The 57,671-nt window shown below is 38.0% G+C and carries 52 protein-coding genes and 9 tRNA genes (2 of these 61 running past the window's edge); 41 read left to right on the top strand and 20 right to left on the bottom strand.

Features of this window, described 5'->3' with window-relative positions; all coding sequences use genetic code 11:
* Positions 1 to 1,062 carry the 5' portion of a methionine--tRNA ligase gene (metG, locus tag ASC84_RS12855; protein ID WP_056515264.1) on the bottom strand. 993 nt of this gene lie to the left of the window's left edge, so 1,062 of the gene's 2,055 nt are visible here — the first part of the coding sequence; its start codon is at positions 1,060 to 1,062; the stop codon falls past the left edge of the window.
* A gap of 180 nt (positions 1,063 to 1,242) precedes the next feature.
* Here metG and ASC84_RS12850 point away from each other — a divergent pair, with 180 nt between their 5' ends.
* The 3 genes from ASC84_RS12850 (at position 1,243) to ASC84_RS12840 (ending at position 2,993) form a co-directional block, all read left to right on the top strand.
* Complete coding sequence (locus ASC84_RS12850; protein ID WP_056515260.1) at positions 1,243 to 2,043, top strand: hypothetical protein; 801 nt, start codon at positions 1,243 to 1,245, stop codon at positions 2,041 to 2,043.
* Positions 2,044 to 2,145: 102 nt separating this feature from the next.
* Positions 2,146 to 2,640: a hypothetical protein gene (locus ASC84_RS12845; RefSeq protein ID WP_056515257.1), complete on the top strand. Its 495-nt coding sequence runs from the start codon at positions 2,146 to 2,148 to the stop codon at positions 2,638 to 2,640.
* A gap of 50 nt (positions 2,641 to 2,690) precedes the next feature.
* Positions 2,691 to 2,993: a putative quinol monooxygenase gene (locus ASC84_RS12840; protein ID WP_056515254.1), complete on the top strand. Its 303-nt coding sequence runs from the start codon at positions 2,691 to 2,693 to the stop codon at positions 2,991 to 2,993.
* A 4-nt stretch (positions 2,994 to 2,997) separates the two neighbouring features.
* Here the strand turns inward: ASC84_RS12840 and ASC84_RS12835 are convergent, their stop codons facing one another.
* Positions 2,998 to 3,216: a DUF6500 family protein gene (locus ASC84_RS12835; protein WP_056515251.1), complete on the bottom strand. Its 219-nt coding sequence runs from the start codon at positions 3,214 to 3,216 to the stop codon at positions 2,998 to 3,000.
* Positions 3,217 to 3,408: 192 nt separating this feature from the next.
* On the opposite strand from ASC84_RS12835, the gene ASC84_RS12830 reads away from it, so the two are divergent.
* Positions 3,409 to 3,597, top strand: a complete 189-nt coding sequence (locus ASC84_RS12830) for a hypothetical protein (protein ID WP_004723829.1) — start codon at positions 3,409 to 3,411, stop codon at positions 3,595 to 3,597.
* 48 nt (positions 3,598 to 3,645) lie between these two features.
* Here the strand turns inward: ASC84_RS12830 and ASC84_RS12825 are convergent, their stop codons facing one another.
* Positions 3,646 to 3,945: a hypothetical protein gene (locus tag ASC84_RS12825; protein ID WP_056515248.1), complete on the bottom strand. Its 300-nt coding sequence runs from the start codon at positions 3,943 to 3,945 to the stop codon at positions 3,646 to 3,648.
* Positions 3,946 to 4,266: 321 nt separating this feature from the next.
* Here ASC84_RS12825 and apbC point away from each other — a divergent pair, with 321 nt between their 5' ends.
* Together apbC and ASC84_RS12815 are read left to right on the top strand one after the other, a co-directional pair.
* Complete coding sequence (gene apbC / locus ASC84_RS12820; RefSeq protein WP_056515245.1) at positions 4,267 to 5,517, top strand: iron-sulfur cluster carrier protein ApbC; 1,251 nt, start codon at positions 4,267 to 4,269, stop codon at positions 5,515 to 5,517.
* Positions 5,518 to 5,863: 346 nt separating this feature from the next.
* On the top strand, positions 5,864 to 6,742 hold the full coding sequence (locus tag ASC84_RS12815) for a 5'-methylthioadenosine/S-adenosylhomocysteine nucleosidase (protein ID WP_056515242.1): 879 nt from the start codon (positions 5,864 to 5,866) through the stop codon (positions 6,740 to 6,742).
* A 27-nt stretch (positions 6,743 to 6,769) separates the two neighbouring features.
* Here the strand turns inward: ASC84_RS12815 and ASC84_RS12810 are convergent, their stop codons facing one another.
* Positions 6,770 to 7,321, bottom strand: coding sequence for a DUF2062 domain-containing protein (locus ASC84_RS12810; protein ID WP_056515239.1), 552 nt, complete (start codon positions 7,319 to 7,321; stop codon positions 6,770 to 6,772).
* A 456-nt stretch (positions 7,322 to 7,777) separates the two neighbouring features.
* On the opposite strand from ASC84_RS12810, the gene ASC84_RS12805 reads away from it, so the two are divergent.
* The 3 genes from ASC84_RS12805 to ASC84_RS12795 all read left to right on the top strand — a co-directional run bounded on the left by ASC84_RS12805 (position 7,778) and on the right by ASC84_RS12795 (position 10,756).
* Entirely contained in the window at positions 7,778 to 8,371 is a 594-nt protein-coding gene (locus tag ASC84_RS12805) for a LysE family translocator (RefSeq protein WP_004723817.1), read from the top strand.
* A gap of 139 nt (positions 8,372 to 8,510) precedes the next feature.
* Positions 8,511 to 9,080, top strand: a complete 570-nt coding sequence (gene dcd, locus ASC84_RS12800) for a dCTP deaminase (protein WP_056515236.1) — start codon at positions 8,511 to 8,513, stop codon at positions 9,078 to 9,080.
* 329 nt (positions 9,081 to 9,409) lie between these two features.
* Positions 9,410 to 10,756, top strand: a complete 1,347-nt coding sequence (locus ASC84_RS12795; RefSeq protein WP_056515234.1) for a hypothetical protein — start codon at positions 9,410 to 9,412, stop codon at positions 10,754 to 10,756.
* 133 nt (positions 10,757 to 10,889) lie between these two features.
* Here ASC84_RS12795 and ASC84_RS12790 read toward each other — a convergent pair whose 3' ends face one another.
* A complete protein-coding gene (locus ASC84_RS12790; RefSeq protein WP_056515232.1) occupies positions 10,890 to 11,645 on the bottom strand; it encodes a DUF4882 family protein in 756 nt (251 codons plus the stop codon).
* A 473-nt stretch (positions 11,646 to 12,118) separates the two neighbouring features.
* Here ASC84_RS12790 and ASC84_RS12785 point away from each other — a divergent pair, with 473 nt between their 5' ends.
* The 5 genes from ASC84_RS12785 to ASC84_RS12765 all read left to right on the top strand — a co-directional run bounded on the left by ASC84_RS12785 (position 12,119) and on the right by ASC84_RS12765 (position 19,660).
* Positions 12,119 to 13,504 carry a hypothetical protein gene (locus ASC84_RS12785; RefSeq protein ID WP_056515230.1) on the top strand — a complete coding sequence of 462 codons (1,386 nt, stop codon included), beginning with the start codon at positions 12,119 to 12,121 and terminating at the stop codon, positions 13,502 to 13,504.
* 264 nt (positions 13,505 to 13,768) lie between these two features.
* Positions 13,769 to 15,325: a hypothetical protein gene (locus ASC84_RS12780; RefSeq protein ID WP_056515226.1), complete on the top strand. Its 1,557-nt coding sequence runs from the start codon at positions 13,769 to 13,771 to the stop codon at positions 15,323 to 15,325.
* Positions 15,326 to 15,341: 16 nt separating this feature from the next.
* Positions 15,342 to 16,094: a DUF6160 family protein gene (locus ASC84_RS12775; protein ID WP_056515223.1), complete on the top strand. Its 753-nt coding sequence runs from the start codon at positions 15,342 to 15,344 to the stop codon at positions 16,092 to 16,094.
* 21 nt (positions 16,095 to 16,115) lie between these two features.
* Positions 16,116 to 18,605, top strand: a complete 2,490-nt coding sequence (locus tag ASC84_RS12770; RefSeq protein ID WP_056515221.1) for a DUF6160 family protein — start codon at positions 16,116 to 16,118, stop codon at positions 18,603 to 18,605.
* Between the two features lie 95 nt (positions 18,606 to 18,700).
* Entirely contained in the window at positions 18,701 to 19,660 is a 960-nt protein-coding gene (locus tag ASC84_RS12765) for a DUF6160 family protein (RefSeq protein ID WP_056515217.1), read from the top strand.
* Between the two features lie 95 nt (positions 19,661 to 19,755).
* On the opposite strand, the gene ASC84_RS12760 is transcribed toward ASC84_RS12765, so the two are convergent.
* Both ASC84_RS12760 and ASC84_RS12755 read right to left on the bottom strand, forming a co-directional pair.
* Complete coding sequence (locus ASC84_RS12760; protein ID WP_056515213.1) at positions 19,756 to 21,471, bottom strand: proline--tRNA ligase; 1,716 nt, start codon at positions 21,469 to 21,471, stop codon at positions 19,756 to 19,758.
* A gap of 249 nt (positions 21,472 to 21,720) precedes the next feature.
* Positions 21,721 to 22,362 carry a hypothetical protein gene (locus ASC84_RS12755; RefSeq protein WP_056515210.1) on the bottom strand — a complete coding sequence of 214 codons (642 nt, stop codon included), beginning with the start codon at positions 22,360 to 22,362 and terminating at the stop codon, positions 21,721 to 21,723.
* Positions 22,363 to 22,646: 284 nt separating this feature from the next.
* Between ASC84_RS12755 and pilG the strand changes: the two genes are divergently transcribed.
* The 6 genes from pilG (at position 22,647) to ASC84_RS12725 (ending at position 31,221) form a co-directional block, all read left to right on the top strand.
* On the top strand, positions 22,647 to 23,030 hold the full coding sequence (gene pilG / locus ASC84_RS12750; RefSeq protein WP_004723803.1) for a twitching motility response regulator PilG: 384 nt from the start codon (positions 22,647 to 22,649) through the stop codon (positions 23,028 to 23,030).
* A gap of 25 nt (positions 23,031 to 23,055) precedes the next feature.
* Positions 23,056 to 23,424 (top strand): PleD family two-component system response regulator, encoded by a 369-nt coding sequence (locus ASC84_RS12745; RefSeq protein ID WP_004723801.1) that lies wholly within the window; start codon positions 23,056 to 23,058, stop codon positions 23,422 to 23,424.
* Between the two features lie 3 nt (positions 23,425 to 23,427).
* Positions 23,428 to 23,964 (top strand): chemotaxis protein CheW, encoded by a 537-nt coding sequence (locus ASC84_RS12740; protein ID WP_004723799.1) that lies wholly within the window; start codon positions 23,428 to 23,430, stop codon positions 23,962 to 23,964.
* A gap of 42 nt (positions 23,965 to 24,006) precedes the next feature.
* Positions 24,007 to 26,076 (top strand): methyl-accepting chemotaxis protein, encoded by a 2,070-nt coding sequence (locus ASC84_RS12735; protein ID WP_056515207.1) that lies wholly within the window; start codon positions 24,007 to 24,009, stop codon positions 26,074 to 26,076.
* Positions 26,077 to 26,221: 145 nt separating this feature from the next.
* Entirely contained in the window at positions 26,222 to 30,748 is a 4,527-nt protein-coding gene (locus tag ASC84_RS12730; RefSeq protein WP_056515202.1) for an Hpt domain-containing protein, read from the top strand.
* A gap of 8 nt (positions 30,749 to 30,756) precedes the next feature.
* Positions 30,757 to 31,221, top strand: coding sequence for a hypothetical protein (locus ASC84_RS12725; protein WP_004723795.1), 465 nt, complete (start codon positions 30,757 to 30,759; stop codon positions 31,219 to 31,221).
* 76 nt (positions 31,222 to 31,297) lie between these two features.
* Here the strand turns inward: ASC84_RS12725 and dapE are convergent, their stop codons facing one another.
* From dapE to ASC84_RS12710, 3 genes are all read right to left on the bottom strand, one after another.
* Positions 31,298 to 32,431: a succinyl-diaminopimelate desuccinylase gene (gene dapE, locus ASC84_RS12720; RefSeq protein WP_056515197.1), complete on the bottom strand. Its 1,134-nt coding sequence runs from the start codon at positions 32,429 to 32,431 to the stop codon at positions 31,298 to 31,300.
* Between the two features lie 156 nt (positions 32,432 to 32,587).
* Positions 32,588 to 32,728 (bottom strand): entericidin A/B family lipoprotein, encoded by a 141-nt coding sequence (locus tag ASC84_RS12715; protein WP_004723791.1) that lies wholly within the window; start codon positions 32,726 to 32,728, stop codon positions 32,588 to 32,590.
* 115 nt (positions 32,729 to 32,843) lie between these two features.
* A complete protein-coding gene (locus ASC84_RS12710; protein ID WP_056515194.1) occupies positions 32,844 to 33,689 on the bottom strand; it encodes a DUF1853 family protein in 846 nt (281 codons plus the stop codon).
* Positions 33,690 to 33,915: 226 nt separating this feature from the next.
* Here ASC84_RS12710 and ASC84_RS12705 point away from each other — a divergent pair, with 226 nt between their 5' ends.
* The 11 genes from ASC84_RS12705 to ASC84_RS12650 all read left to right on the top strand — a co-directional run bounded on the left by ASC84_RS12705 (position 33,916) and on the right by ASC84_RS12650 (position 36,398).
* The gene (locus ASC84_RS12705; RefSeq protein ID WP_004723787.1) at positions 33,916 to 34,314 is read left to right on the top strand and encodes a YbaN family protein; all 399 of its coding nucleotides are present in this window, start codon (positions 33,916 to 33,918) and stop codon (positions 34,312 to 34,314) included.
* A gap of 282 nt (positions 34,315 to 34,596) precedes the next feature.
* Positions 34,597 to 34,672, top strand: a tRNA-Val gene (locus tag ASC84_RS12700).
* Between the two features lie 23 nt (positions 34,673 to 34,695).
* Positions 34,696 to 34,772, top strand: a tRNA-Asp gene (locus tag ASC84_RS12695).
* Positions 34,773 to 34,816: 44 nt separating this feature from the next.
* Positions 34,817 to 34,893 (top strand) — tRNA-Asp (locus ASC84_RS12690).
* A 72-nt stretch (positions 34,894 to 34,965) separates the two neighbouring features.
* Positions 34,966 to 35,041: transfer RNA gene (locus ASC84_RS12685), tRNA-Val, on the top strand.
* A gap of 8 nt (positions 35,042 to 35,049) precedes the next feature.
* Positions 35,050 to 35,126 (top strand) — tRNA-Asp (locus ASC84_RS12680).
* 207 nt (positions 35,127 to 35,333) lie between these two features.
* Positions 35,334 to 35,409 (top strand) — tRNA-Val (locus tag ASC84_RS12670).
* A gap of 8 nt (positions 35,410 to 35,417) precedes the next feature.
* Positions 35,418 to 35,494 (top strand) — tRNA-Asp (locus ASC84_RS12665).
* 23 nt (positions 35,495 to 35,517) lie between these two features.
* Positions 35,518 to 35,594, top strand: a tRNA-Asp gene (locus tag ASC84_RS12660).
* 185 nt (positions 35,595 to 35,779) lie between these two features.
* Positions 35,780 to 35,855: transfer RNA gene (locus tag ASC84_RS12655), tRNA-Val, on the top strand.
* 75 nt (positions 35,856 to 35,930) lie between these two features.
* Positions 35,931 to 36,398 (top strand): DUF2750 domain-containing protein, encoded by a 468-nt coding sequence (locus ASC84_RS12650; protein WP_034613763.1) that lies wholly within the window; start codon positions 35,931 to 35,933, stop codon positions 36,396 to 36,398.
* A gap of 33 nt (positions 36,399 to 36,431) precedes the next feature.
* Here the strand turns inward: ASC84_RS12650 and ASC84_RS12645 are convergent, their stop codons facing one another.
* The 4 genes from ASC84_RS12645 to yccS all read right to left on the bottom strand — a co-directional run bounded on the left by ASC84_RS12645 (position 36,432) and on the right by yccS (position 42,984).
* Complete coding sequence (locus tag ASC84_RS12645) at positions 36,432 to 37,217, bottom strand: YdcF family protein (RefSeq protein ID WP_056515192.1); 786 nt, start codon at positions 37,215 to 37,217, stop codon at positions 36,432 to 36,434.
* A gap of 124 nt (positions 37,218 to 37,341) precedes the next feature.
* Complete coding sequence (locus tag ASC84_RS12640) at positions 37,342 to 39,990, bottom strand: PepSY domain-containing protein (RefSeq protein WP_056515189.1); 2,649 nt, start codon at positions 39,988 to 39,990, stop codon at positions 37,342 to 37,344.
* Between the two features lie 159 nt (positions 39,991 to 40,149).
* Positions 40,150 to 40,710 (bottom strand): YcxB family protein, encoded by a 561-nt coding sequence (locus ASC84_RS12635; RefSeq protein WP_004723779.1) that lies wholly within the window; start codon positions 40,708 to 40,710, stop codon positions 40,150 to 40,152.
* 99 nt (positions 40,711 to 40,809) lie between these two features.
* Positions 40,810 to 42,984: a YccS family putative transporter gene (gene yccS, locus ASC84_RS12630; protein WP_081409360.1), complete on the bottom strand. Its 2,175-nt coding sequence runs from the start codon at positions 42,982 to 42,984 to the stop codon at positions 40,810 to 40,812.
* Positions 42,985 to 43,130: 146 nt separating this feature from the next.
* Between yccS and ASC84_RS12625 the strand changes: the two genes are divergently transcribed.
* Both ASC84_RS12625 and ASC84_RS12620 read left to right on the top strand, forming a co-directional pair.
* The gene (locus ASC84_RS12625; protein WP_056515182.1) at positions 43,131 to 44,342 is read left to right on the top strand and encodes a multidrug effflux MFS transporter; all 1,212 of its coding nucleotides are present in this window, start codon (positions 43,131 to 43,133) and stop codon (positions 44,340 to 44,342) included.
* Positions 44,343 to 44,820: 478 nt separating this feature from the next.
* A complete protein-coding gene (locus ASC84_RS12620; RefSeq protein ID WP_004723773.1) occupies positions 44,821 to 45,270 on the top strand; it encodes an ABZJ_00895 family protein in 450 nt (149 codons plus the stop codon).
* A gap of 108 nt (positions 45,271 to 45,378) precedes the next feature.
* On the opposite strand, the gene ASC84_RS12615 is transcribed toward ASC84_RS12620, so the two are convergent.
* Complete coding sequence (locus ASC84_RS12615; protein WP_004723771.1) at positions 45,379 to 45,801, bottom strand: hypothetical protein; 423 nt, start codon at positions 45,799 to 45,801, stop codon at positions 45,379 to 45,381.
* A 534-nt stretch (positions 45,802 to 46,335) separates the two neighbouring features.
* Here ASC84_RS12615 and ASC84_RS12610 point away from each other — a divergent pair.
* The 3 genes from ASC84_RS12610 (at position 46,336) to ASC84_RS22925 (ending at position 48,504) form a co-directional block, all read left to right on the top strand.
* The gene (locus ASC84_RS12610; RefSeq protein ID WP_004723768.1) at positions 46,336 to 47,958 is read left to right on the top strand and encodes a mechanosensitive ion channel; all 1,623 of its coding nucleotides are present in this window, start codon (positions 46,336 to 46,338) and stop codon (positions 47,956 to 47,958) included.
* An 83-nt stretch (positions 47,959 to 48,041) separates the two neighbouring features.
* On the top strand, positions 48,042 to 48,206 hold the full coding sequence (locus ASC84_RS22930) for a hypothetical protein (RefSeq protein ID WP_004723765.1): 165 nt from the start codon (positions 48,042 to 48,044) through the stop codon (positions 48,204 to 48,206).
* Positions 48,207 to 48,351: 145 nt separating this feature from the next.
* Positions 48,352 to 48,504, top strand: a complete 153-nt coding sequence (locus ASC84_RS22925; protein ID WP_004723764.1) for a hypothetical protein — start codon at positions 48,352 to 48,354, stop codon at positions 48,502 to 48,504.
* Between the two features lie 168 nt (positions 48,505 to 48,672).
* On the opposite strand, the gene ASC84_RS12605 is transcribed toward ASC84_RS22925, so the two are convergent.
* The 5 genes from ASC84_RS12605 to ASC84_RS12585 all read right to left on the bottom strand — a co-directional run bounded on the left by ASC84_RS12605 (position 48,673) and on the right by ASC84_RS12585 (position 54,403).
* Positions 48,673 to 49,872, bottom strand: a complete 1,200-nt coding sequence (locus ASC84_RS12605; RefSeq protein ID WP_056515179.1) for an NAD(P)/FAD-dependent oxidoreductase — start codon at positions 49,870 to 49,872, stop codon at positions 48,673 to 48,675.
* 80 nt (positions 49,873 to 49,952) lie between these two features.
* A complete protein-coding gene (locus ASC84_RS12600; protein ID WP_056515177.1) occupies positions 49,953 to 50,816 on the bottom strand; it encodes a 1-aminocyclopropane-1-carboxylate deaminase/D-cysteine desulfhydrase in 864 nt (287 codons plus the stop codon).
* 176 nt (positions 50,817 to 50,992) lie between these two features.
* Complete coding sequence (locus ASC84_RS12595; RefSeq protein WP_056515173.1) at positions 50,993 to 52,120, bottom strand: HlyD family secretion protein; 1,128 nt, start codon at positions 52,118 to 52,120, stop codon at positions 50,993 to 50,995.
* A gap of 70 nt (positions 52,121 to 52,190) precedes the next feature.
* Positions 52,191 to 53,843 (bottom strand): MFS transporter, encoded by a 1,653-nt coding sequence (locus ASC84_RS12590; RefSeq protein ID WP_056515169.1) that lies wholly within the window; start codon positions 53,841 to 53,843, stop codon positions 52,191 to 52,193.
* Between the two features lie 11 nt (positions 53,844 to 53,854).
* Entirely contained in the window at positions 53,855 to 54,403 is a 549-nt protein-coding gene (locus ASC84_RS12585; RefSeq protein WP_056515165.1) for a TetR/AcrR family transcriptional regulator, read from the bottom strand.
* A 209-nt stretch (positions 54,404 to 54,612) separates the two neighbouring features.
* Here ASC84_RS12585 and ASC84_RS12580 point away from each other — a divergent pair, with 209 nt between their 5' ends.
* The 5 genes from ASC84_RS12580 to ASC84_RS22920 all read left to right on the top strand — a co-directional run.
* Complete coding sequence (locus tag ASC84_RS12580) at positions 54,613 to 55,284, top strand: D-Ala-D-Ala carboxypeptidase family metallohydrolase (RefSeq protein WP_056515162.1); 672 nt, start codon at positions 54,613 to 54,615, stop codon at positions 55,282 to 55,284.
* A gap of 71 nt (positions 55,285 to 55,355) precedes the next feature.
* Positions 55,356 to 56,000: a hypothetical protein gene (locus ASC84_RS12575; protein ID WP_056515159.1), complete on the top strand. Its 645-nt coding sequence runs from the start codon at positions 55,356 to 55,358 to the stop codon at positions 55,998 to 56,000.
* Positions 56,001 to 56,099: 99 nt separating this feature from the next.
* Entirely contained in the window at positions 56,100 to 56,861 is a 762-nt protein-coding gene (locus ASC84_RS12570) for a class I SAM-dependent methyltransferase (RefSeq protein ID WP_056515157.1), read from the top strand.
* Positions 56,862 to 56,920: 59 nt separating this feature from the next.
* On the top strand, positions 56,921 to 57,481 hold the full coding sequence (locus ASC84_RS12565; RefSeq protein WP_056515155.1) for a hypothetical protein: 561 nt from the start codon (positions 56,921 to 56,923) through the stop codon (positions 57,479 to 57,481).
* A 103-nt stretch (positions 57,482 to 57,584) separates the two neighbouring features.
* Positions 57,585 to 57,671, top strand: partial view of an NF038215 family lipoprotein gene (locus ASC84_RS22920; protein WP_171252542.1) — the start only. It continues 87 nt past the right edge of the window; only the first 87 of its 174 coding nucleotides appear in the window; it begins with the start codon at positions 57,585 to 57,587; its stop codon lies beyond the right edge, outside the window.

The following is a 57,671-nucleotide window of genomic DNA, read 5'->3' as shown; positions in this document are numbered from 1 at the left end:
ACGTAAATACTCAGGATTTAAGTGCTGTAAATAGGTTTCAGCTTTAATAAATGTCCCACGCGATTTTGACATTTTTTGACCATTTACAGTCAAGAAACCATTTACGAATAGACCTGTAGGGGTGCGGTAATTTGCACCTTCTAACATCGCAGGCCAGAACAACGCATGGAAATATACAATGTCTTTACCAATGAAGTGATACACCTCATTTTTAGAATCTTTTTTCCAATAGTCGTCAAAGCTTAATTCTGGGCGTTTCGTTTTGATGTAATTTTCAAAACTTGACATATAACCAATCGGGGCATCAACCCAAACATAGAAATATTTATTTGGTGCATCTGGAATTTCAAAGCCGAAATAAGGTGCATCACGAGAGATATCCCAATCGTTTAGACCATTTTCAAACCATTCATCCAACTTATTTGCGATCGAAACAGGTAAACGTCCTTCATCACGCGTCCATTTTTGCAAGTATTCGGCAAAGTTTGGGAGTTTAAAGAAATAATGATCTGATGATTTTTCAACAGGTGTCGCACCACTTAATGTTGAGCGTGGATTTAATAGCTCTGTCGCATTATAGGTCGTACCGCACACTTCGCATGAGTCGCCATACTGATCTTCTGATTTACATTTTGGGCAGGTCCCTTTAATGAAACGGTCTGACAAGAACATGCTTTTTTCAGGATCAAACAACTGAGTAACAGGACGAATCGCAATATTGCCTGCCTCACGGTTTTTAATATAGATTTCTTCCGAGCGTGCTTTATTTTCATCGCTATTGGTTGAATCATAGTGATCGAAATGTACGCCAAAGCCATCAAAATCACGAATATGCTCTTTTTGCACATTGGCAATTTGTGCTTCTGGACTAATCCCATTGGCTTCTGCACGGAGCATGATTGCTGTCCCGTGTGCATCATCCGCGCAGACATAAGTCACTTCATGACCCATTGCACGCATGGCACGAACCCAGATATCTGCTTGGATGTAGCCGAGTAGGTGACCCATATGAATAGGACCATTTGCGTATGGAAGGGCGTTAGTGACTAAAATATTTCGCACGGATATAACTCTCTTTCTCAAAGTTAATGCAAGGGCATTGATTTTAGCGTAATTGCTATGAAGATGCACAACAGAATAGGTGAATTCTTTTCAAATGTAGATTTTTACGCATATTCTTATATCTGCCAATTCATTATTATAGAATGACGTATTCGTGTATTTCCCAAGAGTAATAAATCTATGATTGATGATGAATATTTTGATGATGACCAGCCTGTAACCCGTATTCCACAAAATCAAAATAGTAAAAATCTGATTGAAAAAAATATTCTGAAACAAGCTGAACGCTATTTTGAAGAAATTTCTGAAGATGAACATCAGTATCTTATTGAAACACTCAATGGGTTTGCTCAAGAAGAGCCTTATTTTGAAGTTTTAGCCAATCAATTGGATCAGCCTGTAGGGGCTAAAATTGCCAATGACGCTCTCAATCTATTGCATTTTTGGCAATTGATACACGAAGCTGAAGATATTGCTCAGTTTAATCTTTTAGATGTGATCAATAATGCGTTTTTTCAGTCTGAGATGTTTAAAGCTTTTGATCAATTAGCGCTGGGTGAGCAGAAGCCACAATACCAAGCTGTGTTAGAACAAAGCTTTAAACTCTATCAATTAGAGTTGTATGCAGGATGTATTCCATTGCTTTATGCTCAATTGGAAGGTTTGTTAACGGCTGTTTTAGTTCAAAATGGTTATTTAAAACAACAGGACACCAAGTTTATTGATGTCTATAAAATCGTTCCTGGGTTAAAAGGTCATGAGATTAAAAGTTTGTGGCATAAAGCTAAAATTGCCAATGAATTGAATCATTATTTTTTAGAGTTGGCTGCTTATAAGATGGATAGTAGTTCAACGGTGAGTATGACACGGCATAATATTCTACATGGTACGGATTTGAATCATTTTAATCGGGGTCGCAGTTTCGTATTGTTTATTTGGCTATTTGCGGCAGTCAGTTTTATGGGAAATGTCCGATCATAAAGTTCCAATCGTGATGATTCTTCACCTAAACTTCACATCCTAATCAAACACGCTACATTTTAATTTTAGAAACTAACACCAAGATCGAAGAAGGAGAAAATCATGCGGTCTTGGTATGTATTTGTTGCTTCAGCATTTGCAAGTTTAGGGGCTGTTCTCAGTTTAGTTGTGCCATTTTGTCTTTTTCTATATTTTTATCAGGGCGATTTATTTATTTCAGCTTCTGAACGAACTTCAAGCCGAGGCATGGAAGTTGTATTGTATTTAACTCCATTTTTACTGCTGGTCGGGTTTTTTAGTTACACAGTTATTTTTAAAGTATTTAAAGTACCTCAAAAAATCATCGAAACAACACAGATTATAAAATCTATAACTTTGATCTTTATCATGATGTTAAGTTTTTTATTGTTAGTTTTATGTTTAGATGGTGCTCTATCTAGCTTTATCGAGGCATTGAGTTATTTAATCTTCGTTTATTTACTGTTATTGCTCCCGTTTTGTATCGGTCTAGTTCTCGGAAATGCAGTTTACTTCATTTTATGCAGAAAATTTAATGCGCAGAATATGTTTAGAAAACAAGTACATCATTGGGTTTAAATTTGCGTTTCATGTTATGTTCGAACTTCGATATCAATAAGAAATTACCTATGCTTAAACTGATTGCCGAAGACTTTATCCAAGTGGATAAAATTGATTTAGTTTTACCTTTATATCAACAATTAGTTGAGCAAACTAAACGAGAAGCGGGCTGTATTGCCTATGATTTATATCATGATTTACGCAATACAGGGCATTTTGTATTTATTGAGGAATGGGTGGATCGAGCTGCTTTAGATGCCCATGTTCAATCCTCCCATTTTCAGGATTTAGTCCCGCAAATTGATCAACATAGAAGACAAGACGGAATTTTTACCCATATGCAGCATTATGATGAATTGTTTAAAAAATGAATATTTAGCATTCATCTTCAATCATTTTCTTAATCTTGATTGCCTTTTCAAAATGATCAAGCTGATGGGTTTTAATCCACCATTCTGCCACTTGCATTAGGGTTTCTGGATCGTCATTTTTATTGGCAAAGAATGCATAAAAAGATAAACCAACATCATCTCCCTTTTTGGCAATTTTATCATTACAGACTCGGATAATTTTTTCTTTCATTAACTGTTGCATTAAATAGACTCGGTATTTGTTTTGATTCAATGATTTTCAATCAATCAGAATAGGCTATTTTATTCATTTTGAAACAAAAAAACACATCGCTACAAACTGTGTATGAATTGTTAAAGAAATGCATCTTTTTACATTTTATGGAGTTTCAGTTGTTATAACTAGGGTGAGACTTAATTAAATAGGAAGAAAATCATGACAAATTTAGACGATTTAAAAAACAAAGCTTCTGAAGTAATTGATGATGTGAAGTTAAAAGCCAAAGAAGCAAAATTAGGTGCTGAAAAGGTTGCAGATGACCTCAAACATAAAGCAAAAGAAACACTGCTTAAAGGTGAGCAAGCTGTAAATGATTTGAAGCACAAAAAAGATGATGAAAAGTAATTTGAACAATCACTGAACAGCGCCACGCTGTTCAGTGATACTTTTTAATTAAGGTTCTTTACGAATCCACTCAATTTCACGAATCTGATTATTCACCACCGTAAAAGTATAAGTTACATTCTCAATCTCATAGATATAGTTGGATACGGTAACCGTCGTTTTACCTTCTTTACGTTCATAAGTGTTCATTGAAATTGGAGATTGGCCAATACGTGTCGACATTTCCGTTAAACTATCACCTACAGAAACCAATTGCCCTGAAGATGTACGCACCGCAGTTGTAGAGGTTCCAGCAACAGCTGAACTCGAAATGATTACAGAAAAAACTAAAAATAATAGAGACTTCATAGACCTACCTTATTATTGTCAAAAACCACACAAAGTTGTTATTTACCCAACGTGACTATAGCTATTTTTTATCCAGTATTTGTATGGGAATTATTAAGAAGGCGTTTGTCATAGAAATCTAAATCGCAAAAACTAAAAGTTCATTCTGAACAATGAGATAAAATGATTGAATAGATTATTTTGGATGCTAAACCAACTAAATCAATAGGATTAATAACAACATTCAAAAAGCTGAATAGAAGTTTGCTTAACCTCAGGTCAATTTACAGTTAAACTATCTGTTCTCAGTATTTATTGTATTTGCAAATTTGGAGCAAATCTATGTCGTGGCTTTCTTCGCTTAAATCAGTTTTTTCTCCTGCGCAGGAGGTGAAAGAGGAAGAAGTCCAATCTGTTTTGCAAAACTATATTTTGCCAAATTCAAATGTCTTAAAAGATCGTATTACTCAAGTGAATGTTGTAGGCCGAGTATTACAACTAACAATTAATACTTATCCTGAAGAGTCAGATCATTTACAAAAAATTCATGATGATCTCGCCGATGCATTGGAGAAGTGCGGTATTCAAGAGTTGAATTTGCATGTGATTCAACAAAAAATTCAACATGATTCGAGTTGTGGCAATGATCAGCATGGAAAAGCAGGGCATAGTTGCGCTTCAAAGCCAAAAGAGCAACATCCTAATCTTCCTCCAGTTGTCGATGCTTCTGCTAAAATGGCAAATACACAAGAAGACCCTAATAATCCGCCGATTCAAAAAGCAGTACCACAACAACGAGATATTCCGAAGCACCCTCGAATTCAAAATGTGATCCTCATATCATCGGGTAAAGGTGGTGTGGGTAAATCAACCACCACAGTAAATATCGCATTGGCTTTACACAAATTAGGCTTAAAAGTCGGGGTTTTGGATGCTGATATCTATGGTCCAAGTATTCCAACAATGCTGGGTAATGCTGGACAAACACCTAAGATAGAAGGTGAAAATTTTGTACCATTAGAAGCTTATGGCATGGCGGTACTTTCGATCGGTCATTTGATTGGGAAAGAAAATACACCAGTTGCTTGGCGTGGTGCAAAAGCCACAGGTGCATTGATGCAACTGTTTAATCAAGCGCTATGGCCTGATTTAGATGTTCTGGTTATCGATATGCCACCTGGTACAGGTGATATTCAATTAACCCTTGCCCAGCGTATTCCTGTCACTGGCGCTGTGATTGTGACGACACCACAGAATGTAGCCTTGATGGATGCAGTGAAAGGGATTGAATTGTTTAATAAAGTGCATATTCCAGTTATGGGTGTGGTAGAAAATATGTCGACGCATATTTGCTCAAACTGTGGTCATGAAGAACAAATTTTTGGTACTGGTGGCGGAGATCAATTGTCTGAGCAATATAATATTCCGTTGCTGGGTCGATTGCCTTTAAATGTTCAAATTCGTGAAAATGCTGATGCTGGTAAACCTTCTGTGATTGCAGGAGATGTTGCTGCAGAAAACTATATGGCTATTGCTGAAAAAATCGCACAAGCTTTACCTAAAGCCGAAAAAGATCCACATAGAATTTTCTAAGAATTGACCTCTCAAGCGCCCTCTCTTTATTTTAGCAATTGAATTAAAGAGAGGATATTTGAGAATGGATCAATGAAATATTTAAACTTACTCGATAATAATGTTTTATAGGTACTGCCCATTTTTAGTATCCCAAAGAAATTCAAATAATTTCTGTTAAATATGAAGGGTATGGTACAAATAGGGTTGATGAACAGGCTATGCTAAGTTAATTAAAGTTATTCTTAATTCAAAAATAAAATTTAAAAGACCTTCGCTTTAATATCTATATAAAAATATAGAAAATTGATCAACTGGTATATTCATTGCTTAGGTATAATTTCTTATTTAAACCATTGAGTAGACCATGCTATTAAAAAAAATCTTATGTGCTTTGGGAGTCTGTAGTTCGATGTTCTTGGCTGCATGTAACGATAGTGATTCAGATAAAACCAGTTCTAATTCAACTACACAGAAATCATTACAACCCATCATCATTCAAGGTGCTTTACCTGTAGAGTCTGAGCAAATGGCCTCAAAACTAAGCAATTCTACAGTCGAAACGTTCGGTGGTTGGACGTTTTGGAAAGGAACCTATCAGGGTTATCCGGTGATTATCTCTAAAACAAGAATGGGAATGAGCAACTCTGCTGCCGCAACAGCAATTGCGATTGAACGTTATAAACCCATCGCGATTATTAACCAAGGAACATCAGGTGGACATGATCCTGATCTTAATGTCTATGATATTGTTTTAGGTCGTTACACCACCAATATTGGTGCATTTAGAACACCTAAAAAAGCGGTTGGAGAGGGTTCGAATTCTCTTGAATGGACAGAAGCTTTTGATGTGCTGCCTACGGATGAGTCTGATCCTGAACCGATTGCGATTCGTAAATTTGAAGCAGATAAAGATCTGTTATTGGCAGCACAGCGTGCAAAAACCAATTATAGCAAGGGCCGTGTGGTTGAAGGTACTATTGGTTCAGCCGATGTTTGGAACAATGAATTGGACCGAATTGCATTTTTCCATAAAAATTATGGCACTTCTGTAGAGGAAATGGAGGCGGCATCTGTGGCACAAATTGCCAGCCAATATAGAGTACCGTTCCTTGGTGTTCGTATTTTATCGAACAATATTACCAACGGGGGCGCATATGATCCAGGTACTGGAGAAGCATGCCAGCATTATGTTTTAGATGTGGTTGTTGAATATATGAAAGCTAAACAAGCAGCTTTAAAGTAATTTTTATCAAAATAAGTTGGAGTTTGCTTAGAGAGTTTTGGGCTGTTTTTTACGGCTATTCCACTTTTTAATCACGCTCCAACGCCAGTAAATACGTGTCGCAATAAAGAGTAGCGATGCAAATACAAATGCTTCAATAAATAAACCTGTAGCAAGAATTTTGGCTAGGCTAAAATCAATATGCCCATGGCCAAAGTTTTTGATCCAATGAATGATTTGATGGAAAACACCGAGTAACATTTCCTTATTGATCATATGTACATGATAAATTTTGGAACCAATCCAAAAGGCAAAAATCAAAATTGGTACAATGGTTAAGGGATTCATGATCCAGGCTAAAATTAAACCAATCGGTAAGTTTGCTTCAAAGAATAAAACTGAAAAAATAATTAATAAGGTGTGGAATGGGATAGGCAAGATGCCCCAAAAGGTACCAATAAACATTGCTTTAGAAATCGATTTTCGATTGACATACCAAAGCTGAGGACTTAAGGCTTTATCGCCAAAAATCTTCATGAATTTCAAATTGTTGACTCGCTCTGGACTAGGGAGCCAAGACTGAAAAAAATGCTTTGCCATAAAAGTAGAAAATGCAAGAAAGGTAACTATTGTGCATCAATGTAGATAAAAACGACAACCTTCCTGACAAAAAACCTAATGAGTAAGAGAGAAATATGGATAAAGAATAGTCAATAAAACTGAAAATTTACTTAAAAAGCCCTTGATTCATGCCTAAGACTGTCTGTAACGGAACTACTTGTTATTTTACCGATAATCAGTGTGCTATTTGGGAATAAACTTACTGATTTAAAAGGTATTATTATTGATTTTAAAGTTTGATTTTGGACATAAAAACAGCATTTCTTTGATCAGTGACTTTGCAGTTTTTATCTGATTTTAAGTTTTTAAAGCATTGAAAATAAAATATATTTTCATTTCGGATAATGTTCTTCAATAAGTTCTCTTACAATTATTTTTTTGCCAATTCAATTTAAAAGATTTAATCTGCGATCAATCCATTGATGAGGTCATTTAATGATTTCATGGTTTTTTATTGGCTTGGTGGTGACGATTCTTTTGACACCAGGACCAACCAATACGCTTTTAGCATCTTCTGGAATTCAAGTTGGAATTCGAAAATCTCTTGCATTAATTCCAGCGGAAGCGCTTGGCTATCTTATCTCCATTACCATTTGGGGGTTAATTATTGGATCTGTGTCTAAACAGTTTCCAAGTGTACCTGTTATTCTTAAATTATTTAGCGCAGGCTATATTTTATTCCTGGCTTTAAAATTATGGCGTACAGCAAATCGAGATGAAAACTTTAATCATGCGACAATTCGGGCGCGTGAGTTATTTTTTGCAACCCTTTTAAACCCGAAAGCACTTCTTTTCGCTTCTGCAATTTTCCCAACACATGTATGGCAAAATGCGTCTGCTTATACTTCACATATGTTGGTGTTTTTATTATTAATCGTACCCATTGCATTTTTTTGGACATTTATTGGTTCTGTGATTTGCAGTAATAAAGTGACGTGGCTCAATCAGCGCAATATGCAAAGAACTGCGTCTTTAGTTTTAGTGAGTTTTACTGTACCACTGAGCTATTCAGCACTTTTAAGCCTTTAACAATCGATTATAGTTGAACTTAAGTTTGTACGTTTACTTACAGACTTGGGGTGCTCTATTTCGTCATAAACATTCCTTTCAAAAGCAATTTCAGTTAAAGTACAGCGCAGTAAATAGCACAGTTTTGGGATAGAGATAAATGGCAATTAAGTCTGATCGTTGGATTCGTGAAATGAGCGAAAAGCACGGTATGATTGAACCGTATGCAGAAAACCAAGTGCGTTATGATGAACAAGGTGAAAAGCTGATTTCTTATGGCGTATCTAGCTATGGTTATGACGTACGTTGTGCACGTGAGTTTAAAGTCTTTACCAATGTTCACTCTGCTATTGTAGACCCTAAAAATTTCGATGAGCGTAGTTTTATCGACATTGAATCTGATGTCTGTATCATCCCTCCAAATTCATTTGCATTAGCACGTACTGTTGAATATTTCCGTATTCCACGTAATGTTTTGACGATTTGCCTAGGTAAATCGACTTATGCGCGTTGCGGTATCATTGTAAATGTAACGCCACTTGAACCTGAGTGGGAAGGTCACGTGACATTAGAGTTTTCAAATACGACGAATTTACCTGCGCGTATTTATGCTGGTGAAGGTGTTGCTCAAATGCTATTTTTTGAATCTGATGAAGTTTGTGAAACATCTTATAAAGATCGTGGTGGTAAATACCAAGGTCAGGTTGGGGTAACCTTACCTAAAGCTTAAATTAAAAATGAGCTAAAAGAAGCAAGTGTAAATCACTTGCTTTTTTTATGTATATATCAACATGATAAATATGTTTAATATATTATTTTTCAATAAAAATTTTTAAATAAAATCATAATTAAACATAACCAAATGAGATTTAAATGTATTTAAAATTATTGTTTTTTATCGGAAAGTGTAAAAAAATATCGGTATAAATTTTAATCTATGATATAAAAAGATGCTAAATATAAATGTGATTTATATCATTTTATTTTTTCAAGATTTGAAGGATAATTTAGCGTTGGTATAAAAATAAGGTCAAGCTTTGCTAAGGATGGAAGCGTACAATGTTCGAAAGAAAATATTTAAGTGTTGTATTACTAATATTGAGTGTTTTAGCAATGAGTACGACTCATGCTGCGACTTTGCAGGCATTGACTGACGAACAATTGTCAGAAACGACAGGTCAAGCACTCATGAGTTTGACTTATATTGCACCAACAGATACTGCGAATTTAGAGGCTCGCCGCACAGGTGGGGATAGTACTGTTGGGTTTTATAAACTAGGTTTAGAAGCGACTGTCGAATTAAATGCAAATATCAAAAAACTTCAATTAGGTTGTGGTGGTACCAATGGAAGTGGTGCTTGTGATTTAGATTTAGATAGTGTTTCTTTTGGTTGTATTACAGGGGCAGCAGGCTATTGTATTACATCTGCAACAACAAACCCGAATCAACCTACTGGCATTGATAGTAATAATGCCATTAGTAATCAAAAGAATATGAAGGATTTTGTCTTAACAAATCCTTATTTTCAATTTGCAATTAAAAATCCTAATAGTGCCTCTACTCGAGAAGTTGTTGGTATACGTATAGGAGCAGAAAAAGCAGAAGGCCCATTATCTATCGGTAATTTAAATAGTTTTAGTGGATATTTTACAGGAAAGGCAAATTTAACAATGTTAGGTGAAACAAATGTTTCTCCTGTAAGCTCAACAACCTGGAATTCAAGAGCGATATCAACACCTAGTGCTTTTCTAGGATTGGATGATGCTACAATTTTAAACCTAGGTTTAGCTTCAGTAAAATATAGTGAAATTACTGCAAATTATTCAACTGTAAGTAGAAATGGTTTAGCTGTTTCTGTCGTTGGGAACCGTGTTAGTCAAGCAAAAATAATAGGTTTGGACTTAAGTTCCGTTGTAGATGATATTATAAATGGTACTTCAACCACTTCAGCATTGGAGTTAAATACCAGTAACTCTTGTGTAAGGATTATTGGTATTTGTTCTGGATCTTTTGGTGCAAATATTGGTAATGCTTTATTACCAGTGTTAAGAGGCGGTATTTCCGATTATATTAAACAACAGTTAGCAACAGGATTAGGCACTTCTGTTTCGGGATTGAGCACTTATCAAATGCCTTATAATTTAAGTAACGTGCATCAAATAGATGTGAATTCAAATACTTTTGGTATTGCTCTATCTGCACAAAATTTACAATATCCTGACTATGCAGCAGCAGTGAGTAAAGGTTGGAGTATGTATCTTCAAGATGCTTTTACGCTTAATATTTCAGATAAAGTAAGTAATCTTGTGAGTAATATTGCTTCAAGTTCAAATGCGAAAGATGGAAATATTACTTTATTAGAACAGCCTTATCGTAATTGTTATGGTTCATTAAAATTCTGTTAATTTTTTATTGGTTTATAGTGACTTCAAAGTAAAAGGACTAAGCCCTGTGGAGTACAGGACTCAGTCCTTGAAAACCCCTTAATTAATCCGTCCAACATATAGGGGGCAGATCATTCAATGGGTTTTTTATAGTTTAAATTGTATTGCCACAGATGTCTGTCGTTCCAACTGGATAGGTGAACTGAAATTTATTTTTATCGGTGATGAGTTCTACAGAATATTCTTTTCCAATATTCGGAGAATTTTGCCCAATATCATAATAACTAAAACCATTTGTAAAGGCTAAATTAATAAATTTACTGGGGTTCGAAGAAATATATCCCTGATTGATTCCATTATAAATAATGCCAACTTGATTTGAGTTTTGATTTACATAAATACCAATTTTTTGATACCCATCTGATGTATTGGATACTGGCAGTTCTATAAGCCCATTGTTGCCATCGTTGGTACTGCCCACCACAAAGATGACTTTATCAGGAGCAGCACTACCTTGTAAGTGATTGGCATACATCACTACGATTTGGTTTTTACCACCATTGTAATAGGCATCTGCATAATTGGGATACATAATAATCTGTTCATTATTAGGTAATAAAGTTGTAGGTACTTTAATCTTATATTCATAAGCAAAGATTCCACTTTGCGGCACTGTTAGTCCATTATTTTGCCCTGAAATAGCAGCACTATTTGCAGCAACAAACATTTGTGGTGAACTGGTGCTTGCCACAGTAAAAGATGTTTTTTGCCCAATGATGCTTGGGAATTTTTGAAAACCTTGAAATGGTACTGAAATTTGTGTTTGAGTTGCATCAAAATCATAACTACATGCAGCCCAACTGCTTATACAGATTGAATTTATCATTAAGCCGCATATCATTCTTTTCATGGTGTATTCCTTTTTATTTTGAGATTTTACTATAAAGTTAAAATTGAATAGATGTGAAAATATCCGATAAAAAGGTTCAAAAAATTTAAATATTAAACAGCGACTTCAAGTAGATTTATTTTAATTAAAAGGTTTAAATTATATTTTATCTATGTTTTTAGTTTTATATTTATAATTGAATTTAAATGTATTTTTAACAATGATGAGTTTAAATTTCTATTTTTCTATGCTTTGAAATCCTATTAGGTATCTTAACTTTTTAACAAAAATTACAGTCGTTTTGTCGGAAATTTAACCTGTATTTGAAAGCATTATGATAGATTAATCACATTATATTTCTCTATTGAAAACTAAAATACATTTCCATAACAGTAAGAGCCTAAATTATATGAAGTTTATCTAAGATTAGGTTTGGTTGTTGGAATAATAGAGTTTCACAATTTTGAACATAATCTAAGGATAAGGAGATGTTCATGCTTAAAATTAAGGCTTTGTGTGTAACACTTTTTTCATTCAGTGTCTTTGCAATGTCTGCTGTATATGCACAGCCAACAACCTTAAAAAGTATGTCTGATGAACAACTGTCTGAAACGACAGGTCAAGCTTTAATGAGTTTGACTTATGTTGCACCCACCGATTCAGCAAATATGGAAGCGAAACGGACAGGTGGTGATAAAAATATTGGATTTTATAAGCTAGGTCTAGAAGCTGAGCTTGAGTTAAATGCCAATATTAAAAAATTACAGTTAGGTTGTGGTGGCGTTAACGGCGCAAATGGTTGTGATATTGATATTGATAATTTAGGTTTAAGTGGCTTAGGAAACTCTGCAACATCAAATACTGGTAGCGATGCTGATCGTGCTGCACGTGTAGGATCAAGTGCTGTTTTAACCAATCCTTTTATTCAATTTGCAATTAAAAATCCAGGAAGCGCTTCTACACGACAAGTCGTGGGAATAAATTTAAGCTCTGAAAAAGCAGTGGGACTACTGACGTTTGGTACAGAAAATAGTAGTACAAAAAATGGAATTAATTCCTTAAGTGGATATATGCAAGTTGCTGCTACCACAGGAACAGCATTGGTTAATGGTTTTGGTACAAGTACTATTGCTGGAGAAGCAGCCAGAACACAGTTAAGGCAATCTGATGGTTATAATGCAATTAACGGTAAGGCTTGTTGTCTTTTTTTTGTTGGAAATTTAGATTTTACCACAACAGCATACAACTTAAATTTGCGTGACCAAGCAACGGGCAGTAATATTTTAAAAGGAGATTTGGTTTTAGAACAGCAAGCTATAACTGGTAAGCGTATTAATAGTGCGCTCCTGAAAGCAAGTGCAAATGTTCGCGATATTGATTTAACAGGCAATATTATTGCCAATGTAATCGGGTTAAATTTAAATAAGGAAACACAGGGGACTATCAAAAATTTAACAGTTGATGTGGATATCAATGAGGATTTGGGATATTTTCATAAGGCCAGTTTAAATGGGACGCCTGCTTCCTTATCTTTGCAAGGACAAGATATTCAATGGACTGGAAATAAATCAGTTGCACAAAAAGGATGGTGGTTAGAATTTTCCAATCCGATTGATATTGGAAAGATTGATCCGACTGATCGGGTAGATATTCCTAAAGCCACATTAAATGAAGTGATGAATCAAGTAAGTACATATTTGCAAGAAAAGCCAGTACAGTGTGGTCCAGTGGGATTGTTAAATTGTCTTTTAGGGAGTTCTATTCCTTTAAAAGAGGTGGATTTGGCAAATGCACCTAGACCTAATATGACATTAAATAACTTACAATTAGCTAAACAGGATTTTACTCCAAACTGTTACGGCTCATTAAAGTTTTGTTAATAATTAGATGGTTATTATGCTTTGACAGTAATTGTGCCAAACCTTATGGCTGGTTTCTTGTTTAAAAAGATTCATTTGTCGGAAATGATAGATTTTAACCAAAAAAACTTTGTCATAATTAAAAAAATTACATAGTATGAAGTGTGATAGACATAACAAAACTGTATAAACAAGGATATGTGTTTTTGTGCAGTTTGAAGTCGGAAATTTAAGAAATAAAATAAAATATGGTGCGGAGCATCGTATAACACAGGAAGGTCGTGGATGACTACACTCAATTATACGGTAAAATTTCATAAAACCGTTTTGGTGAGTTTGATTGGTTTATGCTTAAGCCAATCTTGCTTCGCACTCGAAGAAATGTCTGATGAAAAGTTAAGTGATACCACAGGCGAAGGTATTGCCTTATTGCCTAGAGACACTTATATGGTTTTTCAGGGCGCTGGAGTAAACCAAACTCAAGATACTGTGCTTACAAATCGTAGTTTAGACACTGGCTATATCTATTATGTTCCTGTGGGACCATTGTCATCAATCGTTCAAGATACCAATAAAGATGGTGTTGTGAATGCCAGTGACCATTCAGTCGGCAAAGCTGATTTATATCTATATGGTTTGGCGTTGTCAAAAAATGCAAGCAATAATGCCAACCTTAGATTAGATGCGGGATCAACCAATGGCGTAGCGAACGCTGCGATTAAAAGCTGGGGAACTGCAACCAACCCTTGGATATTCAATGTAAAAACAGATCTCAATGTACCTGACTTTGGTACAGGTGCAGGTTCTGTGACGTATTTAAATTTTGAAGCGCCGTTATATGAAAATTTATATTCATTTGCTGCTGATAAGAAAACAGTGACCACCAGTGCTTTTGTCAATGATGTTGGTGGGGAAGATGCATATAACCTTAAACTTGCATTTTGGGCAGATGGTTTTGTACGCGATCAAAGTAAGGCTGACAAAGATCCAAATCAATTTAATCTAGGCGAGGGGTTTAGTACCACTGCGACGGGGCGAGCAAACCGTATTCGCTTACAAGGTATCTTTAACGGTTTTGGATTAAATGGCAGTAAAATTCAATTATTCCAAACGCTCGGTGGTGCTACAAATACGGGTGGTATGAGTGCTTTTTATAACAATACTTTAGGTTTGGCTGGTGTTATACGATTAAATAGTGGTGATGGTTCAAAATTATTGGGAACATCTACAGCAAACTCATGGACTGCTCCAGCGAATTTGATGAGCCATGTTTTTAGAATTAGCACTCAGGAATGTGGGGTTGGTAACTTAAATGGTTGTACCACTCCTTCAGCACAAGATATCTTGTCGACTCCAGCAATTAATGGCGGAACAGCACCGACTTTTTCAGATAAAGAAGGTATTTATATTTATAATTTGAATACCAATTTGGTGCTCGGTTCATTATATCAGCCTTTGATTCTCGGGTCAGATGGAACAAACTTTAGTATAGAGCTGGCTAGAATCCCAAATAAAGAATCAATTTATAAGAAGATCTATACAGATTATACAGGGGCGGATACTTCATATACAGGTTCTACTTGTAATGTTTATAACTGTGGCACAAGTTCAATAGCGGGTTATCAAGGCAGTTCGGCAACACACAGTAGTATTAGTATAGGTACTGTTTATAGTATGGATGCAGGGAAGACTTTACTTGCAGATAAATCTGCAGGTGCTGTAGGGGTTTCATTTAATCAGTTAAATAATGCGACCAGTTCAAATGCACAGAATAACTTAGGATCAGCCTTGATTGATGGAATGCTAATTCAGCATATGAAAATAACCACCAAAGGCCTATAGGATAGGAAGAACTATAATGAAAAAAACAGTAATTCTTATTTTAACTAGCTTGGTGAGTTTTCATTTGGCAGCGATGGAGGCTTTAACTGATTCAGACATGCAGCAAGTTGAAGGGCAAGCTGGTGCAGATTTATCTTTAAAATTGGTACTGAATCAAATTAATGCAAGTGATTCATATTACACCACAAATAATGCCTATAAGTTTGATAATGGGTCTGGCGGTATTTGTGAGAAATTACAATTTTGCCATTTGGCATTGTCTGTCAATAATCGATATGTTGATGCAAATGGTTTAGCTAGTAGTACTGAAGGGAACAAACTTTGGGTCGTCTTTAAAGGTGTACAAGGAACGATTAATATTCAGAAATTGGGTTTGGATGGCGTTGATTTGGTCTATAAAAATACCACAGCTATGCAGATGATCAAACCCGCAATTCAGTTATCTTTTGATGCGAATCAACCGATCCAAATTCGTAATTTTGGATTTAATTCTCTTTCTATAGAAAAAGATGATTTCACCAGTAAAACTAATCCAGATGGGACAGTTACGGAAAGTTCATCGGGTGCAACAGAAGGCCAGTATGGTTATTTAAAAGCCAATAAATATGTAGCAAAACCTCAAACAACGGGTTTTAATGGCTCTACCGCAGATAATTATGATGTTGGTCGAGAAACGGGCTTTATGGGGGTACAAATGAACGGTAATCTTGTGCTGCAGGGCAAGCTGATGATGTTTAGTTGTGATTCTACAATGAATAAGCGTTGCTAAAATAAATCTGAGGGTTTAGGGATGAACATTAAAAAACAACAATATGGAAAAAGATTTATTTTAAATACATTGGCTTTGAGTTTGTTGGCTATACATGCACCTGTTTATGCATTACAAGCTTTAGATGATAGCGATTTAAGAAACGTAAATGGTCAGGATGGCGTACATATAGAGGCTAGCTTAAAAGAAGCCAATATTAAAACATTGTACTGGACAGATCAGGCAGGTCGCGCAGAAGCAGATGCAACCAGTCAAGCGCTCGTTGCAACAGCAGATACGGTTAAAATACAACAGAGCAATACTTCTACAGATCCATTAAAAGCAGATATCAAGCTTAATATGGGCACTGTTGCGGGCAAAACTGGAGTGAATTTAGATTTATCACTCTCTCCTATGCTGATGACCGTCGATTCATTTCGTGTTTGTGATAGTGATCCAAGTGGGGCGCGTTGTAGTGCAAAATTGGGTAATTTAGCGGTACAGACGGCTTCAAATACCAGTATTGGATTAAAAACAAGCAATGGTCTTTTAAGTAAAACAGATCAAGTTGAGCTAACTTTAGGGCTTCAAAATGCCAACATCTATTTAGGCCAAAGTAGTGCCACAAATCAATTAAATCAACTGATTTTAAAGAATTTTAACTTTAACTTTAAAGGAAAAGGTTTTGCGTTTATCGATGCAGCTGAAGGCTTTAAATTACAAACGAATTCTGGAACTAATATCGCGGGTGCAAATCAGGCACCAGATACGAACTATGGTTATGTGGATTTAACCCGTGTGGTTGATCCAGCTTCATTAAAGGCGGGTTTTATAAACACAGGCAGTTATGGAAATGGGACTTCCACAACCAATGCGGGTTTAAATCTTGAAATTATGGTGAATAATAAAGGGATCAATCCTACATCGCTTTATGATGTCGATAGCTATAATACCCCAACAGGTGCTAAAGGGCTGATTCGCGTGGGTGCCAGTGGGCGTATGGTGAATGGTTCATTGCAATTTCGTGGTGTACAGAATGCCAGTAGTTTAATTGGTTCTGCTGTTAATTCGAGTGGTGCAGACACTGGAAAAGATATTGTTGGTGGTTCTGGTATCGCATTTCGTATGAAGACGGATTTCACCAAAGAAGGTGACACCATGCTTGCTGGTGGTGGCGATGCAACCACTTTGGAAATTGGTGGTGCTGGATTAAATAGTTACGGTTTTGAGTTTGGTAATTTAACCGGTTTACAAAAGGGAACGCGTGCTTCTTTTGACACAGGGAATGTTTTTTTAAACCTTACCGACTCTAAGCAAGTTACGATACCTGTAAACACAACCTTCCAAAATTCAAGTTTTGGTAATGGCCAAGCTTTAACCAATTTAAGTGATTATAAACAAGATATTTATACGACCCTATCAGCGGGTAATCGTCCTTATGCTGTGGTCGCTTCAATTCGTGGTGGGGAATTCCAAGCCATCTCTAGACGAGGGAGATTTACCACTGCCGCTGGTGTTGCTGCTGGTAACTTATTTACAGAGAGTGGTTTAAATAATCAGTGGGGACTGGCTTTACCCTTTTATAACTTAAATGCCAATTTAGCGATGTATGGTACAACCGTTGATGCTGATAAAGCCTATTATTATTCAGCAGATGGTGCGAAAAGCAGTGTCTCGAATACAGCTGGTATGCAAACCTCTAGACTCGGTTTTTCTTTAGGTTTAAGTACAGAGGGTGTGGATAAAAATGGTACAACTAAGCTTGGCAATAAAACAACCTCGATTCTGGTGATTGATGGTGGTCAGGTGAAAAATGATGCAGGTATTCCAATTGCGGGTACCTCTAAAGACTATTATTTAGGTTTAAGAAACATCGATATGTTGCTGAAAGGTAATGGCAGTATTGGAGTTGAAAACGGAAGTTTAAATTTAAGTTTAAAAAATATGTTGGTGGTGATGGCAGCTGAAGTTGCGGCAGGTTATTTACCTGGAACAACCTATGCATCATGTGCAGGTGGTATTGCGACAGCAAGTGTCGCTTGTGGCAACAAGGGAGCATCTGATTCCAATAATTTCGCCAAAAGTGATGATGTCTTGTTTGGTCTAAAACTTCGCTTTGGTGGTGATATGGATTTGTCACTTATTCCAAATAGTGAAATTAAAGCAGATGGCACAGGCAATCGTTTAACTGTGGTCGGTGATTTAAAATTAGCAGCTACAAATAACACCATCCAGATTAGTGATCCTGTCAATGGTTCTATACTCGGTTTAGATAACTTGACGGGTGATATTCGCTTTAACAATGCTATTGTGCTCAGTAAAAACTCAACGAGTGGGACGGGTCAGGTTGGATTTAATGCAAGTTTACAATTTAATCCAACACAGTCAGTCGGCGGTGTATTTAGAGCAAGAGATTTAAATTTCTATCCTCCATCTATAAATGGTGCTTTAGTATCAGGTGCGCGCTTAGGTGAAATTGCGTTAACAGGAGGCCGGTTGACCAGTGAATTCAACATTGTTCCACGGAATTAATTCGTTATTGGTCGGCTTGTGCTTTTATCGTACAGAATTTCTGATTAGACTGTGATGTGGTAGGCAGTATATAAATTTTCCTAAGGATTAGGATAATGAAAAAAAATAGAAACCTAGGATGTATATCATTATTGATACTGAGTCCAATTGCGCTGGCAATGGAACCTATGGATGATCAAAGTCTTTCCCAAACAACGGGGCAAGATGGGATAAATGTTGGTATAAATCTGAGTAAAGTTCAACTCAATCAAATTTCAATTATTGATCGTGACGGATTAGGCTCAACTGTGAACGATGCAAATAAAGCATCGCTGGTTCTTGCGGGTAAAAGTGCTGGTACGGTTGCTGATCAAAGCGTTAATATCACTTTTCTAGGTGCTTCAAATACCCCAACCATGAATATAGTTATGGATACCGATGGGGGCGCTACAGGTGGAGCAAGTGGTAAACCTTTTGCCAATATTGGAATGAGCTTCGGAAGCAATATTACGGGGATTAAAGTTTCACCATTTGCGCTTTACTTGGCTGGAGCGAGTTCATCTTCAGGGCCTGCTGGATATCAATCTATTTTTACAGGGACCAGTGAAAAATCCGATGTCATTAAATTTTTAAAACTGAATGATGGTTTTGATATCAACTTTGCTGCAGCCAAACCAACCATTAATTTACAGTTAGGTAATGCACCTCAAGGGCGTATGATTGCTTTTGGTGGTGCAATTCAATCGATTTGTGGTACGGGATCAGGCTGTGCTATTGCACTTTTATCGGATGATAGCGATATTGGTGCAAATTTTAACTTCCAATTAACTGGAACAGATAAGGTCAATGGTTTTTCATTAAACGGTTTCTATGCTGGCGTTGAACCAACAGGTTTTGTCTTTGGTAATACGGGAGAATCGAGTAAGTTTGATCTGGGTATCAATCAGATGATTATGGGAACGAGTGGGGCAAGTGCGGCAGGGACTTTTAATGGTCTGCAAAACGGCTCGATGGGGAACTTTGGGGCAATTGGAACTTCAGTTACAGATTTAAAGGTAAAAATTAACGGGCTGTAATGATGGTTTATAAAATACCAAAACATAAAAACCCTATAAGTTGTTCCAACTTATAGGGTTTAGTTTATTTCAGGGCTTTTAATACGATTGGAAAATTACTTCACCAATTTAGCCAATAACTCATCTTTGCTTAAATTTACAGATTCGGCATCTCTACGACCTTTATATTCAAAAGTACCTGCATCTAAGCCTTTTTCACCAATGACAATACGGTGAGGAATACCTGTTAACTCTAAGTCAGAGAATTTAACACCAGGACGCTCATTACGGTCATCCAGTAATACATCATAGCCTGCAGCTTGTAATTCAGTATAAAGCGCTTCAGCTGCTTCAAGTGTACGTGGAGATTTTTGCGCATTCATTGGCACAATTGCAACTTCGAAAGGCGCAATTGCAGATGGCCAAATAATACCTTTCTCATCAAAGTTTTGTTCGATCGCGGAAGCAACTACACGGGTTACACCAATTCCATAACAGCCCATTGTCACTACCAATGGTTTGCCGTCATCACCCAAAACTTTACAACCGAGTGCTTCTGAGTATTTGGTGCCCAATTGGAAAATATGACCAACTTCAATACCACGTTTAATTAAAATCGTGCCTTGACCATCTGGAGATGGGTCACCTTCAACCACATTACGTAAGTCAAAAACTTCAGTAAATGTTGCATCACGGTCCCAGTTGATACCAGTGGCATGCTTATCTACTTCATTGGCACCCGCAACAAAATCTGAAAGCACAGAGGCTGCACGGTCAACAATGACAGTTAAGCCTTTCTCAACCAGTCCTTGTGGTCCGCAGAATCCCGCAGTTAAACCAAGAGTATTCAGTTGAGCATCTGTTGCAAATGTTAAAGGTGCGGCAATCAGTGGATGCTTTTCAGCTTTAATTTCATTGAGCTCATGGTCGCCACGTAGGAATAACGCGATTACAGGAACATGACCCTTTTCATCAGCAATACCTTGTACAAGTAAGGCTTTTACTGATTGCGCTGGATCTGTATTTAAAAATGCAGAAACATCAGCAATGGTTTTTTGATTCGGTGTGTCTACAATTTTTAGACCTTGGGTGGGTGCTGCGCGCTCACCAGTCAATACTGCTTCAGCCATTTCAACATTGGCAGCATAGTCAGATTTGGTCGAGAAAGCGATATCGTCTTCACCACTTGATGCAAGTACGTGAAACTCATGTGAACCTGAACCACCAATCGATCCTGTATCTGCTTGAACAGGGCGGAAATTTAAACCTAAGCGGCTGAAAATTCGGCAATACGTGTCGTACATAACATCATAAGTTTCTTGTAATGACGCTTGATCGACATGAAAAGAATAAGCATCTTTCATAATAAATTCACGTGAGCGCATCACACCGAAACGTGGACGAATTTCATCACGGAATTTGGTTTGAATTTGATAAAAATTCATTGGAAGTTGTTTATAACTTTTTAATTCATTACGAGCCAAGTCCGTAATGACTTCTTCATGTGTCGGACCAAGAACAAAGTCATTGCTATGGCGGTCTTTAAAACGCAACAGTTCTGGGCCGTATTGTACATAACGACCAGATTCTTCCCATAGTGAAGCCGGTTGCGTCACGGGCATTAATGTTTCCAAAGAACCTGCACGATTCATTTCCTCACGAACAATCGCTTCAACTTTATTGAGCACACGTACACCCATCGGCAACCAAGTGTATAAACCTGAAGCCAATTTACGGATCATCCCAGCACGTAACATGAGCTGATGTGAAATGACTTCAGCATCGTTTGGGGTTTCTCTTAACGTTGCAAATAAAAAGCGACTCGCGCGCATGGAAACTGTCCTAAAATTTTTAGATTTAAAGGAATGATTATACGATAAAAAAATACGATAAAAAAATAAGCTGAACATTTTTAATGATTGTTTAAATTGAAAACTTTCTATTCTTATATTGGCGATGCGATCAGAGCTCGGTTTTAACTTGAAATTATCCGATATCGTGATAGGTTGTTCAAATCATTTATATTGTTTTGTTAAGTTTTTATCAATAATAGAGCCAAGGAATTCCGAATTAAAAGGTGATTATTCAAGTTTTTTGAGTCGGTTAATAATATCATCATAGTAGGTTTGTGTCTTGCGGTAGTTGTCTTGTAAGCTTCCAATATAATTCTTTGTTTTATTTATGTTTTCAGAATTGTATTTGATCCGATCTTTGAGTGTAACAGGAACAGAGTTACCTTTGCGGTAGTATTCCATTTCTTGTCTTTTAAGTATAATACGATCACTTTGAAGCTGTTTAAGTGTTTGGTTTTGTAGTGTTATTTGTTGTTTTATATTGCTTAGAAGTTCATTTCTTTTGTTAACAGCGACAGATGAGTTGCCATAGGCACGCTTTAAGCGCGCATCTTGTTCTAATTTACGCATTTCAGATGCGCGTGACGTCGATTGCTGTAAATCTTTTTCGACATTATAAGCATGATTACGTTTGATCACTTGCATGTTGCGATCAAGCGCTTCATAACCATTTTTTATGTGTGCTGGTGTGACCGAGGTGCTGATATTGGCCACCCCATTTTTATCATAATATCTATACCATACTGCTTTAGCCTGAGGCGTATCGGCATAGACCGATAAAGTACAGATGAGTAAGCTGACTGAAAGGGCGGTATTGCATATTTTTTTTGTTTTTGACGCTATATTTTGGTAATAGATTATTCTATCCATTTAAAGTCTACCATCCCCAAAAAATCAATGTAAGTTATATGATTTTGAAACTATCTTTGGTCATTTTATGTGGTTACAAAATTTTAATAAACAATTAACTTCTAAAAAAAAGCAGAATATTTTTTTTTATGTGAGCTTTACTGTGTTTTACTGTTTGAAGTGAGATTTCCGACAAGAAATGTTCATTGATAAAGTGAGTTAATATATGTTAAAAAAACATGATTAATTGTAAAAATAAATCTGTACAGCACAATTCATTCCAAGCTTACGGAAAGGGGCATTAAATGGACGATAAATTTCAAAATCTAAAAGTCATGGTGATCGATGATTCTAAAACCATTCGTCGTACTGCTGAAACATTATTACAAAGAGAAGGTTGTGAAGTTGTCACTGCTGTAGACGGTTTTGAAGCCTTATCTAAAATTGCTGAAGCAAATCCAGATATTGTTTTTGTCGATATCATGATGCCTCGTCTAGATGGCTACCAAACCTGCGCTTTGATTAAAAACTCCCAAAATTATCAAAATATTCCAGTCATCATGTTATCTAGTAAAGATGGCTTATTTGATCAAGCAAAAGGTCGTGTTGTCGGTTCGGACGAATATTTAACAAAACCATTTAGTAAAGATGAACTATTAAATGCTATTCGCAATCATGTGACTGCTTAACTGAACGGTTAATTTGGGGGAAATAATGACAAAAATTTTAATAGTTGATGATTCACCAACAGAAATGTTTAGATTTAAAGAAATTCTAGCTAAGCATGGATTTGAAGTGATTGAAGCAACCAATGGTGCAGATGGTATTACACTGGCGCAAGCTGAATTGCCGGATCTTGTGTTAATGGATGTTGTTATGCCTGGTGTAAATGGTTTCCAAGCGACTCGTCAGATCGCACGTGGTGCAGCGACCAAGCATATTCCAATTGTGATTGTAAGTACTAAAGATCAAGAAACCGACCGCGTTTGGGGAAAACGTCAAGGGGCTTGTGACTACTTAACCAAACCGATTGATGAGAATCAGCTGATCAGTACGATTAAGCAACATCTACAAGCAGGATAATGTATGGCAGCAAATGGATTTATCGAATTACTTCGATTGTCTAAGCGAGGAAATAAAAATTACGCTGACAATGAAAATGAAGTAAACCGATGGTCAGGCATTGCATTTGAAATGATGGGGCAATATTTTGTTGCGCCTTTGGGTGAGGTTTCAGAAGTTATTTATCCGCCAAAATACACACCCGTTCCCAATGTTCAGGGATGGGTGAGAGGTTTAGCGAATATTCGCGGACGGTTATTGTCAGTTTCTGATTTGGCTTTTTATTTAACGGGGCAAAGAAGCCAATTTCTACCTACTCAAAAAGTCTTATGTATTAGTCATAATGACCACTATGTTGGTCTGATCGTAGATCAGGTTTTGGGGATTCAACATTTTAATAAAAAAGGCTTTTTTTCTAAAAACAATCAATTAGAAGAAAACCTTCAAACCTATTGTCAGGGATATTTTCAACAGCATAATCAGGCTTGGAATATATTCTTGTTTAGTCGTTTGTTAAATGATCCTCAATACATGAATGCATCAGAAAAATTTATAAACTAGCTTTGACGCCTAATGAGAGTTAAGCGAATCGGGAGAAGCTGAATGGGCTTTAAACTAAAGAAGAAAAATACAGGGGATACTGCTCAAAAAAGTAGTTCAGGCGTATTAACCAAAACCAAATCAAAAATTGATGAATTTGCTAAGTTGTTTGGGGAAAGCGACAAATCAAAGCCATTTATTCAGATGGCAATTGCCAGCATCATCGTTGCGATTATTTTGCTTTTGGTTCTATTCTATACAGTTCCTCGAAATAACGACTTAACTCGTAGCTTGGGTGAATTAAAACTTTTATCACAGACCTTATCACGTCAAGCAACTGAAGCCACCGCATCGGGTTCGAAAGACTCAATTGATGCTTTAGTTGCATCGCAAAAGAAATTTAAAGAAAACTTAGATGTCGTCAAAGATATTCATGCGTCTTCAAAACAAGTAGAAGGCGTTGAAAAAACTTGGAAACAAGTTTCTGCTGATATCGACATGATTGCGACACACCAAAAAATCATTAACCAATTATATGACACCAACATTGCTGTTGCGGATGTGATCCCGGGCATGCAGGCTGAATATAACGCAATGGTTGACCAAATGGCACGTGACAACATGTCAAGTACTCAGGTTGTTATCGCGAAAAACCAAGTATTCCTTGCAGAACGTATTTTACGTTCTATTGGTTCAGTATTAAGTGGTTCAGAGAATACCCGTGCTTCAGCAGACGACTTTAATGCGGATACTGAAACATTTGGTACGTATTTAAATGCGCAACTCAATGGTAGTGCCGATTTAGGTGTAACACGTATTGATAAACCTGAACTACGTGAGTCTTTAGAAAGTATTAAAGCTGATTACAATGAAATTGTGCAATTGGCATCAACTTCTGTACTAAAGAACTCTGATCAGATTTTCAAAGTACGTCAGGCATCGTCAGACATCTTTGCGCAATCGGATAATTTATTAAAAGGTTTGGATCGACTTTCGGTAAATACTGGTGTGGGTACGATTTTACCTGCATTGATTTTACTCCTTGCACTTGGCGCATTCTTATTTGCTGTATTTAAACTACTCGGTTTACGTAGTGAGTCAGATAAAGTTCGTGTAACACGTTTACAAGATGAGTATGACCGTAACCAGAATGCGATTTTACGTTTACTTGATGAAATTGCCGATTTGGCAGATGGTGATTTAAGTTCGTATGCTACGGTATCGGAAGACTTTACTGGTGCAATTGCCGACTCGATTAACTTTGCGATTGACCAATTACGTGACCTGGTATCTCGAATTAATGACACTTCTCAAGAAGTTGCACAATATACGCAGAATACCCAACAGATTACTAACCAGTTGGCTGAAGCTTCTGAGCATCAGGCGCAAGAGATTGCAGGGGCATCAACAGCGATTAATGAAATTGCACAGTCGATTGACCACGTATCTGCAAATGCTGCTGAATCAGCAGAGGTAGCACAGCGTTCTGTACAAATTGCATCAAATGGTGCAGATGTGGTAAACCGTTCAATCGAGGGGATGGATACGATTCGTGAGCAGATTCAAGAAACTTCTAAGCGTATTAAACGTTTGGGTGAGTCTTCACAAGAGATTGGTAACATCGTATCGCTAATTAATGATATTGCCGACCAAACCAACATCCTGGCATTAAACGCAGCAATTCAGGCATCTATGGCAGGTGAAGCGGGTCGTGGTTTCGCCGTGGTTGCGGACGAGGTACAGCGTCTTGCTGAACGTTCAGCATCTGCAACCAAGCAGATTGAAACACTGGTTAAAACCATTCAGACCGATACCAATGAAGCCGTAATTTCAATGGAACAAACCACTTCGGAAGTTGTGCGTGGTGCGAACCTTGCAAAAGATGCGGGTGTTGCCTTGGGTGAGATTCAAACAGTATCGAGTAACCTTGCTGGTTTGATTGAAAGTATTTCTGAGTCGGCAAAATTGCAGTCTGCTTCAGCAGGCCATATTGCAAATACGATGAATGTCGTACAAGAAATTACTTCACAAACCACTGGTGCAACATTTGATACAGCCCGTTCGGTTTCTGAATTGGCAAGTATGGCGGATTCATTACGTCAATCAGTTTCAGACTTTAAACTGCCTGACTAAAACGATTGATACTTTATATATGTGCAATATCGACTGTAACAAGTGGCTATTGCACAGAATGGAACGCCTTCTAAAGCCATTCAGCTTGACTGTATTTTGAAAGGTTTTAGTCCCAAAGACGGGAACTAACATAGAAGCCTGAGCTATGAAAGAAATATTAAAACATTTAGTGGAACAAGTTACTTTACCTGAAGATGCGTATCTTGGTCAGGATGAGGAAATTTTAGAAATTTTTGTAGAAGAACTTGAAGAAATTTTTGAACAGCTACAAACCTCTCTTGATCGATGGCAACTCGAAGAGTTTAAAGATACCGAATTGGTCAATATTCGCCGTTATTTTCATACGCTTAAGGGGTCTGGGCGTATGGTGGGGGCTAAACGTTCTGGTGAACTTGCTTGGACTGTTGAAGATACATTAAATCGTATTATTACGAAAAATCTGGAACTTACTTCCGAGATTCAACACTATGTCAGTGCAGTATTTAATATTTATAAGTTCAAACTCTACTCAGAGTTTTTAAATCGAAAACCGCATCATTTAGATTTAGCACCTTTGGTGTATTTGGGGCAACAGCTACAACAGAAACAAAGCTTAGAACCTGCTTTAGATGAGTTATTGGCATTATCAAATACACTGGATAATGAAAATGTCATTACTGGTTTGGAGATTGGTGAAGATACTGCAACAGCAGAAGTAACCTCAGTGACCACTCCACATGTGGTTGATCTCGTTGCAGATGGCTCTACAGATACGACTGAAGAAGAAGTGGCAGTTGAATCGCCTGTTGCAGATGATAGTTTAACCTCTGAAACCTTGGAAATCTTTGTTGAAGAGTCAGAGGAGCATCTGGCGGCAATTAAAGACTTTTTGCACTTAGAAGAACATACGCCTGATCAATATAATCGCTTGATTCGTGCCTTGCATACTTTGCGTGGCAGTTCTTCAATGGCGCATGTCAATGAGGTCTTTGAAGCTAGTGGTAAGGTCGAGCATTTGTTTAAAGTATTGGTTCAAGAAGATACCGAGTCCTCAAAAAATGAAAATGCTTTACTGACTTACTATGCTGAATTTGTCAGTGATTATCTCTATGTTTTAAAGCTGAAAGGTAATCAAGCTGTTGAGCTACAAACCATTTATCAAAAATTTAATGATGCTTGGGAACGCTACGATTTCCAACACCAATATCAACATTCACAAACGGGTTTAGTCACACAATTGGTTGATCTTGAGATCGATCTATTACTTGATGCCGAGTTTGAGTTTGATAAACGCGCCCAAGTTGAATATCCAGCATATTTCCAACAACTGGCTCAACAAGCGCAGATGTTGATAGATCATACCAATAATCGTGCTGCGCAAGGCATTCATGATTTTAGTCTCGCTTTAAAAGATGGTTATGAGCAAGTTATTCACAAGCCTGACTTATTAAATACTGATTATGCTTTTGAAATGTTTTCTAAGGCCCATCAGGAATTTATTCATTTATTCGATACTTTGGCATCAGGACAAAGAGTCAGCCTAAATGAATCAACACAAGCGATTTTGGCTGAGTTACATGACTATTTACACCAAGAAATAGACACAGGTGTTGATGGTGAAATTGTTGAAATAAGGACTGCGCTAGACATTGAACAGCAGCCAGATACAGTCTCAATTGCAGCGAACCCTGTTGAATCAGTAGGGAACTATGTACTGACGCAAATTAATCTGGATAAACAGAATATTGACTCAGAACACAGTCAACGTGAATTTGATGCAGATGTCCTCGACATTTTTATTGAAGAAGCTGACGAGTTGTTGGTTGGAATGGACCATGACTTAAATACTTGGTCAAGCCATCCTGATGACACAACCGCGTTAAACAATTTGATGCGTTATTTGCATACCTTAAAAGGTGGTGCAAATATGGTGCAAGCCACTCATATTGGTTTGATTGCGCACGAGTTAGAAACGATTTATGAGCGCGTGATTAAAGGTCAACTCAAAGCAGAGCCACACATTATTCAAGCAATTCGTTTAATTCAAGATGATGTGGCAGATCGTATTCAATTGATTCGTGAAAAATCAATTGATTATCCAGCAACTCATATTCTCAATGTTTTACAAAATATCGATCAGCAAGGTCCGATTGAAACTGTTCAAGTGTCAACAGTGGTTGAGCCACAATTTAGCCATGATTCAGCAGATTTACATGAAGTCGCATATGTTGAAGACGATATCGTTTTAGCGATTGATCAAACTCCAGAACTGCTTGAAATTGAACCGTCAGATCAAGATCAACATCCTGCAATTGATGATACTCAATTGTTTATAGATGCAAATCAAGATGCAGATTTAGATCCTGTTGAAGTTGTTGCCCGAGAAACCTTTATCGAAGAAGCACGAGAGCTGATTGATGATGGTTTAAGCATTTTATCTCAATGGTTTGATCAGCGTAGCAACCGTAGTTTCCTACTCCAATTACAACGTATTGCACACAGCTTAAAAGGCGGTGCAAAAATGGTGAAATTGGAAGAAGTGGCTGATATTGCATATGAATTAGAAAATGCATTTGAGCAATTTGGTTTACATAATTTTAATTCGAATGTTTATGATGGTTTACTGGAAAAAACCTTTCATTGGCTAGATGCAGCAATCTTTAAACATCATTATGATAATTTTGAAGGCTTAAAATCGAGCTTACATAGTATTGAATATGTTGATGTATCAGCACAGCTTCCAGAAAAACTATCTCGAACAAATTTAATCTTTGAGCAATCGATCAGTGAGTTTGTTCAGGGGGATGGTACAGAGCCACCTTCAATGTTGGGTGAATGGGATCTTTCACAAAAGACTGAATCCAACAATGAGATGATTCGTATCTCTGCGGATTTGGTTGAAAAAATGATCGACCTTTCTGGTGAAAACGCGATCAACCGTTCACGTATTGAGATGGATTTGGGGCAGTTAGGTAATACCCTGACTGATATGGAGTTGGCTATTCAACGTTTGGCGGATCAGCTACGCCGTATGGAAGGCGAGTTAGAAAGCCAAATCATTGCAAAACATGGCGATTTAAGCGCTCGCTATGCTGATTTTGATCCTTTAGAAATGGACCAATATTCATCTCTAAACCAGTTATCAAAATCATTGGCTGAATCTGCATCTGACTTGGTTGATTTTAAAACTACGTTGGCTGAAAAGATTCGTGATACTGAAGGTTTATTGCTTCAGCAATCTCGTATTCAAGCTGAAATTCAGGAAAGCTTGATGCGTACTCGTCTGGTACCATTTTCAAGATTGTTGCCTCGATTACAGCGCTTGGTTCGCCAGACCTCTTCAACCGTGAATAAACCCACTGAACTTTTAGTCAATAATACTGAAGGGGAGTTGGATCGTAATATTCTGGAAAAATTAGTTTCACCGTTAGAGCATATGTTGCGGAATGCGATTGACCACGGGATTGAAGATGCGGAACAGCGTCAGAAGTCGGGCAAAGCGTTGACTGGTCGAATTGATTTGAATATTAGTCGTCAAGGTACAGATGTACTTGTCTCGTTTAAAGATGATGGTAAAGGAATTGATCCAAAAGTTATTCGTGATAAAGCAATTGAAAAAGGCTTAATCAAAACTGATCAGCAGTTAGAGCCTGAGGAAATCCTACAGTTTATTTTCCATCCCGGTTTTAGTACAGCACAGCAAGTGACACAAATCTCTGGTCGTGGTGTTGGCTTGGATGTTGTGCAAAGTGAAATTAAATCACTTGGTGGTCAAGTGAGTGTCAGTTCTGAGTTGGGGCATGGTTCGACCTTTACGATTACCGTACCTACAACAGTTGCGGTCAGCGATGCCTTGATGGTGAAAGTCGGTGATCAGCAATTTGCAGTCCCATTATCGCAAATTGATCGTATTGTTCGAATTTCACCAGCCGCTTTGGAAGAATATTTTGAAACTCAAAATGACTATTTTGATATCGATTTCCAAAGCTATAAGCTACGTTATTTAGGTGAGTTTACCTCGAATCAAGTCACTCCACGGTTACATGGGCTTGCACATTCATTACCAGTGTTGTTGATCAAGGGAAGCTTGGGGCAATCCATTGCCATTCTGGTTGATCAGTTAATTGGTTCACGTTCACAAATTGTAGTTAAACCGATTGGTAAGCAGTTTGCTACCATCAATGCGATTGCGGGTGCAACCATTCTGGGTGATGGTCAGGTGTGTTTGATTTTGGATGGACAAAATATTGCACGACAAGTTCAAGCATCTACCCGAGGTGGCGCTGAACATCTTCAACATGATAAACAACGTCATCGTGATCAACGCCGTTTGATTATGATCGTGGATGACTCAGTTACCGTTCGTAAGGTCACTTCACGTTTGCTTGAACGCCAAGGTTTCGATGTGATTACTGCGAAAGATGGTGTGGATGCGATTGAGCAACTTGAAAATGTCAAACCAGACTTGATGTTGCTGGATATTGAAATGCCTCGAATGGATGGTTTTGAAGTCACCAACTTGGTTCGCCATCATGAAATTCACCGCGATTTGCCAATCATCATGATTACGTCACGAACAGGTGAAAAACATCGTGAACGGGCATTTAGCTTAGGTGTGACAAATTATATGGGTAAACCATTCCAAGAAGCTGATTTATTGGAAAATATTGAAGCTTTGTTGACGGTTAAATAGGAACGCTCATGACAAAGAATATCGAAAAGTCTGCAATTGATAAAATTAGCACACGGGAATTACAGCATTTAATTACAGTGTCTACTGGGTTTATTGATGCATATATTATTGATTGTTATGATAAAGCACCAATGTTATTACCACAAAATGTGGTGCTTTCTGCTCAGAATAGTCCAACCTATGTCAATGTCGTGGAATGGCATGAAAAGAAGTTGCCGACATTTAGTGTCAGTGATCCTAAAAAGACTCTGGGTGTCGCACTGATCATTGAAGGGGAAGATGCAGACGAGCGTTTTGCCTTGATGTGCAATGAAATGCCAAGCTCGATACGGCTACGGATTTCAGAAGTGGTCGACGCAGAGGATAGCATCAAAGATAAGACGATTTTACAATATGTGAAAATTGGCGATAAGACTTATCATGTGCCAGATTTGGATCAAATTCAGTTACAGATTGGGATAAAGAAGACTTGATCTGTAATGCTTTCAAAGCTTATCTGTAAAAAAGGACGCATTTGCGCCCTTTTTTACTTAGTGAGAATTGCTCAGCTTAAGCGAGTAATTCGACTAAGATTTGTTCGTAGATTTCAGCCAAAGGCTCTAATTCAGCAATATTCACATGCTCATTAATTTGATGGATCGTTGCGTTTAAAACACCTAACTCAAGCACTTGAGCGCCTGTCGGTGCTATAAAACGACCATCAGAAGTCCCACCACTGGTTGAAAGTTCGGTCTCTGTCCCTGTCACATTTTTAATTGCAGTTCGTGCAGCATTGACCAACTCACCGACTGGGGTTAAGAATGGCAAACCTGATAACGTCCACTCAATATCATAATCAACATGATGGCGATCTAAAATCTCAAGAACACGTAATTTGAGTTGATCTGCAGTCACTTCAGTTGAGTAACGGAAGTTAAAGGTAACGGTCATCGTGCCGGGTACAACATTGGTTGCGCCTGTACCTGCTTGAATATTGGAAACTTGGAATGAAGTTGCGGGGAAGTATTCATTGCCATTGTCCCACACCGTATCACATAGTTCAGATAAGGCTTTTGAAGCGGTATGAATAGGGTTAATGGCTAAATGTGGGTAGGCAACATGGCCTTGTTTCCCTTTTACTGTTAACACTGCATTTAATGAACCACGACGGCCATTTTTTACGATATCGCCCAGCGTATCTGTACTTGAAGGCTCACCGACAAGGCACCATGTCATTTTTTCATTACGTGCTTCTAAGGTTTCGACAACTTTAACCGTACCATTGATAGAAGGGCCTTCTTCATCAGAGGTGATTAAAAAAGCAATAGAACCTTTATGGTTGGGATGATTCTTTACAAAACGTTCAGATGCAACCACCATTGCAGCCAATGCTGTTTTCATATCAGCACTGCCACGACCATAGAGTTTGCCATCACGAATTTCAGGTAGGAATGGATCAGACTCCCATGCATCTAGATGACCTGTAGGCACAACATCGGTATGACCTGCAAAACAGAAAACTGGAGATGCCGTTCCGCGTCTTGCCCAAAGATTATCAACATCTTCAAAACGCATATTTTCAATATTAAAGCCAATAGCAGACAGACGATCTGCCATGATGGTTTGGCAGGTGTGATCTATAGGTGTCACAGAAGGTTGGCGAAGAAGTTGTAAACTCAGTTCTAAGGTATCCGAATGATTCATGGACATTGATCAAGTAAGTAAATTGAACAATATAATAGAGGAAGATAAAACCGAATGAAAACCTTAAAGCTTGAGAAAGGATAAAACTATTTAAATTGGCATTAAAAAAGCCTTATCTATTTAGATAAGGCTCATGTTGTAGAATGAAGTTGATACTTACAATTTATTTTCAACTTTTTCTGCAGAATTCGTAACAGCATCCCCCGCTTTAGATACATCCTTACCAACACCTTTAAATGTGTTGCAACCAGCTAAAACAAAAGCGAATAACATTGAAACTGCTAAAATTTTTTTCATTACTATCTCCGTGTTTCACGCGTTAATTAGAATTTTAGTATACGAGCATCGGGTTAATATATCGTTATGTTTTTATGAGTGGATTGGTTAATCCGTGTATAAGAAACGTGAATAATTAAGCATTTATGTCAAAGAAAAGCGCCAGAGGAGCTTGGCGGTACATATAAAATTGCAGGCTATTTTTATCATGATATAAACCATTACACCAAAATTGGGCAGCAGCTGAGCTTTGCTTTAGATCTGGGCAAATCCATTCATGCCTTTGTAGACGGTAAAAATCTTGTGCAATGTGATGTCCCCATTGACCCAATCGACGTTGCGTGTTGATCCATGAGGGCGGTGCAACATCGTCTTTATTGTAAGGCAGATAAAGCTGTCCTTTCATCACAGCCAGTTTCTTTTCAATTTTAAGATCTAAAGCCTGGGTAAATTGAAATTGTTTTTCTGAGAAATGATTCAGTTTTCGTAAAAGGGTGTCGCTACGATTTAGACCATACCAATGCTTTAAGTGTAAGGTTGATTCGCCTAAATAGTACTTTAAAGCAACTTCCCAATGCTCGATCTGTTTTGTGGCCTGATTACGAACAAGGAAATCAATTTCGCCTAATGTATTCTTTGCTTCAATGATTTGGATACTATGCTGAATCAGTTGATAGTGTTGATTGGCTTCATCTTGTAACCAGAACCAAAATAAATATTCAAAACGTAAACCTAACCGTGTGCTTTTAAGCTGTTGTACAAATTCAATGAGTGGGGTGGGGTCATGATCGAGTTGATCTAAGCGTGTTTGAAAATCTATATATTGTTGTTGCCAAAACGCCGTGTCGTGTACTTCAAAACGATTTTTAATTTCTAATTCATCAGGCAGATGCTGAATAATATTGGGACTGGCAATGCAAAAAGCCAATTGACGAACAATAGGGTGTTTGTACTTTAACCAAGGCTCAAAGTAGTCTGTCATTGTATGTTGTCCTAAGCTGAGGACTCACTCAGTTTATTTTTAAAGAAAAGGTCTTTAGCGTGTTGAGATTCAAGCAAATAAGTGAATCAACATGCAAGCTCAATTTGACTGTATTGGAAATGATGAACATCATGATTTTAAAATACAATGATTTCAATTGATTTAAAATATACTGGCAAAATCATTTGGGCGGTATACTAGTCGAATGGGCAGATTGAGTTAATCTATGAAAGTTTTGTTTTGGCGAACATTGGTGATTGTTTTTATTGTACTCGGGTTTATTGGGGCAATATTACCGGGAATGCCAACGACAGTTTTCCTCATCTTGGCAGCTTGGGCGGCATCAAAAGGTTGGCCACAGGTTGATGCTTGGTTACTCAATCATCCAAAATATGGTGCAACGCTTCGTGCTTGGCGTGAAAATGGGACTGTGCCACGTAAAGCAAAGTGGATCGCCAGTATTATGATGTTGATCAGTGGAGTAATTATGTTATTCACCAATGCACCACTGGCTGTGAAAATTTTTACCGATGTGACCATGTTGATTGTGGCTATCTGGCTTTGGTTGCGCCCTGAACCAAAACCTATTGTAAAAAATCTGAATGAAATGGATAAATCCGAATAGCCTTCATTCGATGTTTTTGATCATTAAACGCGGAATATTTTATTAAGTTTAGAGTAAATAGATAATAGGGTTAAAATATTGATTAAATGATCTACTCAATTTAATTAAAATATGGGTTTGAATATTTTATAAATAGATAAATAATAAACAAAAAACACCAATTTAAACTAAAATGATCTATTTTTTAATCACTCAAACCTAAAATAGGTAAAACATCGAGAAAAGCGTTTGACACTCAGTAAAGATTCTCTATAATGCACCTCACAAACGATGAAGTCGTTAGGGCGCTTAGCTCAGTTGGTAGAGCGTCTGCCTTACAAGCAGAATGTCGGCGGTTCGATCCCGTCAGCGCCCACCAAGCTTTAACGTTGAATTTTTAGTGCAGCGGTAGTTCAGTTGGTTAGAATATCGGCCTGTCACGCCGAGGGTCGCGGGTTCGAGTCCCGTCCGCTGCGCCACTTAAATTCAATCATCGTATGTATAGCAATTCATTTGTTAAAGTGCAGCGGTAGTTCAGTTGGTTAGAATATCGGCCTGTCACGCCGAGGGTCGCGGGTTCGAGTCCCGTCCGCTGCGCCACTTTATAATGATTTTGCAGTGACATGTAATACTGAATTAGAGTCTAAATAGTTTTTTATTTATTCTAGTTTAGGGCGCTTAGCTCAGTTGGTAGAGCGTCTGCCTTACAAGCAGAATGTCGGCGGTTCGATCCCGTCAGCGCCCACCATATACAATGCAGCGGTAGTTCAGTTGGTTAGAATATCGGCCTGTCACGCCGAGGGTCGCGGGTTCGAGTCCCGTCCGCTGCGCCATTTATCTTATTTCCTGAGATCAAGATTCGGTAGTTCAGTTGGTTAGAATATCGGCCTGTCACGCCGAGGGTCGCGGGTTCGAGTCCCGTCCGCTGCGCCATTTATCTTATTTCCTGAGATCAAGATATTTGGATGTATAAGAATTTGAAAGGGAATATTGTTTTCTTTTATGTTCTGATAAAGTAATATTGTGATGATCCTCACTCAGGGCGCTTAGCTCAGTTGGTAGAGCGTCTGCCTTACAAGCAGAATGTCGGCGGTTCGATCCCGTCAGCGCCCACCATATACAACGCAGCGGTAGTTCAGTTGGTTAGAATATCGGCCTGTCACGCCGAGGGTCGCGGGTTCGAGTCCCGTCCGCTGCGCCATTTATCTTATTTCCTGAGATCAAGCAGCGGTAGTTCAGTTGGTTAGAATATCGGCCTGTCACGCCGAGGGTCGCGGGTTCGAGTCCCGTCCGCTGCGCCATTTATCTTATTTCCTGAGATCAAGACATTTGGAATTGTAAGAATTTGAAGTTTTTTGATTTTTAGAGATCAAACATTATAGACTTCATATCGCTTACTCCCCATCTTTAGGATAGAACTTAAGATTAAATCATCGATTTTCTTATAGGTTCAAACAGAGTAAACAACTTTGTTTATCCACACTCAGGGCGCTTAGCTCAGTTGGTAGAGCGTCTGCCTTACAAGCAGAATGTCGGCGGTTCGATCCCGTCAGCGCCCACCAAATTTTCCAATCTAGTTATTTGTTTAGAACTTCTGTATAATATATAAGCATAAGTATTTTAAAAATAAATTTTCTATGCGAAATCCATATCAACGTAAAGCTGCGTCTTCAACTCAAAAAAACTCAGTTCAAACCCTAGACCAATATAAACATTTTGTCGAAATGATTGTTTCACAAACCAAGGTTTTTGTTCTTTATGATGATGGCTGGGCTTTGTGCGCATCACCGACAGGGCAACAGTCTTTAGCTGTTTGGCAAAGTAAAAATTTGGCACAACTTCTGATTAAAGATAACTGGAGCCGTTACGCAGTTCAAGAAGTTGAACTCATTGTTTTTATTGAACAGATGATTCCTTTTATCAAACAAAATAATACCGCAATTTCTATAAATTTAACCCCAGAAGGGCGGAATATTTTAGTTTCAACAAATAAATTTTTACTCGATATCAAAAATTATTTATATCAGATGTATACGACTCAACCTGAGTTATTTCAAAACAATAAACGCTTACCGTTACCACGGAAAATTCGCTTACATCAGTAACGCTGTACAGACAATGATATGGCTTTCTGTGCCTTAATATTCACCGAGCATCCACCCGCTGATATAGGCAAAGTACTCTCTTAACCATGCGTTATAACGTGTCGTGAGTGGGGTTTCAGCACCTACAGTAATGAAGTTATGATAGCCTTGTTTTCTGGCGATTGCTGCGGCACGTAAGGTGTGAAAATCACTGGTCACAATCGCAATTTTAGAGTCTAAAGTTAAACCATGCGCTTTTAAAATTGCTTGGCTATTTTTTAGATTTAAGTCAGTACTGGTACTTTTATTTTCTTGTAGGATTCTACTGGCTTGGATTTGCAGATGCTCTTGTAAATATTGCGACATAATTTCTGCTTCGGTTTTTTCTTCACCAAAATCTAAACCACCACTGACAATGATCAAAGCTTGTGATTGTTGTTTTGCAATTTCGCCGGCTTGATCTAAACGTTTTGCGAGGGTCGGTGAGGCTTTTCCTTGGGTAATCCCACTGCCTAACACAATAATCGCTTGTAGATTGTTTTCTGCTGTATTTTGTTGGGATTTTAAGTGGATATAACCAAAGAAGCCGATTAAGCTGACAGACCAAAGCGTCAATAGAATCCATCCTAAGCGCCAGATTTTCTTTAACTTTAAGTGTTGTGCTAAATACTGTTGAATGTGTTGGCTCCATAGCGCTGTAGTGATAAAGGCTAAGCCAATCAGCAAAGGGAGTATTGTTCCTAAGTGGATTTTTTTATATAAAATTAAAATAAATCCATCAAGGAATAAGACAAATCCCAGCAAAAAAAAGACAATGCGGAAGAGTTTATTGTTATACATGGGTGAAAACAAATCATTAAAAATTAGTCTAATTCTAAACGAAATCTGTGTATTTATTATATATGAATCAAAAAAAACCGAGCAATCGAGCTCGGTTTTGGCGGGTAAATTTATTCAATAGACCCTAATAAACGTCACGACGATAACGACCATCTAAACGTAATTGTTCAACTGTATCTTCTCCAAGGATATCAATTAAAGCGAGATCAACATCAGTTGCCATACCATTGATACTGCCACAGACATAGATCACCGCATCATTGGCCACCCATTTTTTCAGTTCTTCCGCTTGATCACGTAGTTTATGATGTACATAAATTTTTTCAGCTTGATCACGAGAGAAGGCTAAATCAATACGTTTGAGCATCGCTGTATTTTGCCAAGCTTGAATTGTATCTTTAAAGAAATAATCGTTTGCTTGTTGGCGTTCACCAAAAATCAACCAGTTTTCAGTATAGTCCATACGAACACGGGCATGAATCAAACTCATTAATCCCGCAATCCCGGTACCATTCCCGATGCAGATAATCGGACGGTTATCGGTAATTAAATGGAATGATTCATTATTACGAATTCTTAACGCAATTTTATCACGCAATTGTACATGTTCGGTTAGCCAACCAGAACCGAGACCAAGCTCACCTTGAGGATTTTGTTGCTGACGAACCACCAAACGCAACACTTGCTGACTTGGAATACTGGCAATCGAATACTCACGAGTCGGTAGTGTAGGGAGTTGTTCGAGTAAGTGTTCCATATTGGCAAAAGGTTCAACAGTAACGGTTAAATCGCGATTCCAAAGCGCTTCTTGAATGCTTTGTTCGAGTGAATCCACTTTTGTTTCTGCATGAACTTGATATTTATCCAAGAACAATTGAATACGTTCTGGACTATTCCCCGTTTGAATTTCAGCAATATCACCTGCTTGCCAAGCTGTATCATAGCTGGCTTGTAATTCAAGATTAAATGCGGGTGCGCCTAAGCTGTTTGGATTGAGTAATTCTCGTTTTGTCAAACGCCATTGATCAAAAACTTTATCAATAGACATTGTTTGTAGATCGAGCTTTGTGGCTTTTGCTAAAGCATCATTCCAGTGTTGGATATCTGCATTGTTGCCATTATTGACTTCAAGCGTAGCAAACAACTGTTGAGCACCAGATTGTTTTAACCATGCGTCTATGCGATGCCCAAAGCTACAATAGGTCTCAGGATAGTCTTGTGAACCCAATGCTAAAACCGCATATTTTAAATGCGAAAGATCCAATGATGTAGCCATAAGCTTTTTCTCAAAGTGCGAGGCTAAGTCAGGTGCTTCACCTGTACCATAGGTACTTGCAATCAAGAGAATCTGTTTGGCTTGCTTGAGGTCATCTTCAGAGAGTTGTTGTACAGCTTTTACCGTTGTTGGCTGATGGGCTTCTTGTAGACTGGTTGAGGTGCGCCATGCCAATTGCTCAGACATTCCTGTTTGAGAGGCATAAGCAATTAACCAAGGTGTTGCATTTGGATCAATTTGAATTGCTGAACCCGCTTGTTTTGCAGCAAGCGTAAGTCGCTTTTGCTTACGACGTTTTAAATACAGCATCCATCCAGTAACAAAAAATAATGGCATTGCCAATGCCGCAAGCATTGCGATGAATTGAAAAACTGGGCCAAAGAAACTACCACGGTGTACAGGGAGCATACTTCCCATGATTTTTTCATTGAGTGGTTTGCTTTCGTATAAGTCTAATTTTTCAATTTGTGCAGTTTGATAGTTATAGGTTGCTTTATTTCGTGCACGCTCATGTTGTGGAATAGCATCAACAAAAGTGAGTTCAACTTTACCATCTGGCTTTTTAGGGATCGAAACAGTCAGTGTCGAATAGTCACGATTAATTTGAGCATTAAACCCATTCCATGTTTGAGTAAGTACATGTTGAATTTGTTCTGGTTTTAAGCCTTCTTTATTCTCATGCTTATTTTCACGGTCTGGTTGTTGATGATCTGTCGTTGGATTTTGCTTTTCGCCACGTTGTTGTGGTTGTTGTTGAGGATTGCCAGAAGCCCCTTGACGTCCTTGACCTTCTCCACCGCGTGCCGCTTGCATTTCAGGCTGAGGTCGTTCAACCCCCATTACTTTAAACATACCATTGCGCCACCAGTCATACGACCAATACAGCCCAGTACATGCTAAAAGTAAATAAAAGATCACCACCCATGTGCCGACTACAGCATGTAGATCCCAAAGGAAATTACGACCTTTGAGTTTAGGCTTAATGGCAAACCATTGTTTAAAAGAATGCTTTTTCGGCCAGCGTAAATAGAGGCCACTGAGTACAAAGAAAATTAACATCAAGGTACTGGCGCCAGTAATTTGTTTACCGACTTCACCGACAGTTAAGTTACGATGCAGTTGCTGTATAAATTGAAAAAAATCTTTGCCTTTCACTTCTGGAAGAACTTCGGCCGTGTAAGGGTTTACCATCATGGTATAACCTCTACGAGCGCCTTCTTTGACAATATTAATGTTTGAAGCTTCTTCAGCGGCTTTTGCGACAGTAATACTGTTGATCTTCATTTCAGGGTTTTGGGTTTGGAAATGTTGATAAATTTCAGCAGGCGTGAGTTTTGCCTGATTTTCAACTTTTACCGTGTAGCTGTCTGGGTTTAACCATCTTTGAATAGGTTGTTCATAAGAATAGATTGCACCAGTCACTCCCATAATTGAGAGAATTAAACCAGCTGTAATCCCTAGAAACCAGTGAATTTGAAAAAAAGTCTTTTTAAACATGGCAATGCAAAGGGCAGAATATTTTTGATAGCAAATTATAGCTGAATAAATCGGAGAGATAATGAATTTTGCAGATAATATTTATTCTCATTATCATTTTTATTAAAATAGCGAAGTACAAAAAAACCTCCAAAAATGGAGGCCTTTTAAAATTTTAAATTAAAGTGTCTTGGGTTCACCAACAACTTCTTTTAAATGTTTACGCAGTGTTTCAAAGGGGAAATTCTTGCTATCCATACGTTTAGGTAGAATATATGCACCTTGTTGGCCTTTTACTTTAAAGTTTACCAGTAAGAATTCAGGGGTGTTGTACCATTCATAAATGTCTTTCCAAGCCACGGTTCCAACACCTTCTTGTACACCCATTTGTTGACGCATCACAATACCACTTGGCTGCACCCCTAATTTTACACCTTTGATTTCCTGAACTGGAAATTCATTCATCTTGCGTTTTACATACCATTCAAGACCGAACTTGCGAACCAAAAGATAGATGGCAACTGCAGCAAGAACCACCCAAAAAATAATGGTTGAATAGTTTTTAATTAAAGCGATGCCAAGTAATGAGAGTACCACTGCTACACCCATGATTGCCCAAGCTTTAATCCCAATTTTATTGGTACTACGCCAAATTGCAAGTTGAGCGCCGCGTTGTTCGGCTTCCGAAACTTCGTACGGAACAGGTTGTAAGGTATAAGCGTAAATATTCTTGGCAGTCATAGTGTCAGTAATGTATGTAAATCTAGTCAGAGTTTAGCACTAAATCTCAAGATTTAGTGCACCTATTGTACCAAATAACGATGCAATTTTGATGCACATTTATAAAGAAGCCAATTCAGTAGATTGATCATCTCGTTCATGGCTTAAATTCTGTTTCAAGCTACTTAGTTGCTTTAAAATACTGAACATTAATGACAATTGTTGAAGAATAATGAGTGATTTAGAGTCTTCTGACTCGGATTGGCTTAAACGGGTACGAATGGCTTTCAACATATTGTGCGCGGTTAAATCAGGCATTTCATCCCGTAATAAAGCCCCGGAGATATCATCTAAAGCTTGATCCAATAAATTAAGTACCTGTTGGTCTTTCACTTGCTCACGATGTGCGCCGAGTGCTGCAATATAGCTAAGAAAGGTATGATTTAGACATAAGAACTCAAAAGCTAAGCTTTTTTGACTTGGGTCAAAATCTGGTTCAGTGGCAAGGGTTGAAATCAGTGAGGCAACATCTGCATCCCGATTATGTGCAGCACGGCGAACAATTCGATACTCTAAACTATTATTGCGTCCCTGATGATATTGAGCGACTACATTTGCCAAATAATTGCATTGAGCTTCCAATGAGCGTTGAATCGTGCGGGGTAAACGACGGAATTTCCAGTCAGGGAAAATAAAGCTGACACCGAACCAGGCGAGGGCACAGCCAATCACTGTATCAATCATACGAGGTAGCGCTGCCTCATAGCCAAGCCCATCCAAGTTAAAATTGATCAGCGCCATGATGGTAATAAAGGCAGTGGCTTGGGCATATTGTTTACTGCGTAAATCAAAAAACAATACACCACTGAGTATGAGTAATAAGAGTTGTCCTTCAATAGAGGGCACAAAATACAAAATTGCATAGCCTAAAATAATGCCGCCTAATGTTCCAATAATCCGTAATCTTAAACGTCGTTTGGTCGCATTAAAGTTCGGTTGGCTGACAAACAGTGCGGTTAATAGAATCCAGTAACCATATTCAATATTGGTGAGTTGCACAAAAACATAGCCAATAAACAAAACAATCGAAACACGAATTGCATGTCTAAAAAGTACAGACTCGGGAGTTAAATTTTGTTTGATTCGAATGACAATATCATCCCAACCTTTGAGGTCATCATCTTTAAGTTGGTTTTCGAAATTTTTACTTTGATCGTATTTTATATGTCGTTCAGTTTCGAGATTTTGTAATTGGGCATCAATCGACTTTAAATTTTGATAAAGTGCAAACAATGAATTGATCCAAATTAAGTCATAATTTTCTTCTTTTTTGAGTTTATCCAGCGAGTATCTGAGGTTTTTAAAAGCATGCTCAAAACGGACATTATGCTGGTAGGTGGTGCGGTGTAAGATGCTATCACTCAAATCCTTACAGGCTTTGCCTTGCAGCGCTAAAATGCGTTGAAAACGAAATAACACATCGCTATGTTCAAACATTTTGGCCAGCTTTTGATAATCAATATGTGCTGAATCGGCCCGTTCATGAATATCTTGTGCAACAAAGTAATATTGTAAACTACGACGTGTATCACGTTGTCCTCGGTCACCCTTTAAACGCGTCAACAAGGCGGTACGCATATCATTAAAAATGCTGATGAGCTGCCCATTTTCCATAGACAAACTAATCATACTGTCTTGATAGCTGGTTGGTGTCATATCGACATCAAACAAATTGGATTTGGAAAATAGAAAATTACCTAATGATGAAAAACATTGAGACAGCTTGTCTTGAACTTGCCGTACTGGGAACAGTAAAAAACTGATGGTTGAAATAACCCCATACCAAATTGCACCAACCACCAATAGACTTGGCTGGATATACCATTGATCAAATAAATGCACCCCAAGCATGGAATACACAGAAACCACCAGACAGCCATAAGAAATGGTGGCATAGCGACGTCCCAAAGAACCCAATAAAATCCAACCGATACAAGAAACAATCAAACCTAAGGCAAACAGAATAGGGTAAGGAAAGAGCAGGCTCACTGAGGCAGCGGTGATAAAGAATCCGATATAGGTATAGATCAAATTCATGATACGTACAGAGAAGCGATCGTCTATATCACTGAGACCTGCTGCAACCACCCCTAAGGTGAGTGGAATGGTCATTAACTGCTGTCCCAACAGATAAGGTACAAATGCAGTCCCTGTAAAGGCAATGATCATTCTCAAGTTATACATGAAACTTGTGTTGTAGGTTGCTTTTCTGAGTTTTAACAGCCAAGTGTTCAAAGGAAATCCTTGTTAAATCAATAGGGTGTTATTTACTTGGGAATTGCGATTTGGCTTATATGACTTTTCACTTATCTTTGTGACAAATCATACAATGGACAGTGTAAACTTGTCTGCAACATTCCTTATCAAATTATAAACCATCTATGTCTGAAAAAAACGTTGGTCAGCAGTATTCAACGGGCTGGATTATGCTTTTGGCTTTATTTACTTCTTTGGGTCCATTATCCATTGATATGTATTTGCCGGCATTACCACAAATGGCGCAAGATTTTAATGTGACGACCCAGCAAGTCGCCAATACCTTGCCGGCGTATTTTTTTGGTCTTGCTGTTGGTCAATTGATTTATGGTCCAATCAGTGACCGTATTGGGCGTAAGAAACCGCTTTATTTTGGTATGACCTTGTTTGCTTTTGCCAGCTTGTTGTGTGTTTTAGCACCTGATCATTGGTCATTGATTGCCGCACGCGTTTTACAAGCCTTAGGGGGCTGTGTGGGTGTGGTGATGGCACGGGCTGCAATTCGAGACCGTTTAGATGTGCAAGGTTCAGCACAAGCTTTTTCCAGTATGATGATTGTGATGGGGATTGCCCCAATTCTTGCTCCAACCTTGGGTGCAGCTATTCTACAATTCTTTAGTTGGCAAGGTGTCTTTATTGCCTTGTTTGTGATTGGTGTGTTTTGCTTATTTTGTGTACATTTTTTATTTAAGGAAACACTCGCACCAGAACGTAGGCTGCGTCTCAACTTTAAACAAGTTTTTATTTTATATGCTGCTATTTTTAAAGATCGAAGCTTTCGCTTTCCGATGTTGGCAGGTTGCTTTACTGGTGCAGCACTATTTTGTTATATCAGTTCCGCGGCAGCAGTGTTGATGGATGGTTATCATTTAACTCAGCAACAGTTTGCTATTGCCTTTGGTTTTAATGCTTTTGGTATCATTTTACTGTCTTCTATCAATAAGCGTTTAGCCAACAAACTCTCGGTGATCCTGCGGTTAAAAATTGGTGGTTTGATTCAAGTCACAGGTGGGCTGATTATTGTCAGCGCAGGTTTCATGTCTGATGCACCATTGGCGATTGTCATGTTGGGCTTATTTTTCTCTGTTTCAGGGATTGGTTTTACTGGACCGAATGCGATGGCATTGGCGATGTCTGAACAAGGCTCAAGAGCAGGAACTGCAAGTGCAATTATGGGCAGTATGCAATTTGCGTGTGGTCTATTGGGTGGTGTGGTATTGAATTTTCTCATATGGAATCATTTATTAAATATGGGAATTTTGATGTTGGCTTTTACTCTGGCTGGATTTATGGCAATTTTAAAAGTGGCTCAACAGTTCAAGATGAAACAAATTTAAGCTTATATCGATACTGAACAAGAGATCGTCTTGTTTATTTACAAGACAAAAGTGAATTTTGTTTTATTGAATCAAAGACGATCTGTATTTTTTATTCAAGTATGAGGAAATTGACAGGTTCTAAGAGATTGTATTGTTAGAACAAGTACGCGATACACATACACGCGGTCAAAGCAGAAACGATAAAAACACAAACGCCAGAAAAACAAAAGCCGACGATTCGAGTGATGAGTAAATCGTCGGCCAAAATACTTCGTTATAAAGATTCAGGCTGCTAAGTTGAATCTTAAGAAGCATAAGTTTTTAGTTTCTCTGAGAGAAGGTCTCCAAATTTCTTTGCGGATGCCGTGCAATCAATTTGGTTGCTGCAGACCTTATACTTATATAACGACAACAGTTTCAAATTGGTTGACAAGAAAATGAAAAAAAGTTGAAAAAAAATTATAATATTGTTCTTTATGCAATCTAGGCTGTCGTCATGGTGTCTTTAAACAAATATTTTTTGTGGTTTTTGCTGCTTTGTTTAGTCTTGACCATGGTTGCAGGTGTATTGGCTGCATTATTGCCCAATGAAATTGCTGGCGTGTTAACCGCAATACCTTATCTGATCGCGATGATTATTGTGTTATATCGTTTTCTCAAACAACAACGCCGTGCGCCTACAGACCAAGAGCGTAAAAAACTGACCCTTGGTTATACTGCAATATTTTGGGGCTATAATTTACTTGGGGTATTTGCGGGTGTTTGGTTTTTTTCTCAAAATGATCCAGAAGTGTGGAAAACTTTTGTGATGTATCTGCAAAATACTCAATTTTTGCTCACTGCATTGATCATGTTGTTGATGTTGGCAATCCCTTTATATTTAATTACCTATTGGTTTTATGGAAAGCAAGCGCAGCGTATGGCAGTTAAAATGTTTGGTCAATGATCTGTTTAAATTGTTGACTTTACTTTGAGAAATCAAAGTCATTGATGAAATTTGTATCAATACAAATAATCAAAAAATAAATCTTATTTTTAAGCTATGGATATGCTGTTAGTGTACGAACATATCCATAAATTCGCGTAATTCTTGAATAGCAATTTCAATGTCTGTGGTTAACCACGTTGGTTCAAAGATCCCTGCATAATGTTCTAAACGATCTTGAGGAACAACAAGTCGTATCGGGCAGTCTTCTTCAAGTAAACGCCATGGCACGATTGGAACTTCATTATCCAGAAATGGTACGACATTGCGAATATCAATAATCATTGCATTGACACATTCTGGGAACGGCATGACCGACAATTCATCTGTACGGCGACGGAAATACTCTAAATCGCCCCATTTTAGAATATAACTTGGCTTGTTAAATTCAATAATTCCAATGAGATGATCATCTCTTGAGGTATGTGTGAAGCATTGATGCGTGACATCAGTGTCCAAGTCCAACCCGACACTTTGTCGTTGATAAGCCATATCTACAATAGCCAAAAAATGGGGTACATATTATAGCTCATTTATCTATCAAGAACTGTTCGAATTAAAATTTACTTTTGCTTAAAATATTTTTACACACAGATCACAAATAGCCTGTTAGTATAAAAATACATCAATTCGATGGAGGTGGACGTCATGAAACACGATTTCAATAAACCATCTTATGTAACAAGTACTGAAGATATAACGCATAAGAATCGCTTACCCATTTATATGCTTATTCTTGTGGGGTTATTTCTTGTTTCCTTGCTTGTTTACATGATCGCCGACTGGGTTTAATCCCATATATCATCTATAAAGATTATATTGATCAGACAAACTCTAGCTGCAAAGCTGGAGTTTTTCATTTTTGCATGCTTTTGTTGTATTTATGCAGTTAAATTTGCTCGTTATATAAGCAATAGATAAAGTAGAAGAGTAATTCATCAAGTATCCAATTCAAATAAAGAATGTTGCTTAAAGTCATTTGAGCACACTCAGATTGTTATAAATCTATAACTTGAGGAAATAAAAATGAATGAAATTTTACAAACAAGGGGGAGATTTGATGCCATGTATTATTGGGATCAATTCCACCCGATTCTCGCCGCTGTTGCCATCCTTATTGTGGGATGGATTATTGCACTGATTGTTGCAGCAGGAATTAAAAAAATCCTAGAAAAACTAGGTACAAATACAAAATTGTCTTCAGCAACAGGTCATCGTTCAAATATTGAAAGTATTCTTTCTCGAATTGTTTTTTGGGTGGTGATGGTGATCGCGGTGATTGGTGCATTAAATGTGCTGAATCTTACCAGCGTAAGCAGCCCATTTAGTTTGATGATTCAGCAATTCTTATTGTTTATTCCACAATTACTGGCTGCCGTGGCCATCGGGTTTATCGGCTGGATTGTGGCAAATCTGGTTAAAGTCGGCTTAAAAAAAGCCTTGGATCGGACTCAACTTGATGAAAAATTAAGTGCCGATGTTGGGGTCAGTCCGATCAGTCAGAATATCGCTGATATTGTGTACTGGCTAATTTTATTGCTGTTCCTACCAATTGTATTATCAATTTTAGGTTTGCAAGGCTTATTGCTTCCAGTGCAGAACATGCTGAATGAGGCAGTCTCTTATATACCAAATATTTTCATTGCGGGTGTCATCGTTTTTGTCGGTTATATCTTGGCAAAAATCCTGCGCGGGATTGTTGAGGGTTTAATCAACAGTCTAAATTTACAAACCCAAATAGAAAAAGTAGGGCTATTTAAAAACTCAAACCAAGGTTTAGCGAAGTTTTTAGGCTCTTTTGTTTTTGCCGTTGTCATGATTACTGCGTTAATTGTGGCTTTTGAAGCACTTGGTATACAGGCTATTTCACAACCAGCAACCGCAATGCTGGGTGAAATCATGTATGCAATTCCACATATTATTGCAGCCGGATTAATTTTAATTGTGGCCTATGTGGTGTCTCGTTTTGTGGGGCGTTTGGTTTCAGAAGTTGTTGCTGGAACGGGTGTTGATGAAATTCCTGCAAAATTAGATTTGCAACGCTTTTTAGGTGACACGAAAGTTTCTTGTATCATTGGTTATCTTATTGTTTTCTTTACCATGTTATTTGCTGTTTCCGAAGCGGCAAATCGACTGGGCTTTGAACAAGTTAGTCATTTGATTTCAATGTTTATTTACTTTGGTGCCAACATTTTGTTAGGCGCAGTGATTTTGGTGATCGGTTTCTGGTTGGCCAATATCGTGGCGAATGTGGTACAGCGTGGTGAGTACAATAGCTCAAGATGGTTAGGCAACTTGGTTCGTGTTTTGATCATGGGGCTGGTGATTGCAATGGGTTTAAAAGCTATGGGAATTGCCGATTCGATCGTTAATCTTGCTTTTGGCTTAACCTTGGGTTCTGTGGCAGTTGCTTTTGCATTGGCCTTTGGTCTAGGTGGACGTCAACCTGCAGAACGCGTTTTAACGGATTTAATCGATAAAGCCAAGAAAGAGGCAAATCAACCGAATCCATTAAAGCAAGAAAATACTTATTCATCACAGCCAAGTGGTACAGACGCTACGCAAGTAACCGCGGATACCCCTGCGATTGAAAATGAGTACAAGTCACTTACTGATTCATTGAAACAGGACAAAGATGACCCGAATTAACATTTAAATTCTTTTAAAGATCGATCAGGATTGATGCTTGATCGATCTTTTTATTTTTAGGTCAAAAGTGAGAGGGAATAGAGATGTCTAAGAAAAAGCCAAATAATTTCATTGCACCCATTGTGATTGCAGGAATCACTGTGGGTTTTTTAGCAAGCGCTTATAAATTTGTGTTTGCAAAACCGAAAAAGCAGCCATCAGAAATTGTTAAGCAACAACATGAATCTCAAAACAAATCTCAAGAGTGATTGTGTTCGCAAAGCATGAATTTTATCGGTTTTTTTATAGAAAATAGATAGACATCAGATGATTTATTGTCTAGATTGAATGGGTGAATATGTAGGCAATATAAAACACACTCATCTGATAAATATCATTTTCAAAGGAATTGAAATGAAGATCATCTATTTTTTACACAAAATTCATCAGTCGTTATTTGCAAAAAACCATGATCTAAAGTCGATGGATTTGGCGATTCAACGTGTGACCCAGAAGCAGCAAATCCAGAATCAACTTATCTTATTTAAAACAGATTATCTGGAATAAGCTTTCTATTAGACTTCTTTCATAAGTTCGTTTTAAAACCATAAAACAACATAAAAGTGTCCTCATCCTAGCCTTCTCCCAGCGAGAGAAGGCGCTTTCAATACCCAAATGATTCACTGCACATGATCATTTTTTGATTTATGAAAGATCTTTATTGATCAATTTAAATTAGACATATTTTGAAGCTGCATGTGCTGAAGCCCATGCCCACTGAAAATTAAACCCGCCTAAATGACCAGTCACATCTAAGATCTCACCTATAAAAAATAAACCTTTTTGTTTTGTACTTTCCATGGTTTTTGATGAAACTTCAGTGGTGTCAACACCGCCTAAAGTGACTTCTGCAGTCCGATAGCCTTCAGTACCAGAGGGTTTGACTTCAAATTGCTGTAGTTTATTGGCAATCGTTTCAAGTTTTTCATCACTTAATTGCCCAATCGCCGTTTCAGCCCACTCGGACCAAATGAGATTTTGTAGTTCAATCACCACACTTTTCGGTAAAAGTTCAGTCAGTAAGGTTCTGATTAACACCTTGGGTTGGCTTTGCTTTTTGCGCTTTAAAAAATCAAACAGCTCAAGACTTGGTAAAAAGTTAATATGGAATGCTTGTCCTGCATTCCAATAATTTGAAAGTTGTAATGAGCTTGGACCACTTAAACCACGATGTGTAAACAACAATGCTTCAGTAAATGCAATCAGTTCGTTAGATAGTGTTGCTTCAACTGCATTGCCGCTTAAACGAGTGGTAACTTCTTTAAATTGATCTGAAAAAGTGAAGGGAACTAAACCTGCGCGTGTAGGATAGATGTGGTGACCAAATTGTTTGGCAATTTCATAGCCGATGCCAGAGCCACCCAATGTTGGAATAGATAAGCCACCTGATGCAACAACAACAGATTCAGCCTGAAAATAGCCTAAATTGGTGGCGACTTGAAAAGTCTGATCGTCAACCGTGTTGATCGCTTTGACTTCACAACTGGTTTTAATCTCAACATGATGTGTTTTTTCACATTCGTTGAGCAGCATGCTTAAGATTTCTTTTGCGCCATTTAAGGTAAACAGTTGTCCATGTTTGCGTTCTTCATAGTCAATGCCATATTCACAGACCATCCCAATAAAGTCCCAATTGGTATAACGCGTCAGGGCAGAGATGACAAAATGTGGGTTATGTGAAATAAAATTTTCAGGCTCAACATAAAGATTGGTGAAGTTACATTTACCACCACCTGACATGAGGATTTTTTTACCAATTTTATTGGCTTTCTCAACCACTAAGACTTTACGACCTCGAGCAGCTGCTTTTGCCGCAAGCATTAAACCTGAAGCACCCGCGCCGAGGACAATCACATCATATTGGTTAGAAGACATATCACACTCATGGAAACTTTGAGCAGGGGATTATAGACAAATTTAAAGTAATTTTCAGGACAATTATAAACAGATGAGATTTAGCTACGTCCTTGCAAGCCACCACTGTGCAGGATCAAAATTTTTGCATTTTCTTCAAAGTAACCTTTTGAAATTAAGTCAAAAATTCCATAAAACATTTTTCCAGTATAAATCTGTTCAAGCGGAATGTGATATTGTTGCTCAAAGTTGTTGATAAAGCTAAGTAATTCAGCAGTGGTTTTGGCATAGCCCCCAAAACAATAATCATCCAGTATTTTCCAATTGCTTTTATGGGTGAGTTGACTGACATCTTGTTGTAAAAAATCACCTTTAAGTGCTGAAAATCCTAAAATTTCCTGCTGTGGTGAACTGGCGTTAATCAGCCCAGTGATTGTGCCACCTGTTCCTACCGCACAGCAAATCACATCATAATGATTTAAATCTTCTGTCGTTAAAATTTCCTGACAACCTTGTATAGCAAGCTCATTGGTTCCACCTTCAGGAATAATATAAGTGTTTGGATAATGTTGTGTTAATTCATCGATCCAGTCATGATTATTTTTTTGTCTATATTTTTCACGTGAAACAAAAACTAGCTGCATGCCCAACTGCTGTGCTGTCGTTAGAGTTGGGTTGAGCGGTTTATGCGCTAACTCCTCGCCCCGAATGATCCCGATGCTTTTAAATCCAAATAACTGTGCTGCATAGGCTGTGGCAGCGATATGATTGGAATAAGCACCACCGAACGTCAGAATCTGTTTTAGGCCAAGCTGACGTGCTTCAATCAAATTATATTTGAGTTTAAAAAATTTATTGCCAGAAATTTGTGGATGGATTAGATCAAGCCGTTTAACTGTAAGTTGAACAGATCTAGCAAAATCTAAACTTTGGTAGGGAATAGTTTGGGCAATATGATCAAACATGCTGATTTTTTAACTGAATGGGTGTGTATGAGTAGCTTTGACTTAAGCCTGTTCAAGATATTCTAATCAAACCTGTAAAACAAGACAGGTTTGATTGAGTTTCATGTCTATTATTGGGGAAAAATTTCTAGGCTTTAACTCAAGCCTTTTTAACTCAAGCTTTTCACTTAGGCGGATCATTGAGTGCTGGTATCGACGGAAGTCACCACAGACATCCCCGGTCGTAAGAATTCTAAACCTTTTTGATTGGGATCAATAGCAATCCGCACAGAAATACGCTGTACGACCTTGGTAAAATTACCTGTGGTGTTGTCAGGCTTAAGCACACTAAACTCAGCACCCGCAGCAGGTGAAATTTGTTCAATACGGCCAGTAAATTTTTGATGTTTCATGGCATCTACGGTAAATGTTGCTTTTTGCCCGATGTGCATATCGGCAATTTGTGTTTCTTTGAAATTGGCAATTACCCAAGTTTGTTGCGGAATCAGATACATTAACTGGGTTCCAGCTGCAACATATTGCCCCACGCGAGGGCTAACTTCGCCCAATTGTCCATCCATCGGTGCTGCAATCACGCTGTAGTCTTTCGTTGTCACCGCTTGATCAAATTGTGCCTTGGCATTGGTGACTTGTGCTTTTAAGCCCGATTGAGCCACTTGAGCTGTTTTTAATGCTTCTTGAGCAACCAATACATTGGCTTCAGCTTGTTTGAGTAAGGCTAAATTATTCTTTACATCCGCAGCCGCTTTGTCTTGTTCTGTTTTAGAGGTTGCACCAGTATTTCCCAATTGTTGATAACGATTGAGTTGTGCTGTTGAAAGTTCATAACTTGCTCTGGCTTGTTCAACTTTGGCTTGTGCAGCCACAATGTCCGCTTTGCGTTGTTCAATCGCTTGGGTTTGATTGGCTAAAGTGGTATTGGCCTGATCAACACTTGCTTCAGCCTGAGTCACTTTCTGATCATAGGTTGTGGTATCAATATGCATTAACGGCTGACCCTTTTTGACATGGTCAAAATCAGTCACTAATACATCTTTGACATAACCATTGATTTGAGAAGATAAAACCGTGGTTCTGCCTTTGATATAACTATTGTCGGTGGATTCTATACTGCTATCAAAAGGACCAATTTTCCATGCGCGCATAATCACAGCAATCCCCACCAACAAGACCAAGAGCATCAACAGCAATGTTCTTTTCGCTGTTGGAATAAGCTTACTGGATGGTGGTGGCGCTGCTGCTGTTGCAGGTGCTTGTGGTGGTGTAACTGCTGCTTGCTCTGTTGATTTTTGATCTTGCGACATAAGAATTCTCAAATATTTTTTAATACATAGCGTGACATCATGGATCATCTGATTTCGGAATAGCCTGAGTCTAACTGCTATTGAGGACCTGTTGCTGTTTTTTGAGTTGATAGCGTGTCCAAGCAATATTAAAACTACTCCAAATCAACAGTAAAATGGCGAAAATTCCATTTAATGCAATCACATCATTATAGGCACGCACTTGTGCTTCTCGTGTCACAATCTGGTTTAAATTGCGATAAGCTTGGTTCTGTTCGAGTGATGCATCTAAAGTATATTTATTGGCTGCTTGCTGATAGGCCGAAAGTCGTTGCACCACCAATGGATCAGTGGGTGACAAGTCACTGACAATTTCAGCCCGATAATTTTGGGTGCGTAATTGTTGATAGGTTGAAAAGAATGAATTTCCAATTAAACCACCAAAGCTTTGTGTTGCAGAGAACAACACCACAAAAGTGACCATGTGTGATGGGCCTTTTTGTAAGGCATTAATAATCCCTGTCAGCAACAATGGTCCGATAAACATACCACTGGCAAAGCCAACGATAAATTGGCTGCGGTAAAAATTCTCAGGTCGAACATCACTGGTGAGGTGATAGTCTAAAGCGCAGGCAATAAGAACCAAGACCACAGCACCGACCAAGTGCCATGAGATGCGCTCTCTTTTAAAGGTCATGGCGCTAAAAACAGTGCCGAGCACAATGCCAAGAAAAATCACGCTATACAAGGTAACGAACTGATCAGGTCCCATGCCCATGGTTTTTAAAAAGTTAACAGCCGCGTAACTTTGCTCGGACATGAGCAAGCGAATCGCCAACGCACCAAACACAAATTTAAGTGTGGTGGCTGAACCTAGCCAACGGGTAATGATAAGCGGATTGACACGGTAATGTTCATAAGTCAGTCCGATAATAATAAGACTGAATCCTGCAATTAAGGCATACCCTAACCATTTGACTTCAAACCACCAAAGGATTGGGCCTTGGGTCAGGACGATACATAGCAGGGCAAAACCAGGTGCGAGTAAGGCAAAAGTAAAGAAATCCTGTTTTTCAAAGACTTCGATTCTTAAGCTACGCGGCAGTTTTAAAGAAACCACCATAGCCAAACAACATATCGCTAAACCCAACTCAAAGGTATAGAGCACAATCCAGTCATTTACATCGACCAGAGACGGGGAAATGATCCATGCCAGTGGGATACCCAATTGCTGAAAGCCCAGTGCGAGATAAATTCCTCGTCCAAAGTTTTCTCGTTTAAAGGCCTGCATGATGTAGTACATGCCTAAAGAACTCAGGGGGGCGGCAACCAAACCGCTGATCACACGGACAAACAATGCCATTTCAAAGGTGTGCACAAAGATATGCAGCACCAACACACAAATAAAAAGCACTAAACCAATTTCAGAAAAAAGCCGTAACCCATATTGTTGCCGAGCTTTAAACAGAATCATGTTGGAACTAATATTTGCCATCACATAAGCTGCGGGAATCCATGCAGCCTCTGAAGGCGTTAGCGAGTATTCACCCTGAATAAGTGGTAAATTTGCGGTAATAAAACCATTACTTAAACTGCCTGAGATTGCAACAAACAGGCCAATAAAAAAATAAATCAGCTTCTTATGTGTTGGATGTGCAATAGCCGCAGGCGAGCCTGGTAATGTTGGACGTTCTTCAGGTGTCCAATCTGGGGCAGGTTCAAGTAAACGTGGCGATTTATCCATAATTGCCTCAATTACGCCTTGATGCCATCAATCAGTAAGTCAACTGCACGAGTGGCCAGTTGAACCTGTTCTTCATCGGTTAGCCCTTGAAAGGAAGCTCTTAGAATACCAGTAATTAGCGCATAATCTTTTGGGGTGAGATCTGGTCGGCAAATATGATGGGTAATGGCTTGATCAATCAGCGGTTGAAGAATTGCGTCACGCCGTTGATAAATATCCACCATACTTGGGTCATTACGATCAATCACACGCCAATATTCCATCAATGCGGTGAGATAAGGCAGATTCTCGACATGATTGCGAATTAACCGAATCAAACCGTCAGGATATTCTGAAAAGCTTTTTGCCCGTTCATCTAGACGAGTTAATGCTTGTTCCATCAAGGCGATGACTAACTCACGGCGATCTTGAAAATTACGATAAAAGGTTGCTCGTCCAACGCCAGCTTCATCAATCACAAGCTGTAATGGCGCACGAATCCCTTGTTTACGGAATATTTTCAGTGCAGCATTGAGCAAATCTTCGCGATTTTGTGCCGCTTGTTTTTGACGTATACGCATAGGGGAAATTGCATTAAATTTTATTCTGATATTTAACGGACATTTTTGTCCGTTGTAAATTACTAACTCTGTGGATTTTTGTAAATAGCAGCTTTAAAGTGAATGAGATTGGTTAGAATGACTTAGGTCAATGATTAATAAATCGTATAAATAGGTTTAGATTTCTAAATATTTACCCTTTAAAATAAAACAATAAGTGTGCTGAAATTGTGAAAATTTTTAAAAATATTGTTATTTCGATCTGCTGCATCAGTGTATTGGTGTTAAATGCCTGTACGCCATCTGAGAAAAAAGCAGATCAGGCCGCATCTTCAAGAAAATCATCAGATCAACAGATTGAACAACAATTCAAGCTTTGGAAGGCGCAACAAGATCCCCAATTATTGGCAGATTATTATCAGTTTATGTCGCAGTATTTAAAACATCCGCCTAGTCTGATGGAGCTGACAACCAGCCGAAACTATATGCCAGAACAGTGTTACTCAAAACGTTTTGCCATTCCACCTAAAGCCTTTTGGAAAAATGTGGTGAGTAGTTTGCAATTGGTGGAAAAGTTAAATCGAAATGAATATTTTAAAACATATACGATTTCAGCAATCTATCGTGCCCCTGAATTAAATAAATGCATAGGTGGGGCGGAAAAAAGTAAGCATTTAAGTAATTATGCCGTTGATTTTCATGTGCTATCACCCAAAGAAACCATTAAAAAAGATCGCGAATTATTGCTTAAAAAAATGTGTCATTTTTGGCAAGTGGAAGGCAAAAGTTATAAAATGGGTTTAGGTGTTTATGGTAATAATCGCTATCATATTGATACCCAAGGATATCGTACTTGGGGTAAGGACTTTAAATCGAAAAGTTCGCCGTGTGTAAAAAGTTAAAATTGTATTTTTGAGCAAGAATTGAACTTGAATTTATATTAAAAAATGTTGAGAGATTGGGAACGTTATTTATGAAATGTCTACAGACCCTAATAAAGGGTTGTTTATTTGCTCTGCCTTTTTTCAGTAGTTATTCTGCTTTTGCGCAAGCTGATGCTGCTGTCGAAGTTGACCCTGAATACGAAGTATTGGGGCGTGCAGGGAAACTGAAAATTCAAAAAGAGTCTTGCACTCAGCATGGTTCTAGTTGTGACTATGTACTCTATGATGCTAAAGGAAAGAAGCAGGTATTAATGGAAAAATGGAGTAAAACTGCAAATGTTTATCAATTTAATCCAAATTTAATGGGTTTTTTGTTGGGGCTAACAGGAAGTGAGTATAATCTCACTGTGATTAATGATAAAAACCAACAAAAAGATTATGGCAGTTTTCTTGCGATGAATGGGCAGCAAAGTTGTTTTGTAACTTTTGAATCGAATTTAAAAAATATGCCGAATTCATTGGTATTTTATAGCATTCCTGATTTTCGGGTACGTTTAGTGCTCAACAACAAAGTGCCGCAATTTAAAAAGCTGAACTATCCTGCAACGGCAAATTTTGAGGATAATGGTGATTTTTCATTTAACTATAATATTAAGGTCGGAAACGAGATGGGGGTACAGGATGTTATCATTCAAAACCCTTGTCAGTCTGATTATCGGGTAATTATGAGTTAACATAAATAAAATAAAGTTATTAATTTTATTAAAAGTCATCATTTTTATTTTTGAATTGAGTTGTCTATTGTCGTTTTATTCAACAACAAGGACACGACAATGACCACTCAACAGCAAGTTAATCAGGCACAATATCAAAATAAATCAGAAGCATACTTAAATAGCCAAGTACATGCACAAGGCATTGAGTTTGAAAAAATGCAAAATTTAATCCAACAACATCAATTCAAGCGAGTTTTGGATCTAGGCTGCGGTGGTGGGCATGTCACGTATCAGATTGCTGCATTCACTGAGCAAGTAATTGCCTATGATATTACGCCTGAAATGGTCAATCTTGTGACCATACAATCTCAACAAAAGGGATTCGATCATGTTATAGGGAAAGTTGGTGCAGCAGAGCAATTGGATTTTCCTGTTGAGCATTTCGATTGTGTGATCAGTCGTTATTCTGGGCATCATTGGCAAAGTATTACTCAAGCGATTCATGAAATTTATCGTGTATTACGCGCTGATGGCAAAGTGATCTTGTTTGATATTATTGGTAATTCTAATCCTATTTTAGATACCTTTATTCAGACCATAGAAACCATTCGTGATCCAAGCCATGTTCGAAATTATAGTTTGGCGGAATGGGTACAAATCGTAGAACAAGCAGGCTTTAAGGTAGAAATCATTGAAAAGCAAAGTTTAAAGTTAAATTTTCAAAGTTGGGTGGAGCGTATGCAAACACCAGTAGAGAACATCAATACGATTCGCTATTTGCAGTCCAAAGCCGCTGATCAAGTACAACAGTATTATCAGATTCAGCAAGATGGCACATTTACCAGTGAAGCTGTATATTTGGTATTGAGTAAAACTTGATTAGAAATCTGATGTCAAAAAAAATAATCAATACAATATTTCCGATATTATTTAGCATGATGGCCTATTCCAGCAGTAGTTATGCTGAGCAGATTCATCGAACAGTGGCCAAGATAGGGCAATTTTCAGTCATTCAGCAAACATGTGATGAAGATGCAAATTATCATTGTGATTTTGTACTCTATGAAGGCGATGACTATAGATTACCTTTGGTCATGGACTGGGAGCGTGGTTTAAATGTTGAAAACCAAACCGAGGATTTCTTGCATTTAAGCTATGGCTATACTTTTAATGTTCATCATAGTCTTTTCATCTCAAAGGCGGGGATCGTTCAGGCTTTAGACAACGTTGTTGCTGTGGATGAAAACACTGGGTGTATCGCCCGATTTGAATTAAAAGATGTGCCTACGATTATTTTTCAAAAAGTATTTACTGCGAAAGTTTTAAATAAAATTCAACTTCAACCAGAGCAATACCCTAAAATTGAGTCTGTAAGTGTAGATGCTTTTCAATATTTTAGTGACATGGAATTTGATGGAAATGGTGGTTTTCACTACTGTTACAAAAATAAAAATGGTGAAGATCAAGCTGTTTTAATCATGCATCCTTGTGACGTATAGCCACTTTCTATAGATAGACACCTTTTGAAATAAAAAATAGCTGTATTTTTAATCAGAACTGTTATGCTCGAACTATAAATAAAACAAAAATGGAGGAGATGCTATGAAAAAGCTATCCATCAGTTTGAGTGTAATACTTGCAGTATTTTTGGTTGGGTGTGAAAAGAAACCACCTACACCAACAAAAACT

It is taken from the genome of Acinetobacter sp. Root1280 (assembly GCF_001425285.1).
In the GTDB taxonomy this organism is placed as follows: Bacteria; Pseudomonadota; Gammaproteobacteria; order Pseudomonadales; family Moraxellaceae; genus Acinetobacter; species Acinetobacter guillouiae.
Note: the sequence above shows the minus strand (reverse complement) of the source record. Positions and strands in the feature narration are given on the sequence as shown.

Coding starts and splice junctions, on each gene's coding strand:
- ASC84_RS12835 (WP_056515251.1), bottom strand. CDS start 3,216: ATGCAACAGTTAATGAAAGAAAAAATTATCCGAGTCTGTAATGATAAA.
- ASC84_RS22930 (WP_004723765.1), top strand. CDS start 48,042: ATGTCTAAGAAAAAGCCAAATAATTTCATTGCACCCATTGTGATTGCA.
- ASC84_RS12845 (WP_056515257.1), top strand. CDS start 2,146: ATGCGGTCTTGGTATGTATTTGTTGCTTCAGCATTTGCAAGTTTAGGG.
- ASC84_RS12570 (WP_056515157.1), top strand. CDS start 56,100: ATGACCACTCAACAGCAAGTTAATCAGGCACAATATCAAAATAAATCA.
- ASC84_RS12810 (WP_056515239.1), bottom strand. CDS start 7,321: ATGGCAAAGCATTTTTTTCAGTCTTGGCTCCCTAGTCCAGAGCGAGTC.
- ASC84_RS12590 (WP_056515169.1), bottom strand. CDS start 53,843: ATGGATAAATCGCCACGTTTACTTGAACCTGCCCCAGATTGGACACCT.
- ASC84_RS12595 (WP_056515173.1), bottom strand. CDS start 52,120: ATGTCGCAAGATCAAAAATCAACAGAGCAAGCAGCAGTTACACCACCA.
- ASC84_RS12805 (WP_004723817.1), top strand. CDS start 7,778: ATGATTTCATGGTTTTTTATTGGCTTGGTGGTGACGATTCTTTTGACA.
- ASC84_RS12565 (WP_056515155.1), top strand. CDS start 56,921: ATGGCCTATTCCAGCAGTAGTTATGCTGAGCAGATTCATCGAACAGTG.
- ASC84_RS12780 (WP_056515226.1), top strand. CDS start 13,769: ATGACTACACTCAATTATACGGTAAAATTTCATAAAACCGTTTTGGTG.
- ASC84_RS12715 (WP_004723791.1), bottom strand. CDS start 32,728: ATGAAAAAAATTTTAGCAGTTTCAATGTTATTCGCTTTTGTTTTAGCT.
- ASC84_RS12705 (WP_004723787.1), top strand. CDS start 33,916: ATGAAAGTTTTGTTTTGGCGAACATTGGTGATTGTTTTTATTGTACTC.
- ASC84_RS12585 (WP_056515165.1), bottom strand. CDS start 54,403: ATGCGTATACGTCAAAAACAAGCGGCACAAAATCGCGAAGATTTGCTC.
- ASC84_RS12645 (WP_056515192.1), bottom strand. CDS start 37,217: ATGTATAACAATAAACTCTTCCGCATTGTCTTTTTTTTGCTGGGATTT.
- ASC84_RS12735 (WP_056515207.1), top strand. CDS start 24,007: ATGGGCTTTAAACTAAAGAAGAAAAATACAGGGGATACTGCTCAAAAA.
- ASC84_RS12815 (WP_056515242.1), top strand. CDS start 5,864: ATGCTATTAAAAAAAATCTTATGTGCTTTGGGAGTCTGTAGTTCGATG.
- ASC84_RS12760 (WP_056515213.1), bottom strand. CDS start 21,471: ATGCGCGCGAGTCGCTTTTTATTTGCAACGTTAAGAGAAACCCCAAAC.
- ASC84_RS12650 (WP_034613763.1), top strand. CDS start 35,931: ATGCGAAATCCATATCAACGTAAAGCTGCGTCTTCAACTCAAAAAAAC.
- ASC84_RS12605 (WP_056515179.1), bottom strand. CDS start 49,872: ATGTCTTCTAACCAATATGATGTGATTGTCCTCGGCGCGGGTGCTTCA.
- ASC84_RS12575 (WP_056515159.1), top strand. CDS start 55,356: ATGAAATGTCTACAGACCCTAATAAAGGGTTGTTTATTTGCTCTGCCT.
- ASC84_RS12770 (WP_056515221.1), top strand. CDS start 16,116: ATGAACATTAAAAAACAACAATATGGAAAAAGATTTATTTTAAATACA.
- ASC84_RS12795 (WP_056515234.1), top strand. CDS start 9,410: ATGTTCGAAAGAAAATATTTAAGTGTTGTATTACTAATATTGAGTGTT.
- apbC (WP_056515245.1), top strand. CDS start 4,267: ATGTCGTGGCTTTCTTCGCTTAAATCAGTTTTTTCTCCTGCGCAGGAG.
- ASC84_RS12710 (WP_056515194.1), bottom strand. CDS start 33,689: ATGACAGACTACTTTGAGCCTTGGTTAAAGTACAAACACCCTATTGTT.
- ASC84_RS12615 (WP_004723771.1), bottom strand. CDS start 45,801: ATGGCTTATCAACGACAAAGTGTCGGGTTGGACTTGGACACTGATGTC.
- ASC84_RS22925 (WP_004723764.1), top strand. CDS start 48,352: ATGAAGATCATCTATTTTTTACACAAAATTCATCAGTCGTTATTTGCA.
- ASC84_RS12765 (WP_056515217.1), top strand. CDS start 18,701: ATGAAAAAAAATAGAAACCTAGGATGTATATCATTATTGATACTGAGT.
- ASC84_RS12610 (WP_004723768.1), top strand. CDS start 46,336: ATGAATGAAATTTTACAAACAAGGGGGAGATTTGATGCCATGTATTAT.
- ASC84_RS12840 (WP_056515254.1), top strand. CDS start 2,691: ATGCTTAAACTGATTGCCGAAGACTTTATCCAAGTGGATAAAATTGAT.
- ASC84_RS12740 (WP_004723799.1), top strand. CDS start 23,428: ATGGCAGCAAATGGATTTATCGAATTACTTCGATTGTCTAAGCGAGGA.
- dcd (WP_056515236.1), top strand. CDS start 8,511: ATGGCAATTAAGTCTGATCGTTGGATTCGTGAAATGAGCGAAAAGCAC.
- ASC84_RS12775 (WP_056515223.1), top strand. CDS start 15,342: ATGAAAAAAACAGTAATTCTTATTTTAACTAGCTTGGTGAGTTTTCAT.
- ASC84_RS12755 (WP_056515210.1), bottom strand. CDS start 22,362: ATGGATAGAATAATCTATTACCAAAATATAGCGTCAAAAACAAAAAAA.
- ASC84_RS12620 (WP_004723773.1), top strand. CDS start 44,821: ATGGTGTCTTTAAACAAATATTTTTTGTGGTTTTTGCTGCTTTGTTTA.
- ASC84_RS12635 (WP_004723779.1), bottom strand. CDS start 40,710: ATGACTGCCAAGAATATTTACGCTTATACCTTACAACCTGTTCCGTAC.
- ASC84_RS12730 (WP_056515202.1), top strand. CDS start 26,222: ATGAAAGAAATATTAAAACATTTAGTGGAACAAGTTACTTTACCTGAA.
- ASC84_RS12825 (WP_056515248.1), bottom strand. CDS start 3,945: ATGAAGTCTCTATTATTTTTAGTTTTTTCTGTAATCATTTCGAGTTCA.
- dapE (WP_056515197.1), bottom strand. CDS start 32,431: ATGAATCATTCGGATACCTTAGAACTGAGTTTACAACTTCTTCGCCAA.
- ASC84_RS12625 (WP_056515182.1), top strand. CDS start 43,131: ATGTCTGAAAAAAACGTTGGTCAGCAGTATTCAACGGGCTGGATTATG.
- ASC84_RS12830 (WP_004723829.1), top strand. CDS start 3,409: ATGACAAATTTAGACGATTTAAAAAACAAAGCTTCTGAAGTAATTGAT.
- pilG (WP_004723803.1), top strand. CDS start 22,647: ATGGACGATAAATTTCAAAATCTAAAAGTCATGGTGATCGATGATTCT.
- ASC84_RS12850 (WP_056515260.1), top strand. CDS start 1,243: ATGATTGATGATGAATATTTTGATGATGACCAGCCTGTAACCCGTATT.
- ASC84_RS12745 (WP_004723801.1), top strand. CDS start 23,056: ATGACAAAAATTTTAATAGTTGATGATTCACCAACAGAAATGTTTAGA.
- ASC84_RS12725 (WP_004723795.1), top strand. CDS start 30,757: ATGACAAAGAATATCGAAAAGTCTGCAATTGATAAAATTAGCACACGG.
- ASC84_RS12785 (WP_056515230.1), top strand. CDS start 12,119: ATGCTTAAAATTAAGGCTTTGTGTGTAACACTTTTTTCATTCAGTGTC.
- ASC84_RS12640 (WP_056515189.1), bottom strand. CDS start 39,990: ATGTTTAAAAAGACTTTTTTTCAAATTCACTGGTTTCTAGGGATTACA.
- ASC84_RS12600 (WP_056515177.1), bottom strand. CDS start 50,816: ATGTTTGATCATATTGCCCAAACTATTCCCTACCAAAGTTTAGATTTT.
- ASC84_RS12790 (WP_056515232.1), bottom strand. CDS start 11,645: ATGAAAAGAATGATATGCGGCTTAATGATAAATTCAATCTGTATAAGC.